This window comes from Telluria sp. RB2R28 (genome assembly GCF_059685835.1).
In genome coordinates this window covers 460748-517713 of the sequence record NZ_JCASIK010000002.1, presented here as the reverse complement: position 1 = coordinate 517713, position 56966 = coordinate 460748, and the positions used below count along the sequence as shown (strand labels likewise).

53 protein-coding genes and 1 pseudogene (2 of these 54 running past the window's edge) are annotated in these 56966 nt (G+C 63.3%); 39 read left to right on the top strand and 15 right to left on the bottom strand.

Annotated features, from left to right (window positions below; genetic code table 11):
- Together AC56LV_RS09890 and AC56LV_RS09885 are read right to left on the bottom strand one after the other, a co-directional pair.
- On the bottom strand, window positions 1-2071 hold the 5' portion of the coding sequence (locus tag AC56LV_RS09890; RefSeq protein ID WP_499557272.1) for a DEAD/DEAH box helicase. 725 nt of this gene lie to the left of the window's left edge; only the first 2071 of its 2796 coding nucleotides appear in the window; its start codon is at window positions 2069-2071; the stop codon falls past the left edge of the window.
- Window positions 2068-2874 (bottom strand): hypothetical protein, encoded by an 807-nt coding sequence (locus tag AC56LV_RS09885; protein WP_499557270.1) that lies wholly within the window; start codon window positions 2872-2874, stop codon window positions 2068-2070. Before AC56LV_RS09885 ends, AC56LV_RS09890 begins: the two co-directional genes overlap by 4 nt.
- A gap of 172 nt (window positions 2875-3046) precedes the next feature.
- Between AC56LV_RS09885 and AC56LV_RS09880 the strand changes: the two are divergent.
- Both AC56LV_RS09880 and AC56LV_RS09875 read left to right on the top strand, forming a co-directional pair.
- Window positions 3047-3469, top strand: a pseudogene (locus tag AC56LV_RS09880) (polyribonucleotide nucleotidyltransferase); the annotation flags it as partial.
- A 654-nt stretch (window positions 3470-4123) separates the two neighbouring features.
- Window positions 4124-5980: an ABC transporter ATP-binding protein/permease gene (locus tag AC56LV_RS09875; protein WP_499557268.1), complete on the top strand. Its 1857-nt coding sequence runs from the start codon at window positions 4124-4126 to the stop codon at window positions 5978-5980.
- 16 nt (window positions 5981-5996) lie between these two features.
- Here the strand turns inward: AC56LV_RS09875 and AC56LV_RS09870 are convergent, their stop codons facing one another.
- A complete protein-coding gene (locus tag AC56LV_RS09870) occupies window positions 5997-6827 on the bottom strand; it encodes an SDR family oxidoreductase (RefSeq protein WP_499557266.1) in 831 nt (276 codons plus the stop codon).
- 100 nt (window positions 6828-6927) lie between these two features.
- On the opposite strand from AC56LV_RS09870, the gene AC56LV_RS09865 reads away from it, so the two are divergent.
- The 11 genes from AC56LV_RS09865 (at window position 6928) to AC56LV_RS09815 (ending at window position 20078) form a co-directional block, all read left to right on the top strand.
- Window positions 6928-7872, top strand: coding sequence for a LysR family transcriptional regulator (locus AC56LV_RS09865; RefSeq protein WP_499557264.1), 945 nt, complete (start codon window positions 6928-6930; stop codon window positions 7870-7872).
- 33 nt (window positions 7873-7905) lie between these two features.
- Window positions 7906-8262, top strand: coding sequence for a cation efflux protein, CzcI family (locus AC56LV_RS09860; protein ID WP_499557262.1), 357 nt, complete (start codon window positions 7906-7908; stop codon window positions 8260-8262).
- 82 nt (window positions 8263-8344) lie between these two features.
- Window positions 8345-9625, top strand: coding sequence for a TolC family protein (locus AC56LV_RS09855; RefSeq protein WP_499557260.1), 1281 nt, complete (start codon window positions 8345-8347; stop codon window positions 9623-9625).
- Window positions 9622-10803, top strand: coding sequence for an efflux RND transporter periplasmic adaptor subunit (locus AC56LV_RS09850; RefSeq protein WP_499557258.1), 1182 nt, complete (start codon window positions 9622-9624; stop codon window positions 10801-10803). The genes AC56LV_RS09855 and AC56LV_RS09850 overlap by 4 nt, the downstream gene beginning before the upstream one ends.
- Complete coding sequence (locus AC56LV_RS09845; protein ID WP_499557256.1) at window positions 10793-13969, top strand: efflux RND transporter permease subunit; 3177 nt, start codon at window positions 10793-10795, stop codon at window positions 13967-13969. The genes AC56LV_RS09850 and AC56LV_RS09845 overlap by 11 nt, the downstream gene beginning before the upstream one ends.
- A 127-nt stretch (window positions 13970-14096) precedes the next feature.
- Window positions 14097-14963, top strand: coding sequence for an STAS domain-containing protein (locus AC56LV_RS09840; RefSeq protein ID WP_183555343.1), 867 nt, complete (start codon window positions 14097-14099; stop codon window positions 14961-14963).
- A 10-nt stretch (window positions 14964-14973) separates the two neighbouring features.
- Window positions 14974-15330, top strand: a complete 357-nt coding sequence (locus AC56LV_RS09835) for an STAS domain-containing protein (RefSeq protein ID WP_183555342.1) — start codon at window positions 14974-14976, stop codon at window positions 15328-15330.
- Complete coding sequence (locus AC56LV_RS09830) at window positions 15330-15797, top strand: anti-sigma regulatory factor (protein WP_332531010.1); 468 nt, start codon at window positions 15330-15332, stop codon at window positions 15795-15797. The genes AC56LV_RS09835 and AC56LV_RS09830 overlap by 1 nt, the downstream gene beginning before the upstream one ends.
- Entirely contained in the window at window positions 15785-16813 is a 1029-nt protein-coding gene (locus AC56LV_RS09825) for an ATP-binding SpoIIE family protein phosphatase (protein WP_499557254.1), read from the top strand. The genes AC56LV_RS09830 and AC56LV_RS09825 overlap by 13 nt, the downstream gene beginning before the upstream one ends.
- Window positions 16810-18186 (top strand): ATP-binding protein, encoded by a 1377-nt coding sequence (locus tag AC56LV_RS09820; protein WP_499557252.1) that lies wholly within the window; start codon window positions 16810-16812, stop codon window positions 18184-18186. The genes AC56LV_RS09825 and AC56LV_RS09820 overlap by 4 nt, the downstream gene beginning before the upstream one ends.
- Entirely contained in the window at window positions 18183-20078 is a 1896-nt protein-coding gene (locus AC56LV_RS09815) for an ATP-binding response regulator (RefSeq protein ID WP_499557250.1), read from the top strand. The genes AC56LV_RS09820 and AC56LV_RS09815 overlap by 4 nt, the downstream gene beginning before the upstream one ends.
- A gap of 12 nt (window positions 20079-20090) precedes the next feature.
- On the opposite strand, the gene modC is transcribed toward AC56LV_RS09815, so the two are convergent.
- The 3 genes from modC to modA are packed head-to-tail and all read right to left on the bottom strand — an operon-like array spanning window position 20091 to window position 22595.
- Window positions 20091-21167, bottom strand: a complete 1077-nt coding sequence (gene modC, locus AC56LV_RS09810; RefSeq protein WP_499557248.1) for a molybdenum ABC transporter ATP-binding protein — start codon at window positions 21165-21167, stop codon at window positions 20091-20093.
- Complete coding sequence (gene modB / locus AC56LV_RS09805) at window positions 21164-21847, bottom strand: molybdate ABC transporter permease subunit (RefSeq protein ID WP_258834921.1); 684 nt, start codon at window positions 21845-21847, stop codon at window positions 21164-21166. Before modB ends, modC begins: the two co-directional genes overlap by 4 nt.
- Window positions 21848-21851: 4 nt before the next feature.
- Window positions 21852-22595: a molybdate ABC transporter substrate-binding protein gene (modA, locus tag AC56LV_RS09800; RefSeq protein WP_499557246.1), complete on the bottom strand. Its 744-nt coding sequence runs from the start codon at window positions 22593-22595 to the stop codon at window positions 21852-21854.
- Window positions 22596-22656: 61 nt separating this feature from the next.
- Here modA and AC56LV_RS09795 point away from each other — a divergent pair, with 61 nt between their 5' ends.
- From AC56LV_RS09795 to AC56LV_RS09785, 3 genes are all read left to right on the top strand, one after another.
- Complete coding sequence (locus AC56LV_RS09795; protein WP_499557244.1) at window positions 22657-23463, top strand: TOBE domain-containing protein; 807 nt, start codon at window positions 22657-22659, stop codon at window positions 23461-23463.
- Window positions 23464-23505: 42 nt separating this feature from the next.
- Window positions 23506-24114, top strand: coding sequence for a PH domain-containing protein (locus AC56LV_RS09790; RefSeq protein WP_499503108.1), 609 nt, complete (start codon window positions 23506-23508; stop codon window positions 24112-24114).
- Window positions 24115-24285: 171 nt separating this feature from the next.
- Window positions 24286-24501, top strand: coding sequence for a hypothetical protein (locus AC56LV_RS09785; RefSeq protein ID WP_499557242.1), 216 nt, complete (start codon window positions 24286-24288; stop codon window positions 24499-24501).
- A 232-nt stretch (window positions 24502-24733) separates the two neighbouring features.
- Here AC56LV_RS09785 and AC56LV_RS09780 read toward each other — a convergent pair whose 3' ends face one another.
- On the bottom strand, window positions 24734-24958 hold the full coding sequence (locus AC56LV_RS09780) for a hypothetical protein (RefSeq protein ID WP_499557240.1): 225 nt from the start codon (window positions 24956-24958) through the stop codon (window positions 24734-24736).
- Window positions 24959-24961: 3 nt separating this feature from the next.
- Window positions 24962-25471 carry a hypothetical protein gene (locus tag AC56LV_RS09775; protein ID WP_499557238.1) on the bottom strand — a complete coding sequence of 170 codons (510 nt, stop codon included), beginning with the start codon at window positions 25469-25471 and terminating at the stop codon, window positions 24962-24964.
- A 565-nt stretch (window positions 25472-26036) separates the two neighbouring features.
- On the opposite strand from AC56LV_RS09775, the gene AC56LV_RS09770 reads away from it, so the two are divergent.
- The 9 genes from AC56LV_RS09770 (at window position 26037) to AC56LV_RS09730 (ending at window position 35965) form a co-directional block, all read left to right on the top strand.
- A complete protein-coding gene (locus AC56LV_RS09770; RefSeq protein WP_499557236.1) occupies window positions 26037-27278 on the top strand; it encodes a Gfo/Idh/MocA family protein in 1242 nt (413 codons plus the stop codon).
- 26 nt (window positions 27279-27304) lie between these two features.
- A complete protein-coding gene (locus AC56LV_RS09765) occupies window positions 27305-28792 on the top strand; it encodes a cytochrome P450 (RefSeq protein ID WP_499557234.1) in 1488 nt (495 codons plus the stop codon).
- 124 nt (window positions 28793-28916) lie between these two features.
- The gene (locus tag AC56LV_RS09760; RefSeq protein ID WP_499557232.1) at window positions 28917-29177 is read left to right on the top strand and encodes a hypothetical protein; all 261 of its coding nucleotides are present in this window, start codon (window positions 28917-28919) and stop codon (window positions 29175-29177) included.
- A 115-nt stretch (window positions 29178-29292) separates the two neighbouring features.
- Window positions 29293-30630 (top strand): amidohydrolase, encoded by a 1338-nt coding sequence (locus AC56LV_RS09755; protein ID WP_499557230.1) that lies wholly within the window; start codon window positions 29293-29295, stop codon window positions 30628-30630.
- A 22-nt stretch (window positions 30631-30652) separates the two neighbouring features.
- Window positions 30653-31810 (top strand): branched-chain amino acid ABC transporter substrate-binding protein, encoded by a 1158-nt coding sequence (locus AC56LV_RS09750; protein WP_499557228.1) that lies wholly within the window; start codon window positions 30653-30655, stop codon window positions 31808-31810.
- Between the two features lie 193 nt (window positions 31811-32003).
- A complete protein-coding gene (locus AC56LV_RS09745; protein ID WP_499557226.1) occupies window positions 32004-32588 on the top strand; it encodes a PEP-CTERM sorting domain-containing protein in 585 nt (194 codons plus the stop codon).
- Window positions 32589-32758: 170 nt separating this feature from the next.
- Window positions 32759-35233 carry a tetratricopeptide repeat protein gene (locus AC56LV_RS09740; RefSeq protein ID WP_499557224.1) on the top strand — a complete coding sequence of 825 codons (2475 nt, stop codon included), beginning with the start codon at window positions 32759-32761 and terminating at the stop codon, window positions 35231-35233.
- A gap of 139 nt (window positions 35234-35372) precedes the next feature.
- Window positions 35373-35600: a hypothetical protein gene (locus AC56LV_RS09735; RefSeq protein WP_183557602.1), complete on the top strand. Its 228-nt coding sequence runs from the start codon at window positions 35373-35375 to the stop codon at window positions 35598-35600.
- 5 nt (window positions 35601-35605) lie between these two features.
- The gene (locus AC56LV_RS09730) at window positions 35606-35965 is read left to right on the top strand and encodes a translation initiation factor Sui1 (RefSeq protein WP_499557222.1); all 360 of its coding nucleotides are present in this window, start codon (window positions 35606-35608) and stop codon (window positions 35963-35965) included.
- Window positions 35966-35981: 16 nt separating this feature from the next.
- Here AC56LV_RS09730 and AC56LV_RS09725 read toward each other — a convergent pair whose 3' ends face one another.
- Window positions 35982-36458, bottom strand: coding sequence for a hypothetical protein (locus AC56LV_RS09725; protein WP_499557220.1), 477 nt, complete (start codon window positions 36456-36458; stop codon window positions 35982-35984).
- 113 nt (window positions 36459-36571) lie between these two features.
- On the bottom strand, window positions 36572-36928 hold the full coding sequence (locus AC56LV_RS09720) for a cupin domain-containing protein (RefSeq protein ID WP_499557218.1): 357 nt from the start codon (window positions 36926-36928) through the stop codon (window positions 36572-36574).
- 75 nt (window positions 36929-37003) lie between these two features.
- Between AC56LV_RS09720 and AC56LV_RS09715 the strand changes: the two genes are divergently transcribed.
- A complete protein-coding gene (locus AC56LV_RS09715) occupies window positions 37004-37849 on the top strand; it encodes an AraC family transcriptional regulator (protein WP_499557216.1) in 846 nt (281 codons plus the stop codon).
- On the opposite strand, the gene AC56LV_RS09710 is transcribed toward AC56LV_RS09715, so the two are convergent.
- Complete coding sequence (locus AC56LV_RS09710) at window positions 37820-38806, bottom strand: LysR family transcriptional regulator (RefSeq protein WP_499557214.1); 987 nt, start codon at window positions 38804-38806, stop codon at window positions 37820-37822. The two genes, AC56LV_RS09715 and AC56LV_RS09710, sit on opposite strands and share 30 nt — an antisense overlap.
- Window positions 38807-38947: 141 nt before the next feature.
- On the opposite strand from AC56LV_RS09710, the gene AC56LV_RS09705 reads away from it, so the two are divergent.
- From AC56LV_RS09705 to AC56LV_RS09690, 4 genes are all read left to right on the top strand, one after another.
- A complete protein-coding gene (locus tag AC56LV_RS09705; protein ID WP_499557994.1) occupies window positions 38948-40123 on the top strand; it encodes an MFS transporter in 1176 nt (391 codons plus the stop codon).
- A gap of 5 nt (window positions 40124-40128) precedes the next feature.
- On the top strand, window positions 40129-41109 hold the full coding sequence (locus AC56LV_RS09700) for an LLM class oxidoreductase (protein ID WP_499557212.1): 981 nt from the start codon (window positions 40129-40131) through the stop codon (window positions 41107-41109).
- Between the two features lie 45 nt (window positions 41110-41154).
- On the top strand, window positions 41155-42153 hold the full coding sequence (locus AC56LV_RS09695; RefSeq protein WP_499557210.1) for an EthD domain-containing protein: 999 nt from the start codon (window positions 41155-41157) through the stop codon (window positions 42151-42153).
- Between the two features lie 68 nt (window positions 42154-42221).
- On the top strand, window positions 42222-42422 hold the full coding sequence (locus AC56LV_RS09690) for a globin family protein (RefSeq protein WP_183557631.1): 201 nt from the start codon (window positions 42222-42224) through the stop codon (window positions 42420-42422).
- Window positions 42423-42526: 104 nt separating this feature from the next.
- Here AC56LV_RS09690 and AC56LV_RS09685 read toward each other — a convergent pair whose 3' ends face one another.
- The 4 genes from AC56LV_RS09685 to AC56LV_RS09670 form a co-directional block, all read right to left on the bottom strand.
- Complete coding sequence (locus AC56LV_RS09685) at window positions 42527-43111, bottom strand: cohesin domain-containing protein (protein ID WP_499557208.1); 585 nt, start codon at window positions 43109-43111, stop codon at window positions 42527-42529.
- 74 nt (window positions 43112-43185) lie between these two features.
- Window positions 43186-46197: a reprolysin-like metallopeptidase gene (locus AC56LV_RS09680; protein ID WP_499557206.1), complete on the bottom strand. Its 3012-nt coding sequence runs from the start codon at window positions 46195-46197 to the stop codon at window positions 43186-43188.
- 353 nt (window positions 46198-46550) lie between these two features.
- Window positions 46551-47957, bottom strand: coding sequence for a M16 family metallopeptidase (locus AC56LV_RS09675; RefSeq protein ID WP_499557204.1), 1407 nt, complete (start codon window positions 47955-47957; stop codon window positions 46551-46553).
- Window positions 47958-47967: 10 nt separating this feature from the next.
- Window positions 47968-49377: a M16 family metallopeptidase gene (locus AC56LV_RS09670; RefSeq protein WP_499557202.1), complete on the bottom strand. Its 1410-nt coding sequence runs from the start codon at window positions 49375-49377 to the stop codon at window positions 47968-47970.
- 305 nt (window positions 49378-49682) lie between these two features.
- Between AC56LV_RS09670 and AC56LV_RS09665 the strand changes: the two genes are divergently transcribed.
- The 9 genes from AC56LV_RS09665 to secG form a co-directional block, all read left to right on the top strand.
- Window positions 49683-50459 (top strand): GIN domain-containing protein, encoded by a 777-nt coding sequence (locus AC56LV_RS09665; RefSeq protein ID WP_499557200.1) that lies wholly within the window; start codon window positions 49683-49685, stop codon window positions 50457-50459.
- Between the two features lie 74 nt (window positions 50460-50533).
- On the top strand, window positions 50534-51157 hold the full coding sequence (locus AC56LV_RS09660) for a tetratricopeptide repeat protein (RefSeq protein ID WP_499557198.1): 624 nt from the start codon (window positions 50534-50536) through the stop codon (window positions 51155-51157).
- 63 nt (window positions 51158-51220) lie between these two features.
- A complete protein-coding gene (locus AC56LV_RS09655) occupies window positions 51221-51577 on the top strand; it encodes a hypothetical protein (protein ID WP_499557196.1) in 357 nt (118 codons plus the stop codon).
- A 24-nt stretch (window positions 51578-51601) separates the two neighbouring features.
- Window positions 51602-52777: a S41 family peptidase gene (locus AC56LV_RS09650; RefSeq protein WP_499557194.1), complete on the top strand. Its 1176-nt coding sequence runs from the start codon at window positions 51602-51604 to the stop codon at window positions 52775-52777.
- Window positions 52778-52920: 143 nt separating this feature from the next.
- A complete protein-coding gene (locus AC56LV_RS09645) occupies window positions 52921-53436 on the top strand; it encodes an Rv1443c family protein (protein ID WP_499557192.1) in 516 nt (171 codons plus the stop codon).
- A 94-nt stretch (window positions 53437-53530) separates the two neighbouring features.
- Window positions 53531-54499 carry an MYG1 family protein gene (locus tag AC56LV_RS09640; RefSeq protein WP_499557190.1) on the top strand — a complete coding sequence of 323 codons (969 nt, stop codon included), beginning with the start codon at window positions 53531-53533 and terminating at the stop codon, window positions 54497-54499.
- Window positions 54500-54592: 93 nt separating this feature from the next.
- On the top strand, window positions 54593-55579 hold the full coding sequence (locus tag AC56LV_RS09635; protein WP_499557188.1) for an NAD(P)H-quinone oxidoreductase: 987 nt from the start codon (window positions 54593-54595) through the stop codon (window positions 55577-55579).
- Window positions 55580-55726: 147 nt separating this feature from the next.
- Window positions 55727-56476 (top strand): triose-phosphate isomerase, encoded by a 750-nt coding sequence (gene tpiA, locus AC56LV_RS09630; RefSeq protein WP_499557186.1) that lies wholly within the window; start codon window positions 55727-55729, stop codon window positions 56474-56476.
- An 86-nt stretch (window positions 56477-56562) separates the two neighbouring features.
- On the top strand, window positions 56563-56966 hold the 5' portion of the coding sequence (gene secG, locus AC56LV_RS09625) for a preprotein translocase subunit SecG (RefSeq protein ID WP_499557184.1). The gene runs 31 nt beyond the window's last position; only the first 404 of its 435 coding nucleotides appear in the window; it begins with the start codon at window positions 56563-56565; the stop codon falls past the right edge of the window.

Here is a 56966-nt window from a genome sequence, read left to right as displayed (position 1 = left end):
CCCTTATTGATTCAGGTATTAAATCCTGTAAGTCATTTTTATTATTATGCAGTGCCGAAGTTACTGGGGCGGCACCAAACATGACTTCGTTTACTTTTTCGCTAATTAATCCTGGTGCACCAATAGCGTGCCTATTCCCAAGGGTGTTATGGAAAATTATAGTATCGCCTTCTGTATAATATCCGGCCCGCCCACTCCGACCTGCTATATTCCGGAAAGTTAACGACTTAAGGGGGACACCTTCAGGGTGTAAACCCTGAAGCCAATGTGAGACCAGAGTCCAGCGGAATGGTAGATCGGCGCCTTCTGCGAGAGTTGTAGTAGATGCGACAAATTTTATATCGCCGCTCTTTACGTAGGACTCGATCTCACGCCTTACGTCGTGTGGCAACGACGCATTGTGATACGCAATCCCTCGTTCGATTGAATAAATTAGTTTATCCATCCAAGGATACACTAAGCGCAATCTATCTATCAATATATGTAATGGAGATAATTTATCTATAGGCGGATAATGATCAGCTAGAATTGACGCTAACTGACGTGTGTCAGCTCTACGCGGGCATACTATCAATCCTATTCCACCTAAGCGCTTGGATAGATCAATTGCAATCTGAGCTACATTGCTTCCAGAACTATGCTCAGCTTCCTTCGTTGGAAAATAAGCAGAAGAGCTGACAGTTTTTAGATCAATTTTGATACTATGTGCAAATGGATCATCCGATTTTTTTTCATTTGGACGAAGCGCATCTGTTCCATTTAACCAACTTATTTCTCCATTTGACTTACAAATCGCCACGCGCCGTGCAGTTGGACGCCAACTTAAGAAATGGAACGCTGAATTTGGCACCTGTAACCATCCAGTCATAGTTCCTGCGCCGGGTAGGACCGCAGAAAGACCCATAAGTCTCAAAAGTGGTTGTCTTCTTTGAATCAGCAATAGACGTGAAATTATTCCTTCTAGCCGTGCGCCACGCGCACCATTTTCGATATAGTGAATCTCATCGAAAACAACTAGGCGGAGCAAGCTGCTGGCTTGTTGCATTCTAAGCCATGCATCAAATCGTTCTGGTGTCGCTACTACAATTGTCGGTTTTTCTAGAGAAATCTTATTTGCGTAATGACCGCCGAACATTGAAATAATCTCTACACTATCGCCGCATTTACTCTTCAATGATTGAAGCGCTTGGTTTCCGATTGCAACGTATGGGGCAATAAAAAATGAAATTCCACCGTTTTTAACCGAAGCCGCCATGCAAGCCTCCGCGATGAAAGTTTTACCAGTACTTGTAGGCAAGTTTAATAATAGATTTTCATTTCCGATTGCAATTTTCTTTGTTGAAAGCAGACTTCTCTGTGGCGGTAGTAGAGTTAATATTCCTTTTTTTATAGAGCCATCTATAAACCATGCTGGTATTTCTGGAGAATTTATATAAAGATGGGCTGTGGATAACCTATATGCTTGGCGACATGCTACTTCAATACTCAAAAGTAGTGAAGTTTCTTCTCGATTGCTAAAGTTAGTTTGAGTTGCTAAAATTTCTATCGCCAGCTTTAAAAATTCGCTGTTAGCGCTTTTTAGAGAATGTAGAAAGTATTTTCCGAAATTATAATCTGAAACGATTTCTGAGTTTTCGTTATATATTTTCGTTGCAGCTATTGAATCGCATACTGTTGCCGCCATAAGCCTCAGCGACGTACCGATTATAAATTTCTCTGGAATCTCGCGTAGTGCAGCTTTGGAGCTCGGGAAATTTCCTTGCATAGCGAACGCCAATGCTGCGTGAAGCCGCATGAAAAATAACTCAACAGGGTCATGTAACTCCTGCGCGCTATTCGCCATTCCTAAGAGAATTCGACCAGCCGCGATTAGCGGCTTCGAAAATTCTTCGTCATCTAATTTTTGTAGCTCCGCATCACTTTCAAGAGATTGATAAACTCCAATGCATTTTATTGCTACGGTGAAATCGTTGGTGACTTTCGTCGGGACTAACGGACGTAGCCCGCGATCGCGTGCAGAAACAGCGCTAGCATTTTTTAAAAAATCAATATCGTTAGGCAATAAATTCATGGCTTAAAATCATTATTCTTGCAGATGCTGAGTAACCCTGAGTTCAAGTTGGTAAATCCCACACTCCTTGGTTCTACGCTCTCATTAAGCCAGCCCTGACTAAGAAGTGCTAATCTAATCTTTTTCATTCTGGCTAGTGGATCAGCGCCATTTAATTCGTGGACGAGAGTTGGCAATAGTCGAATTTTATTACATTTACTGGCGTCAGTATGGCCTAATAGTTCGATCCTTTCAATTTCGGATCTTGGCCTCTTTCGCTCCATCTTCATTCGACCTTTTAGTGAGGATATTCGTATCGAGAGATTTAGTGATCCTGTTGAATCTAAAAGTTTTGAATAATCGGAAATTAGTGCGTCTGCATAAGTTAGACTGCTGCTTCCTGTTGTCTTAACTTCTTGAATATATAATCGATCTTTTTCTGTGTCGCCTAATGGGTCTAAGTAAATGAAACTAATATCCAAGCCAGGGTCTGGTGAATCTGCTAAGGGGCGAACAGCACCTGCAAGAAATGGGTGGTAATCGGTGCCTGTTAGTCCATCATATTCAGAAAGATGGAATGCAATAAATTCTCCCATATTGCCTTTGATGCTGTTCTTAAGACTCGTTGTGTTGCTTGGAAGCCAAGCTACGCCCAGCTCTCTTAAGTGGTTCAGAATCCACTGATATGCCATCGCACAATCAGGGTCGCCTGAAAAACACTTTATCAAATCATCGGACTGTACCTGGAGAGACATTTTTGTATCTTTGTGAAATTGAATAATTATAGCTAGGTTATAAATTTTAAAACTATCAAATTGTTTCATTTTTCTTCTCAAGATTTCTTTTTTTATTCGTCTGCAGGGGCTTGCGCAAACACTGAGATACGTTATGAAGAATAGAAATTTTAATTAGTGTCCCTATTTGGATAGGCCGTCTCTTGTTGAGGATTGCTACCCTGCCTTTTCCATTGTTTTGTTATATGCTACTAGTTGTGTCTCGAGGGCCTCAATCTGCGGCGGCTGCTTGGCACTGATGGACGCCGGCGTGCCGATTAAATCGTAGGTGGCTAGCATCGCCACGGGCCTGATCAATGAGGCGGAAAGTTCGCCGTGCTGTCGGACATCCTGGGCGATGAAGATCACCTGCGCGACATGGACTTCAAGGTGGCCGGTGACGCGGCAGGTATCACCGCTGCAGATGAAAACCAAGATCCATGGCATCACTAACGAAATCATGCAGATGGCACTGGGGCAAGCCAAAGATGGCCATCACCACATCCGGGGCGAAATGCAGAAGGCCATGCCAATCGTGAGGACCGAACTGTCAGACTTCGCGCCACGCCTGATCACCATCCGCGTCAATCCAGGAAAGATTTGTGAAGTCATCGGCAAGGGCGGCGCCGTGATAAGCGCACAAACCTACACGCCTGAAGACCAGGAAGTTGCACGCGGCATGGCCCAATTGAGCCAGCGTGATCTGGCCGAAGACTATGCGGACTAGAAACCACTTTTCGACGATCTGAACGAAAAACACGACTTCGACTTGTTTGTCGCAAGCTTCTTGCTTGCACAAGACAACCATGCGCGCCAAGAATTCAGCCTCTGTACATGGTCAGAGGATGTGGATGCGCTCCTGCCCAGATCAGACAGGATTGCCTTGGTACGCTTCAAAGAGCAGGGAGAGGCGCAGCGTGCAGCCACGTATGACTGGGATACGGTGAGCGCGGTGGCCGGGCACCTGATGACACCGTGACCCGACACCTACCCGGTCCGCTACCGTGCGAGGCAGTTTCCTGACCTGACCCTGCTGGAAGCCCACTGATGGCACGCCCGTCGATCGGCTCGCCGCCTTTGATCGTGCTTCCTGTAAGAATTCCCTCAAGATAGTGTTGCTATGTCTGTTTCCGCACGGATCATTCGGTGACACGACCGTATGCTGCGTACGTGAACTGGGTAAATACAGTTCGCAGGTTTGCAGACATCGGCGATCACCGCTGCCGATGCAAGCACGAATCAACGTACCACCGGACGCGTTTTCGTGGTCGGACGCGCCGGGAACAGGCATTGCAGAATCATGACGGACCATACACAGACGCTTGACGAGGGAACGCCGCGCGACATTCCTGGCAACACGAAGAAAAAGCGCAGAGGCCCGCCCTTGTCGGTGGCGGCATGGAAGCAGTTCGTCAGCGTCGCCAAGCCGTACTGGCTGGGTGACGAGCGCAAGCGGGCATGGCTGCTGCTGGCGTTGCTGATCGTGCTGATGCTGGTGGAAACCAAGCTCGCCGTGATGCTCAATGACCAGGCCGGTGAGCTGACCTCGGCGCTGGCTGGCAAGGACCGCAACCGCTTCTGGGGCGCGGTCCAGGCCTGCCTGATCGTGCTCGCGTTCGCCGTGCCGATCTACGCGTTCTACTACTACATGCGCGATCTGTTCGCGAACAAATGGCGCCGCTGGCTGACCCGGCGCTTCCTTGATGGTTACGTGGGCGGTCGCAAATACTACGAGCTGGGTTCGAACCAGGAAATCGACAATCCCGACCAGCGTATCTGCGAGGATGTGAACACGTTCACCGGGCGCTCCGTGCACTTCATGCTGATCTTCCTCGGGTCGCTGATGCAACTGGTGGCGTTCAGCGCCGTGCTGTGGTCGATCTCGCATGTGCTCGTTGGCGTCCTGGTGACTTACGCTGTGCTGGGCACCATGATCGCGCTGCTCGTCTTCGGCAATCCGCTCATTCACCTGAATTTCTGGCAGTTGCGGCGCGAAGCCGATTTTCGTTTCAGCCTGATCCGGCTGCGCGAGAATGCCGAGTCGATCGCCTTCTATGGCGGCGAAGCGCAGGAGCGCGCGCACATCGACAGCAAGTTCAACAAGGTCATCCATAATTTCTCGCGCCTGATCAAGAAGCAGCGCGCATTGAACCTGTTCCAGCGCACCTTCAGCCAGCTCACGCTGGTGCTGCCGTTCGTGATCCTGGCCGATGCCGTCCTGTCGGGCGAGCTCGAAGTGGGACGCGCGGTGCAGGCAGCTGGCGCCTTCACGGCGGTGCTGACGGCAGTGGGCGTCATCGTCGACAACTTCGAAAGCCTGAGTCGCTTCGTCGCCGGCATTGGCCGCCTGCAGACCTTGTCCATGCACGTAATGCCCGAGCCGCCGGCCGGCAACCCGTGCGACATGCAGGCGCGCATCACGCGCACGCCTGGCGACCGCCTCGCGCTCGAGTCGCTGACCCTGTGCCCGCCGCAGTCCGACCGCGTGCTGATCAAGGATCTGACGCTGTCGCTGAAGCCGGGCGACGCACTGCTGATCAACGGCGACAGCGGCTGTGGCAAGAGTTCGCTGCTACGCGCCATTGCCGGGCTGTGGCACAAGGGCAGTGGGGTGATTCATCATCCGCCGCGCGAGGATTTCTTCTTCCTGCCTCAACAGCCGTATCTGCAGCCAGGCACGTTGCGCAGCCAGCTCATCTATCCAAGCACCCGCACGTCGCTGAGCGACGAGCAGTTGACTGCCATACTCGAGCAAGTGCACCTGCCGTATCTGGCCGAGCGCGTCGGAGGCCTGGACGCTACGCTCGACTGGGAAAAGCTGCTGTCGATCGGCGAGCAGCAGCGCCTGGCATTTGGCCGCGTGCTGGTGCACGAGCCGGCCATCGTGATCCTGGACGAAGCCACCAGCGCGCTCGACAGTGCCAACGAATCGTCGCTGTACAAGCGCCTGCGCGACAAGGGCACGACGCTGGTGAGCGTAGCGCACCGCGCCGGCGTGCTGCGCCACCATACGCACGTCTTGTGGCTGACGGGCGACGGCGGCTGGGAAGTGCATGCGGCGGCCGATTACCAGTTCGATGTGCCGGTGCCTGCGCGCAGCGGTGCGCAGGAAGCCCAGGCGGCACCCCAGCCTCGCGCCAGCCTGCTGGTGGATTAATCCGGCAAAGCGTTCTTCACGTTGTCAGGTCCGCGTTCAATGCGATGTCCTGTTGCGCTTCGAGCCTGGCCAACCGGTCCGTCAGCGCGGCGTGAATTGACCGGTAGGCGGTCGACCCCAGCGCGATGCGGCGCGGCGCCGGCGACTGGTCGGCCGAGTCGATCATGGATCGCACCATCTGCACCGGATCGCCGCTCAACCGGAAACTGCCGTCGGCCAGCGCGCGCCGCACCGCGCCCGATGGCGTTGTGTCGTAGTCCGCCATGGCCGGCGCGGTATCCATTCCAGCGGCAAAATTGGTGGGCGTCGGTCCTGGCTCGGCCAGTGTGAATTCGATGCCGAATGGCGCGACCTCTTGCGCGACCGCTTCGACGAAACCTTCGATGCCCCACTTGGTCGCGTGATACACGCTGAAGTTCGGGTAGGCGATCTGCCCGCCCTCGGATGACACCTGGATCACGCGGCCACCGCCCTGCCTGCGCAGCCAGGGCAGGGCGCTGCGGATGAGCTGGATCGCGCCGAGCAGGTTGGTGTCGAGCTGGCGCCGTACCTGTGCGCCGGTGAGTTCTTCGGCCGCGCCGAACAGGCCGTAGGCAGCGTTGCTGACGATGACGTCGATCCGTCCCAGCTCGGTGAAGGCGCGGGCCAGCACGGCATCGATCGCCGCATCGTCAGTGACATCCAATTGGGCCACCCAGAGTTGCCCCGGATAGCGCGCCTGCAGGTCGGCGAGCGCTGAAGGCGTACGCAGCGTGGCCGCGACGCGGTCGCCGCGCGCCAGCAGTTGTTCGGTCATGATGCGGCCAAAGCCGCTGGACGTGCCGGTGATGAACCAGGTGCGTTGCATGCTGTTCTCCTGTCAGGATAAATGGAGCCACCACGATAGCGAACTAATCTGCTGCTATCATCGGATGAATCTCGCATGCATTCATGAAGGATTGCCAGTAATGCCTCAGCCCGACCTCGATGATCTGCGCGCCTTTGTCGCCATTGCCAACCGCCGCAGCTTTCGCAAGGCAGCCGATGAACTGGGCGTATCGCCGTCGACGCTGAGCCACATGATGCGCGTGATGGAAGAAAAACTCGGCGTGCGCCTGCTTCACCGCACCACGCGCAGTGTCGCGCCGACCGAGGCGGGCGAGGGGTTCCTGCGCCGCATCGAGCCGATCCTGCGCGAACTGGGCGCGGCCTGCGAGGCCGTCAACGGTGTCGGTCAGCAGCCGGGCGGCCTGCTGCGCATCAACACGGCCGAGCCGACCGCGCACTGGCTGCTGCAGCATGCGGTGCCCGTGTTCCTGGCGCGCTACCCGGCCGTTGCACTCGACCTGTTCGTCGACAACGGCCTGGTGGACATCGTCGCCGGCGGCTTCGATGCCGGCGTGCGCCTGGCCGAGGCGGTGCCGCAGGACATGCACATGGCGCGCTTCGGTGCGCCGGTGCGTTTCATGCCGATGGCCTCGCCCGCCTACCTGAAGGAGCATGGTATCCCGGTCGTCCCGGACGACCTGCTCCGCCACCGCTGCATCCGCATGCGCATGCAAAGCGGGAAGATCTACCGCTGGGAGTTCACGCGCCACGGCCAGGCGATGGCGCTCGACGTGCCGGGCATTCTCATCCTGAACCAGGTCGGCCTGATGGTCGACGCCGCGCTGGCCGGGCAGGGCATCGCCTACGTGCCGGACACCAGCGCGCGCGACCATCTGGCCGCCGGTCGCCTGGTGCCCCTGCTGCAAGACTGGTGTGCACCGTCGAGCGAGCTGGCCTTGTACTATCCCGGCCACCGCCATGTGCCTGCTGCATTGCGTGCCTTCATCGATGTGCTGCAGGAAGTCTTCCAGCCGGAAGCGGGCCAAAAACGGGACGGCAGACGCCGGGCCGTCGATAGTGCTTGACCCTCCAGCGGCTACAGGGTATTTAATACACCAATGCGCCGTCTTTTCCTTATCCTGCTGCTGTTCGCCATGCCTTTCCAGGCCGCCTGGGCGGCGGGTGCTGCCTATTGCACGCACAATGAAAAGACCATGCACCCGGGTCACCACACCCACAAGCATTCATCCTCGACCGCGAGCTCGTCATCGACTTCAAGCCAGGACGACGCCAGCCCGGCCGACCCCTGCAACGACTGCGACGCCTGCCACCATCTGTCGGCCAGCGCAGTCCTGTCGTCACAACCCAATCTGCCCCTGCCCAAGGGGGCGCCGCACCTGCGCGGCGAAACACGGCGCTACGTCTCGCACGTGCCCGACCTGATTCCGCCACCCGACCGCCTGCTGCGCATCTAGCGCGGCGAATCTCCATCGCCGGCCCGCCAAGCGCGGCCGCCCGATTGCCTTCGCCGGACATTCACCCGTTCGGAGCACCATCATGAAACACCGTTTGACACCGCCGCTGGCGGCGTTCGCCATGGCGTGCGCGCTGGCCTGCATTGGCCTGCCACCGGCAGCCCAGGCTGCGCCAATGGCCGCTGCCGTGGCCACCCCCACGCAGCCCCTGACGCTCGACGCCGCCATCGCGCTGGCCCTGCGTTTGAATCCGACGCTGCGCGCGGCCGGCCAAGAGGTCGCGGCGCAACAGGGCGCACTGGCCCAGGCCGGGGCGCGCCCCAATCCCGAACTCGAGCTGCTGCGCGAGGGCACGCGGGGCGACAACCGCACGACCACGGCGCTGTTGACCATTCCGGTGGAGCTGGGCGGCAAGCGCGCCGCGCGCATCGATGCGGCGCGCCAGGAAGGCCAGCTGGCGACGCTGGCGCTGAACGCCGAGCAGGCGCGCGTGCGCGCCGACGTCATTGCCGCGTTCCATGACGTCGCGGCCGCGCTGGCCCGCGAACGCATGGCGCAGGAACTGGTACATCTCGCGGGCCGCGCGCTGGATGCGGCCGGCAAGCGGGTCGATGCCGGCACCCTGTCGCCCGTCGAGCAGACCCTCGCCCGCGTGGCGCAGGGGGGAGCGCGCATCGAGGCGCTGCAGGCGGCGCGCGCGCTGGAGGCCGCGCGGATCCAGCTCGCCGCGCTGTGGGCGGGCGACGCGCGCGGGCTCGTGGTCGTCGAACCGGACGCGGTCACGCTGCCCACGTTGCCGCCGCTCGACCGGTTGCTGGCGCAACTGGATGCCGCACCCGGCATGCGCCAGGCTGGCGCGCACCTGAAGCATCGTCAGGCGCTGGCCCGGCTCGAACAGGCGCGCCGCACGCCGGACGTGAGCGTGATCGTCGGCGCCCAGCGCGAAGGGCCGGATGCCCGCAACCGTACCGTGCTGGGCCTGTCGGTGCCGCTGCCGCTGTTCAATCGCAACGACGGCGCCGTCCTCGATGCGCTGCGCCGCGTCGACAAGGCGCAGGACGAACAGGAGGCGCAAGCCACCCGCCTGCGCGCCGAACTGGGCCAGGCCCATGCGCGACTTGGCACGGCGCTGGCCGAATGCGCGCTGATCGCGACCGATATCCTGCCGGGGGCACAGGACGCGCAGCGCGCCGCCAGCCGCGGCTTCGAGCTTGGCAAGTTCGGCCTGATCGACGTGCTCGATGCCCAGCGCGTGCTGGCGCAATCTACCTACCAATACCTCAATGCCGTCGCCGAGAGCCATCGCGCGCAGGCCGATATCGCACGTCTGCTGGGACAGGCAGCCGTGCAGGAGAACCCATGAACAAGCAGCAAACCCGCATCATCGTCATCATGCTGGCCGTCGCGCTGGCGCTGGCCGCCTTTGTCATGCTGCGCGACCGCGCGCAGCCGGCAGGCGACGAGCATGACGAGCACACCGAACACGCCGGGGAAAAAGAAGAAGCGCACGCCGACGACGGCGTCATTCACTTCACACCGAACCAGATCACGGTGGCCGGCATCACGCTCGCCACGGCCGGCCCGAAGCACCTGGACACCTTCATCCGCATGCCGGGCCAGATCGCGCTGAACGAAGACCGCACCGCCCACGTCACGCCGCGCGCGGCCGGTTCGGTGCGCGATGTCAGCGCCGACCTGGGCCAGCAGGTGCGCAAGGACCAGGTACTGGCCAGCATCGCCAGCGCCGACATCGCCGGCCAGCGCGGCGCGCTGACGGCGGCGCAGAAGCGCGTCGACTACGCGCGCAGGATTGTTGCGACCGAGCGCACGCTGTGGGAAGAAAAGATCACGGCGCGCCAGGATCTGCTGAAAGCCGAGCAGGAACTGGTCGAGGCCGAAGTCGCGCGCGACACCGTCCGCCAGCAGTTGCAGGCGCTGGGCGCCGCCGGTGGCGGTGGCTCGAACCTGCTCGCCATCCGCGCCCCGTTCGACGGCATCATCGTCGAAAAGCACATCACGCTGGGCGAAGTGGTGGGCGCGGATACGCGCGTGTTCACGCTGACCGACCTGTCGACCGTGTGGGCCGACGTGGTGGTGCCGGCGCGCGACCTGGACATCGTCCGCGTCGGCACGAGCGCCGTGATCCGCTCGATCGCATCAAGCACGACGGCGCCCGGCAAGGTCAGTTTTGTCAGCTCGCTGGTGGGTGAGGCGTCGCGCTCGGCCAAGGCGCGCGTGGTGCTGGCCAATCCGGGCGCCGCCTGGCGGCCTGGCCTGGCCGTGAACGTCGACATCGTCACCGGTTCGAGCGACGTGCCGGTGGCCGTCGCGCGCGAAGCAATCCAGACGCTCGATGCGCGCCAGGTGGTCTACAAGCGCGTCAAGGAAGGCTTCGTCGCGCAACCCGTCAGCACGGGGCGCTCGGATGGCCGCTTCACCGAGATCACCGCGGGCCTGAGCGCGGGTGACGCTTACGCCGCCGGCGGCAGCTTCACGGTCAAGGCCGAACAGGGCAAGGGCGAGGCCAGCCATGAGCACTGACCTGCAAGCCGCTACCTGGTTCGACCGTCTCATTGCGCTCAGTATCGCGCGCCGCTGGCTGGTGCTGCTGGCCGTGCTGGCGATGGCCGCCATCGGCATCTATAACTATGGCCGCCTGCCGATCGACGCCGTGCCCGACGTGACCAACGTCCAGGTGCAGATCAACACGGCCGCGCCAGGCTACTCGCCGCTCGAGGTCGAGCAGCGCATCACCTACCCGGTCGAGGCGGTGCTGGCCGGGCTGCCGCATCTGGAAACCTACCGCTCGCTGTCGCGCTACGGCCTGTCGCAGGTGACGGTGGTGTTTGACGAGGGCACCGACATCCACTTCGCGCGCCAGCTCGTGAGCCAGCGCCTGCAGGATGCGCGCGAAAACCTGCCGGCCGGCGTGGTGCCGGCGCTGGGCCCGATCGCCACGGGCCTGAGTGAAATCTACCAGTGGACGGTCGAGAGCGAGCCGGGGGCGAAGAAGCCCGATGGCACGCCGTACACGCCGACCGACCTGCGCGAGATCCAGGACTGGATCATCAAGCCGCAACTGCGCACGGTGCCGGGCGTCACGGACATCAACTCCATCGGCGGCTTCGACAAGGAATACCTGGTGGCCCCGAACACGGCCACACTGTCGTCGTACGGACTGGAACTGATCGACATCGTGCACGCGCTCGAGCGCAATAACAGCAATGTCGGCGCCGGCTACATCGAGCGCGAGGGCGAGCAGTACCTGGTGCGCGCGCCGGGCCAGGCCGCGTCGATCGACGACATCGGCAATATCGTCGTCACCAGCGTCAACGGGATTCCCGTGCGCGTGCGCGACGTCGCCGAAGTGGGCATCGGGCGCGAGCTGCGCACCGGCGCGGCGACGGAGAACGGCGTCGAGGTGGTGCTGGGCACCGTCGTCATGCTGATCGGCGAGAACAGCCGCAAGGTCGCGCAGGCGGTCGATGCGCGCATGCTCGAGATCAACCGCAGCCTGCCCAAGGGCGTCAAGGCGGTCACGGTCTACGACCGCACGGTGCTGGTCGAAAAGGCGATTGCCACTGTACGCAAGAACCTCGTCGAGGGCGCGATTCTCGTCATTGCGGTGCTGTTTTTCTTTCTGGGTAACCTGCGCGCGGCGCTGCTGACCGCGCTGGTCATTCCGCTGGCGATGCTGTTTACGTTCTCCGGCATGGTGGCCGGCGGTGTCAGCGCCAACCTGCTCAGCCTGGGCGCGCTGGACTTTGGCATCATCGTCGACGGCGCCGTCGTCATTGTCGAGAACTGCGTGCGCCGGCTGGCCGGCGCCCAGCACCGGCTCGGGCGCCTCCTGAGCCGCGAAGAGCGCTTTGCCGAAGTCTTCGCCGCCGCGCGCGAAGCCAGGCGGCCCCTGATCTACGGGCAGTTGATCATCATGATCGTGTACCTGCCGATCTTTGCGCTCACCGGCATCGAGGGCAAGATGTTCCATCCGATGGCGTTCACGGTGGTGTTCGCGCTGCTGGGCGCGATGATCCTGTCGGTGACGTTCGTGCCGGCCGCCGTGGCGCTGTTCATCGGCCGCAAGGTCGCCGAAAAGGACAGCCGCGTCATGCTCGCCGCGCGCCGCTGGTACGCGCCGGCGCTCGACTACGCGCTGGCCAACCGCGCCGTGGTGCTGGTGTTTGCCGGCCTGGTGATCGCGCTGGCGGTGCTGATGGCCACGCGCCTGGGCACCGAATTTGCGCCCAATCTGGACGAAGGCGACATGGCCGTGCTGACGGTGCGTGTGCCGGGCACGAGCCTGACCCAGTCGGTGAAGATGCAGCAGCAGATCGAGACGACGCTGATGCGCGAGGTGCCCGAGATCGCGCGCGTGTTCGCCCGCATCGGCACAGCCGAAATCGCGTCCGACCCGATGCCGCCGAGCGTGGCCGACAGCTTCATCATCTTCAAGCCCGAATCCGCGTGGCCCAAGCCGAGGCGTTCGCGCGCCGCCGTACAAGGCGCGATCCGCACGGCGCTCGAACGCCTGCCCGGCAACAGCTACGAATTCAGCCAGCCTATCCAGTTGCGCGTGAATGAGCTGATCTCGGGCGTGCGCAGCGACGTCGCCGTCAAGCTGTTCGGCGACGACCTGGCCGTGCTGGAAGCAACCGCCGGCCAGATCGCGGCCAGCCTGCGCGCGGTGCCCGGTGCGAGCGAGGTCCAGGTCGAGGCGACGTCGGGCCTGCCGATTCTGCAGATCCGGGTCGACCGCGAACGCGCCGCGCGCATGGGCCTGAACATCGGCGACGTGCAGGAAATGATCGCGACCGCCACCGCCGGGCGCGTGGCCGGCACCCTGTTCGAGGGCGACCGCCGCTTCGACATCGTCGTGCGCCTGCCGGAAGACCTGCGCGCCGACATCGACGCCCTGCGCCGGCTGCCGGTGGCCTTGCCTGGCACGAAGGAGGGAGGGCACAGCTTCATCACGCTGGGCGAAATCGCCACCTTCGACGTCGCGCCGGGCCCGAACCAGCTCAGTCGCGAAGAAGGCAAGCGCCGTGTGGTCATTACCGCCAACGTGCGCGGGCGCGACATCGGCTCGTTCGTCGCGGCAGCGCAGGCGCGCATTGCGCAGGATGTGCGCATTGCGCCCGGCTACTGGACGGCCTGGGGCGGCCAGTTCGAGCACCTGACGGCCGCCGCCGAGCGCCTGCGCCTGATCGTGCCGGCCTCGCTGCTGCTGGTGTTCGTGCTGCTGTACCTGGTCTTCAACAACCTGCGCGACGGCCTGCTGGTGTTTACCGGGATTCCGTTCGCGCTGGCCGGCGGCGTGGCCGCGCTGTGGGCGCGCGGCATTCCGCTGTCGATGTCGGCGGCGGTGGGCTTCATCGCGCTCTCCGGTGTGGCGGTGCTCAATGGCCTGGTGCTGATCGCGTTCATCCGCAGCCTGCGCGAAGAGGGGATGGTGCTACCCGAGGCGGTGCGCGATGGCGCGCTGGCGCGACTGCGGCCGGTGCTGATGACGGCGCTGGTAGCGTCGCTCGGCTTCGTGCCAATGGCGCTGGCGACAGGCACCGGCGCCGAGGTCCAGCGCCCGCTGGCCACGGTGGTCATCGGCGGGGTCCTGTCGTCGACCGTGCTGACCCTGTTATTGCTGCCCGTGCTGTACGAATGGGCACATCGCGCAAGAGTGCGCGGGATGCGCAAAAATATCCTCTAGCCAACAGAACAACGCGGATTGTCTACATCGAAAATGGTATAGTTGGATTTTTACCAGCACTCTGCCACACCAGCCCGAAATCAGCGGGGCATTGTGCGGCGCCACCTACTATTTGAGGACACGACAGATGAGCATGAACGATTATGCGGACCGGATCAGCCAGGCGATTCTTGCAGAAGAATCAGGGATTGGCGCAGAATGGCTCGCCCAGCTGGAGTCGATCACGGTGCGCAGCAGCGGCGCGGCGCGCGAGCAGTTGCGCGCCCATTGCCAGCAGCTGCTCAAGGCGTTCGCTGTCGCGACCCGCAGCGGTGAACTCGAGAACATCGAGCACCGCTCGTGGGACGAAGTGCGCGACCTGCTCAGCGAAATCTCGGCCACCCGCGCCAAGGCCGGCTCCACCCCGGCCGAAACGGCAACGCTCGTGTTCTCGCTCAAGCAGCCGCTGTTCGCGCGCCTGCGCGACGTGTTCGAGACCGATGCCGATGGCCTGGCGATCGCCTCCTGGACCGTCAACACGCTGATCGACAAGCTGGGCCTGTACACGATCGAAGTCTTCCAGAAGACGAAAGACCAGATCATCGTGCGCCAGCAGCAAGAGCTGCTCGAGCTGTCCACGCCCGTGGTCAAGCTGTGGAACGGCATCCTGGCGCTGCCGCTGATCGGCACCCTCGATTCGGCCCGCACCCAGGTGGTGATGGAAAACATCCTGCAAAAGATCGTCGACACGGGCGCCATCATCGCGATCATCGACATCACCGGCGTGCCGACCGTCGACACGCTCGTCGCCCAGCACCTGATGAAGACCATCGCGGCCGCGCGCCTGATGGGCGCCGACTGCATCATCAGCGGCATCCGGCCACAGATCGCGCAAACCATCGTGCACCTGGGCGTGAACCTGGAAGACGTGATCACCAAGGCCACGCTGGCCGACGCCTTCCTGGTCGCGCTCGAGCGCACCGGCGCGTCGATCATGATCAAGAACGCAGCCTGAGGCGATTGCTATGGAACGTATCCCGATCCTGCGCATGGGCGACCTGTTGCTGGTGACGATCCAGGTCGACATGCATGACCGCCTGGCGATGCAACTGCAGGACGACCTGACCCAGCGCATCGTCAGCGACAGCGCCAAGGGCGTCCTGATTGACATCTCGGCGCTCGACCTGGTCGACTCCTTCATCGGCCGCATGATCAGCAACACCGCCGCCATGGCGCGCGTGCTCGACGCACGCACCGTGGTGGTGGGCATGCAACCGGCGGTGGCGATCACGCTCGTCGAACTCGGATTGACTCTGCATGGCGTTCAGACGGCGCTCAATGTCGAGAAGGGCATGGCCCTGCTCGGAAAGAGCTATCGGTAATGGTCGACGCGCAAACCCAGACGGTGCTGTTCGAGACACCGCTGCTGGAGCATCGCCGCGCGCAGCGTACCGGCCGCGTGACCTTGCGCCTGCGCTCGGATGAAGACGTGGTGGGCGTGCGCAAGCAGGTGCGCGAACGCGCAGTGGCGATCGGTCTCTCGCTGGTCGACCAGACCAAGCTGGTGACGGCGGCCAGTGAACTCGCACGCAATACCATCAAATACGGCGGCGGCGGCGAGGTGCATCTCGATGCCTTCGACGACGGCGCGCGCCTTGGCATCGGGCTGTTGTTCGTCGACGCCGGCCAGGGCATCCCGAATATCGAGAGCGCACTGCGTGACGGTTTCACCACTGGCGGCGGCCTGGGCCTCGGCCTGGGCGGCTCCAAGCGGCTGGTCGACGAGTTCGACATCGACAGCCGTCCGAAGGAGGGCACCGCGGTGCTGATTATCAAATGGAAACGCTGATCAGTTCTCAGTCGTCGCACTTCGTCTTCACCCTTACCCATGCCAGCGATGTCGCGGCCGTGCGCCGCGCCGGCCAGAAGGTGGCCGACTCGCTGGGCTTCAATGAAGTCAAGGCCGGCCAGCTGGCCCTGATCATCACCGAAGCGGCCACCAACATCCTCAAGCACGCCGGCGAAGGCGCGATGCACGTCGGTCCGGCGCAGTCGCCGGCCGGTATCGGCGTCGATGTGCTGGCGCTCGACAAGGGTCCCGGCATCGCCGACATCGACAACTGCCTCCTCGATGGCGTCTCGAGCGCCGGCACCGCGGGCACGGGCCTGGGCGCGCTGCTGCGCCTGTCCGACGAATTCGACGTCTACACGCGGCGCGGCGAGGGTACTGCATTCTTCATGCGCCTGTGGCGCGACGAGCCGGCCCCGCACCCTAGCGGCGTGGAGGTGGGCGCACTGTGGGCGCCGATCGCCGGCGAAGACGAATGCGGCGACGGCTGGGCCGTCTCGTGCGGCGACGATGGCGCCACCATCCTGGCATGCGATGGCCTGGGCCACGGCCCGAATGCGGCGGCAGCCACGAATGCGGCGATCGATGCGCTGGCCCAGCGCGGCCCGGTCGGCGCAGGCGAGATGGTGCACGCGGCGCACGAAGCATTGCGCGGTACGCGCGGCGCGGCCCTCGCGGCGGCGCGTATCGATTTCTACAAGGACGAACTGAGTTTCGCCGGTGTGGGCAATATCGCTGGCGTCGTGATCGACGACGACCGGCGCGCGCTGGTGTCGCACAACGGCATCGTCGGCGCCAATATGCGCAAGGTGCAGGAGTTCCCGGTGCCGTTCCCGCCCGGCGCGCTGTGCATCCTGTGCTCGGACGGCATCCAGACCCAGTGGGATCTGCACAAGTATCCGGGCCTGCACGGGCGCGCGCCGGCGCTGATCGCCGCGGTTCTGATGCGCGACTTCATTCGTGGCCGCGACGACGCGATGGTCGTTGTCGTGCGCCGGGTAGCAGGCCTCGCATGACATCCCTGCGCATCCTCAGCGTCGGCCTGGACAGCGAGCAGGATGTGGTGCTGGTACGCCAGCGTGCGCGCCAGATCTCGGCCATGCTGGGATTGTCGCAGCAGGACCAGGTGCGGGTCGGCACGGCGGTGTCCGAGGTGGCGCGCGGCGCCAGCTACCAGGGCCCCGGCGGGCGCGCCGTGTTCCAGCTGTGCGAACGCGACGGGCGCCAGCATCTCGAAGTCCTGGTCAGCGCCGGGCGGCCGCGCAATGGCCGCTCGAGCGACCCGACGTTCGGCGAAACAGGTCCCGAGTCGCTGCGCGAACTGGCGATCGTCACCGCGCATCGCCTGATGGACGCGTGCGAAGTCGACCCCGGCGAAACCGGCGCGGCCAACGTCACGGTGCGCAAGGCGCTGCCGGCGCACGAGCACATCACGCCGGCGCGGCTGGCTGAAATCGGCGCGCGCCTGGCCGACAGCCCGGACGCCAGTCCCCTGCACGAGCTGCAGATGCAGAACCAGGAGCTGCTGTCGACACTGGCCGAGCTGCGCGAACGCCAGGAAGACCTGATGTCGCTCACGCGCGAGCTGGAGGACACCAACCGCGGCATCGTGGCGCTGTATGCCGAGATCGAGGACAAGGCCGAGCGCCTGCGCCGCGCCGACGAGATGAAGTCGCGCTTCTTGTCCAACACGAGCCACGAACTGCGCACGCCGCTGTCGTCGATCCGCGCGCTGGCCCAGTTGCTGCTCAACCGGATGGATGGCGACCTGACCGAAGAGCAGGAGCGCCAGGTGAGCTTCATCGCCACCGCGGCCAACGATTTGTCCGAGCTGGTGAATGACTTGCTCGACCTGGCCAAGATCGAAGCGGGGCGCGTACAGGTACAGGTCGAACCGGTCGTGGTCGAGAACCTGTTCCGCGCGCTCAAGGGCATGCTGCGCCCGCTGGTGGACGAGGCGCGCGTCGAACTGGTGTTCGAGCCGTCCGGCGTGACCGAGCCACTGTATTCGGACGAAGGCAAGATCTCGCAGATCCTGCGCAACTTCATTTCGAACGCGCTGAAATTCACCGAGCAGGGCTCGGTGCTGGTGTTTGCCGCGCATGATCCCGAGGCAGACACCATTGCATTTGCCGTGGCCGATACCGGCATCGGCATCAGCCACGAGAACCTGCAACTCATTTTTGAAGAATTCAGCCAGATCGAGCATCCGCTGCAGCGGCGCAGCAAGGGCACCGGTCTCGGTCTGCCCCTGTGCCGCAAGCTGGCCGAACTGCTTGGCGGGCGGGTCGACGTGGCCAGCACCGTCGGTGTCGGTTCCACCTTCACCTTGACCCTGCCGCGCAGCCTGGCGCCGACGCCACCGGCATTTGATACCACAGGATCATGAACTCCCATCCGACCCAGATTCTCAACGTTGACGACAACGACGGCGCGCGCTACGCGAAGACCCGCATCCTGCAAAGCGCCGGCTTCGAGGTGCTGGAAGCGGCCAACGGCACCGACGCCCTGGAAATCGTGCGCAATACGTTGCCGGCGCTGGTGCTGCTCGACGTGAAGCTGCCCGACATCAACGGCATCGAAGTGTGCCGCCGCATCAAGGCCGAATCGGACAGCAGCACGGTGCTGGTGCTGCAGACGTCGGCCGCCCTGACGGGCCGCGCCGACAAGATCCGCGGCCTGGAAGGCGGCGCCGACAACTACCTGGCCGCGCCGATCGAGGCCGATGAACTGATCGCCAACGTCAACGCGCTGCTGCGCATGCGCCAGATCCAGGTCGACCTGCGTGACAGCGAAGAACGCTTCCGCCAGCTGACTGACAATATCGACGACGTGTTCTGGATGTTCTCGGTGCCGGCGCGCGAGGTCGTGTATGTCAGCCCGGCGTATGCCACCGTGTGGGGCCGCAGCGCCGAGGCACTAGGCCAGCAGCCCGACGACTGGCTCGCCGCCGTGCACCAGGACGACCGCGCGCGCATGGCGGCGCGCTGGGAGCGCGTGGCATTCGAAGCCCACTACGACGACGAGTTCCGCATCGCCGGCGCCGACGGCCAGGTGCGCTGGGTGCGTGACCGCGTGTTCCCGGTGCGCGACGCGCGCGGCCAGGTGGTGCGGGTAGCGCGCGTGACCAGCGACATCACGGGCCGGCGCGAGATGGAGGCGCTGCTGCGCGCCGCCGACAGCAACAAGAACCAGTTCCTGGCGACGCTGGCGCACGAGCTGCGCAATCCCCTGAGCCCGATCCGCAACGCGGCCGCGCTGCTGGGCGCCATCGGCGAAGGGGCCGCCGAGCGCCAGGCGCATGCACGCGACGTGATCACGCGCCAGGTCGATCACCTGGCGCACCTGGTGGACGACCTGCTCGACGTGGCCCGCATCTCCGAAGGAAAAATCGTGCTGCGCAACGAAGAAGTCGAGATCAGGGGCGTGATCGCCCAGGCCATCGAGACGGCGGCGCCTTTGATCAACGCGCGCAGGCACCGCCTGAGCGTCGAGCAGCCGGACCACCAGATCTGGGTCTCGGGCGACCCGGTGCGCCTGGCCCAGTCGGTCGGCAACCTGCTGCACAACGCGGCCAAGTTCACGCCGACCGGTGGCGAAATCCACCTGGCCGTGCGCGTTACCGACAGTGCGCGCGTGTGCATTTCGGTGCGTGACAACGGCATCGGCATCGCCAGGGACAACCTGCCGCGCATCTTCGGCATGTTCACCCAGGTCGAGGTCCCACCCGACCGCGCGCCGGAAGGCCTGGGCATCGGCCTGTCGCTGGTGTCGCACCTGCTCGAACTGCACGGCGGCCACCTGTCGGCGACCAGCGAAGGCATCGGCCTTGGCAGCACGTTTACCGTCGACCTGCCGCTGCTGCATGTCGGCGCCGGCGCGGATGATGCTTCAGCGCCGTCGTCCGCACCGGAGTCGCAGAGCAGCGGCATGCGCGTGCTGCTGGTGGACGACAACGTCGATGCGATGGAGATGATGGGCTTCCTGCTGGCCGAGATGGGCTACGAAGCGCACACCACGGCCGACGCCAACGAGATCGAAGAACTGGCCGCGCGCCACGAGCCGCACGTGATCGTGCTCGATATCGGCTTGCCCGGTGTGGATGGTTATCAGGTGGCGCGCCGCATTAAGAGCAATCCGCAACTAGCGCATATCCGCCTCGTGGCGCATACCGGTTACGGCTCGCCGGAAGACCGCCGCCGCGCGCACGAGGCCGGGTTCGATGCGCACCTGGTCAAGCCGGCCGAGTTGTCCGATCTGGAAGCGGCGCTGCGGGGCTAACCCGGTTCAGGCTCAGGCCAGCAGCGCCACGGCCTTCACCTGCGCCCACAACGAGCATCCCGGCGCGATCGCCAGTTCGCGCCGCGAACGCTCGGTGATCCGCGCCAGCAGCGCCGTGTCACCGACCAGCAGGCGCACCAGCACCTGGCCGGGCGTCCCGCTCGGACCCACCGCGTCGACCCGCGCCGGCAGGATGTTCGTGATGCTGCTGCCGCGTGGCCGTTCCAGCGCCAGGCTCACATCGCGTGCGTGAATGCGGCAGCGCACACGGGTGCCGACGCCGGCGTTACGCTGGCCCACCAGCAGCACGCCGCCGGCGAACGCCAGGTGCGACAGGCCATCGGCGTCGTGGGTCTGCAGCGTGGTCTCGATCATCACGCCGGCGTCGTCCTGAAAATTTGCCGCCAGGTCCAGCCGCGCGAGCGTCGCGGCCAACGGGCCGCTGGCCAGCACGCGGCCTTCTTCCAGCACCACCAGATGATCGGCCAGGCGCGCCACTTCGTCGGCCGCGTGGCTGACATACACGACCGGCAGCGCCAGTTCGTCGTGCAGGCGTTCGAGGTAGGGCAGGATCTCGAGTTTGCGCCGCATGTCGAGCGCGGCGAGCGGCTCGTCCATCAACAGCAGGCGGGGCGAGGCAAGCAGCGTGCGCGCGATGGCCGCGCGCTGGCGCTCGCCGCCGGACAGCGTGGCAGGACTGGCATCGAGCAGTCGTTCGATGCCGAGCAGTTCGGCCACCGCCATCAGGTCGAAGCGGCGCTCGGCGGGCTTGAGGCGCTTGCGTCCGAACTCAAGATTGGCGCGCACGGAAAGATGCGGGAACAGGCTCGCTTCCTGGAACACGTAGCCGATGCCGCGTTCGTGGGTCGGCACGAAGACCTTGCGCGCATCGTCCTGCCACACCTCATCGCCCAGCGCGACACGGGCGCCGGCCACGCGTTCCAGGCCCGCCAGCACGCGCAGCAGCGTGGTCTTGCCGGAGCCGGAGTGGCCGAACAGCGCGGTCACGCCGCGCCCGGGCAGGGCCAGGTCGACATCGAGCTTGAACGCGCCGCGGTCGATCCGGCATGCGAGCGAGATGGGCTTCATCGCTGCGTCCCCCGCATCGACTGCGGGTACAGCGTGTACAAGGTGAGCAGCACAACAAAGCTGAACACCAGCATGCCGCCGGCGAGCCAGTGGGCCTGCGCATATTCCATCGCTTCGACGTGGTCGTAGATCTGGGTGGAGACGACGCGCGTCTTGTCGGGGATGTTCCCGCCGATCATGAGTACGACGCCGAATTCGCCGATCGTGTGCGCAAAGCCGAGGATCGCACCGGTGACGAAGCCGGGGCGCGCCAGCGGCACGACCACCGACCAGAAGGTGTCCCACGGCCCGGCGCGCAGCGTGGCGGCCACTTCAAGCGGGCGTTCACCGATGGCCTCGAACGCATTCTGCAGGGGTTGCACGACGAACGGCAGCGAATAGAACACCGACGCGATCACGAGGCCTGTGAAGGTGAAGGCAAGCGTGCCCAGGCCCAGTGCGCCGGTGAGTTGCCCGAGCGGGCCGTTCGGCCCCATCGCCAGCAGCAGGTAGAAGCCGATCACGGTCGGGGGCAGCACGAGGGGCAGGGCGACGAGCGCGCCGACGACACGCTTGGCGCGCGAGCGGGTGCGCGCGAGCCACCATGCCAGCGGCGTGCCAAACAGCAGCAACAGCAGCGTGACGAGGGTCGCGAGCTTGAGCGTCAGCCAGATCGCGGCGAAGTCGGACGCGTCCAGCATGTGCCTAGACTTCGTAGCCGTAGGCGCGGATCAGCGCCCTGGCCTTGTCGCTGCGCAGATAGTCCAGCAGCGCCTGCGCGGCCGGGTTCCTGGCACCCTTGGTCAGCAGCGCGGCATCCTGGCGGATCGGCGCGTGCATCGTCGCGGGGACGATCCAGCCCGAGCCGGCCGTGAATTTGCCATCGCGCCAGACCTGCGCCTGCGCCACGAAGCCCAGTTCGGCGTTACCCGTGCTGGCAAACTGAAAGGCTTGCGCGATGTTTTCGCCCTGGACCAGGCGTGGTTGCAAATGCGCGGTCAAGCCCAGCTTGTCGATGACGGCGACTGCCGCCGCGCCGTACGGGGCCGTCTTCGGATTGGCGATGGCCAGGTGTTTGAAGTTGCCGGTCTTGAGCACGGCGCCAGCCGCATCGACGTAGTTGGTCCTGGCCGACCACAGCACGAGGCGGCCGACCGCGTAGGTGAAGCGGCTTTTGGCGACAGCATGGCCTTCGGCTGCCAGCCGCGCCGGCGTTTCGTCATCGGCCGACAGCAGCACCTCGAACGGCGCGCCGTTGCGGATCTGCGCATAGAATTTACCGGTGGCGCCACTCGCCAGGATGGCCTTGTGGCCCGTGTCTTTCTGGAATTGCGCGGCCAGCTTTTCCATCGGCCCGGCGAAATTGGCGGCCACCGCCACCTGGACTTCGCCAGCATGGGCCGTTCCCAGGCAGGTCACCACGGCAAGCACACTGGCAAAGAATTTCATGTCGTCCCCGAGTCGTAAAAAGCGTTATAGTCGAAAGTATATAACGGATTCTGGAGCGCACATGGATGACAGGCACATCGCTCTTGAGGGCACCGTCTGGATGACGGTCGGTGGCGAGCAGCTCGGCGGCACGAACCGGGTCGGCTTGCTGGCAGCCCTCGCGCAATGCGGTTCGATCACCGCGGCCGCGAAACAAGTTGGCCTGAGCTACAAGGCGGCGTGGGAAGCGATCGACACGATGAACAACCTGGCCGGCGAACCGCTCGTGCAGCGCTCGACCGGCGGCAAGGGCGGCGGCGGCACGCGGCTGACGGCGCGCGGCGCGCAACTGGTCGAGAACTTCACCATGGTCGAGCAACTGCACCATGATTTTCTGGAACGACTCAATCGGCAGGCAGAGGGCGTGGCCGACGATGTCGCACTGTTTTCGAGGTTCAGGATGCGAACGAGTGCACGTAATCAGTTCTTTGGCACCGTGACGCGCGTGGTGCCGGGTGCGGTCAATGACGAGATCGAACTTGCCATCGCCGGCGGGCAGAAGATCGTCGCCATCGTCACGCGCGAAAGCACTGACAACCTGGCGCTGGCGCCGGGCCGGCAAGTGTTTGCACTGATCAAGTCATCCTCGGTGATCGTGATGACGGCCGGCGAGGGCGTGCTGCTGTCGGCGCGTAACCAGCTGGCCGGTACCGTCGCGCGCCTGACGCGCGGCGCCGTCAATGCCGAGGTCGTGATTGCACTGGGCGGTGGCGGCACGGTCGCGGCGACCGTGACGGACGAGAGTGTCGATACGCTGGGGCTGGCGCAAGGGCTGGCTGCAACCGCCTTGTTCAAGGCGTCGAGCGTGATTCTCGGGGTGCCCGAATAAACGGTGGTAATGTATCTTTTTTCCCACCACTGAAAGGCGATCATGTTCAAGCGTATGGCGGCAGAGGCACTCGGCATCAGCGATATCGGCATCATTGTCGGCCCGGCCGACTACGGCAATGTCGATGCGGATGACTACCTGTTCACCGAAGACGGCGAACAGATCTTCTTTCTCATCAAGAGCAAGAAAGACGAATACTGCTTTACCAATCTTGGCCTGATCCATGTGGATGGCGACTCTGCCATTTCGTCGAAGCGCGCGATCAAGCGCTACGATTATGCGTCGCACCAGATCAGTGGCGTGACCATCGAAACCGCTGGCACGCTCGATATGGATATCGAGCTCAAATTCAATCTGGACGACACGAAGTTCTCCATCGACGTCAAGAAAGCGTTCATCGAACAGCTCAAGGACATTTATAAAGCCTTGATCTCGATCGGCAAGCGCCAGCAGCGCGATGCGGTTTGCCGCAACAATGCGCTGCGTACGCTGGACGCTACTGCATCGGTGCACAAGCTCAATATCGCGCCGGGCGCCGGTGGTCTCGTCAGCCAGTTCGATGAATTGCTGACGGCGTTGAATACTGCGATGCTCGATACCTATACCAAGCGCGATTTCAGCGACGTGTACACCAAGTACATTCACAACTGATCAGGGGGTGGTGGCGGGCCTGGAAGGCTCGCTACTGAACCATGGCGTATTCCACGGCGACGACAGTTCCGCAGGCTCAGGGCTGGGGCAGTTCGGGCCGTTTTGAGGCGTCTGCGACTTTTCCATACTGTCAGCCTGATATACCAAACTTAGCTTTCACGGAGTATGAATTTGAATATTGAAAAGAAATGGTGGTTTATTGGCATGGTCTCTTTTGCCACCGCGCTTACGTCAATTCCCTTGCTAATTGGCGCTGGCACGTGGCCTGTCACCGGCTTGGCTCAGGGGCTGGTTTTCCTCATGTGTTTTTACGCCCTCAACCGCCTTTTTTCCGCTATAGGTCGGTTTATTGTGATGTTCGCGTTTCCATCAAAAAATTGGCAATAGCTTAGCGATCATCAGCTTCGCATCTTCTGCAACTAGCGAAATTACCCCGTGATGATGGCAATTCAGAGACGCGCATGGCAGAGCCGCTGGTATCGAGCGTCACGCCGGCTATTGCCGGCCTCACGACCCGGTCCCGATCGAACCGATATCAGAATCAGGCGGCCGATGAACGCCGCCGCAAACCCGGGCCATCAGGCGCAGCGATGCCAGCAAGCTGTTGATGGAAGGATTCTCAGTCAGCTCCGGGACGCTCATCGTAGGTGAGGACGGCAGCATTTTCCTCGTCGATGATCAGTAGCCGCGGAGGCTGCGGCATACCCAGGTGCTCCGCCAGCGCCTGCTCGGCTTTGCCCAGATCCTGGCAGACGGGAGCAAGCCGGTCCTGGACGCGTTTTGCCAAGGTATCGAAGCGGGGCTGGCGCCGTCCCCTGGTCATGAATTTGTCGATAAATCGCATGGATCAACCTAGACGGTGAAATGGCAGCACCACGAACGCCAATGCCTGGGTGAGCAGCGATAGCAGGATCAGCCGCAAAGCCCATGTACGGCGGCGTGCGCTAATGGCATTGCCTTGAAGGTATTGCTCATACGCCACGGAATAGCTGGCAGCAAGCAGCGAGCGTACATGTTCTTCTTCCTGTTCGACACTGCGGCCGGTCGTATCGTCGACCAGGTCGATCAAGCGGGGCGGCTCGTGGTAGACAAAGAGCCATTCGGCCATCAGCACCTGCCAGGCCGACGCAAACAGGGCAAGCGCAGCGACGCCGCCAAGAAAGAAGATGAGAAGCGTGGGAACGTCACGCCACTGCTCCGGATTCACTTCGACCGACAGGCTGCTGAAGGCGAACACGGCGAAAGAAATGGAAGCAACCGGGGTGCTGAGACTACCGCGTATTTGTTCGCGACGGGAGCGCTCGCTCAGGAACAAAGCCTGAAGATGGTCGAGATGAAGTTGTGTAATTCGACGCATTGAAGCTCAGGTCCTTTCAGATATGTCCGTGTGCATGACAGAAGCGGGCGAACACGCGCCGGTTGACATCCGGGCCGTTGGTCTGGCTGGGCAACACCGACCGGCCTGTGCAATCCATATGGACTCTCGACCGCGGCCAGTCCAAGGTCATATGGTCCTTGTTTATCCCCGGTTGCCCGTCGATCAGCATGCCAACAATTCTAATGGCTGCCTGCTCATCGGGGCCTCACGATTCCGGGTGGAACATTCAAATGCTGGCTGGGATCGTACCGATGTCGGACGTCGTGCTGCAGGGTGTGACGCACTCGCCTGTCGCTCCATCGACCAATCATGCCGTCAGCAACGGCGGCGTGCCACCGCCCTGGAGACGGCAGGAGCACGGGAGAGGCCGGCTGCGGCAACAGCTGGGCGCCATGCCGTGCTACACGACTTTTACACGCCCCGTATCGCGCCACGGTCACGCCTTTGTTTTGGAGATGCGACCGCCATTTTCCGCCCGGCAAGCGAGCGCTGCTGTTCCGAATCGCGTGCGAGGATCCATTCCCTCTACGCGAAAGGAATCCTCATGAAGCACGATCAGCCGCCGCGCCGCGATTTTCTGCGCTATGTCGGTACCATGGCCGCCCTGTCCACGCCGGCGCTGCAGGCCGCGGCCAGCGAACAGAACCGGGTCAGCTTTCCGCCCATCTTCGACAAGTCCGAAAAGCCCGAGAAGACCGAGCCGCCGGCCGATTCGTGGGATGAGCGCATAGGCGTTGCCGTGGTGGGCCTGGGCCGTATCGCCATCGACGAGATGCTGCCGGCCTTCCAGCGAAGCAAGCATGCCAAGGTCGTGGCGCTGGTCACGGGGGACCGCGACAAAGGGCTGAAGGTCGCCCGCCAGTACAACATTCCCGAGAGCGCAGTGCTCGACTACAAGGATTACGACAAGCTGGCCCAGATGCCGGACGTGAAAAGCGTCTACATCGCGCTGCCCAACCATCTGCATCTGGAGTACACGGTGCGCGCGGCGCGTGCCGGCAAACACGTGCTGTGCGAAAAGCCGATGGCCAACAGCGCCGCCGAGTGCCGCCAGATGATCGAGGCTTGCCGCAAGGCCGGGCGCCAGTTGATGATCGCCTACCGCAGCCAGTACGAAGCGCTCGATCGCACGCTGATTAAAATGGTTCGCGAGAAGAAGCTGGGCGCGCTGAAGGAATTCAACTCGGTCAACTCACAAAATATGGGCGACCCGCAGCACTGGCGCCTCAAGAAGGCGATGGCGGGTGGCGGCGCGCTGCCGGACATCGGCATCTATTGCATCAATGCCGCACGCTTTCTCAGCGGCGAAGAACCGACCGAGGTATTCGGCAGCATCTGGTCGACACCAGGCGATGCGCGTTTTCGCGAAGTCGAGGAATCGTGCCAGTTCGTCCTGCGCTTTCCCAGCGGGTTTTCGGCCACCTGCAGCACCAACTATTCGGCGCACAAGTCGCAGATGTTCCGCCTGAACGGCTTTGAGGCGTGGGCCGACATGGATCCTGCCTACGCCTATCACGGCAACAAGCTGCGGATCACGCGCGTGGTCGACGGCAAGGACCAGACCACCGAGATCCCGGCCGGCAAGACCAACCAGTTCACGCTGATGATCGACCACTTTGCCAGCTGCATCCAGCAAAACAAGGACGTGCACACGCCGGGCGAGGAGGGGTTGCAGGACCAGCGCATCATGGATGCGATCTACGAATCGGCGCGTAGCGGTCGGGTGGTCAAGCTCAAGCCGCCGACGGGCAAGACGCGCGGACCGGAGCCGGAGAGCGCCGATTAACACGCTGTTTTGAAAGAGATGCTGAGATGAACAAACACCATCGCAACCTGCTGCTCGCAGGCGCCCTTGGCGTGGCTGGCGGCCTGGTTGCCACCAGATTGATGACGCGCTCACGCGGCGCTGTAGACGTCCGCGAGGGCGAGCTGCCGACTGCCGGCGTGCTCGACACGCTGGCCCTGGCCGTGGACGTGCTGGCCCCGACGTTTGCCAAGGGCGTGATCATCCGCCGCCCGGCCGTGGTGGCGCTGGCCGAACGGCTGGAGCTCGACCGGCGCGCGATCGGGCGCATGCAAAAGCTGCGCAACAAATATGGCAGCGGCCCGCTGATGCTGCCACTGCCGATCCGCAAGCAGGCGGTCATCCTGACGCCCGAACACGCGCGGCGCGTGCTGGACGAGTCGCCCGAGCCGTTTTCCGCCGCTAGCAGCGAAAAGCGCGCGGCGTTGTCGCATTTTGAACCGCACGGTTCGCTGATCTCGCAATGTCCCGAGCGTACTGCACGGCGCCGCTTCAACGAGGACGTGCTCGAGCATGAGCGCGCGGTGCACCACATGGTCGATAAATTCCTGCCGGTGGTCGACGACGAAGCAGGGCGCCTGCTGGCCAAGGCCCGTACCCAGGGCGAGCTCGACTGGGACAACTTCAACGCCGGCTGGACGCGCATGGTGCGGCGCGTCGTGTTCGGCGACGCTGCTGCCGGCGACCAGACCATCAGCGACATGATCATCGAGCTGCGCAAGGCCGCCGACTGGGCCTTCATGCATCCGAAGAAGACCGGCCTGCGGTCGCGCTTCCTGGCGCGCATCCAGGATTATCTCGACCGGGCCGAGCCGGGCAGCCTGGCGGCGGTTGCAGCCAGCGTGCCCCAGAGCGCCGACACGATGGCCAACCACCAGGTGCCGCAGTGGTTGTTCGCGTTCGACGCCGCCGGCATGGCCACCTTCCGCGCGCTGGCGCTGCTGGCAGCGCATCCCGATGGGGCAGCACGCGCCCGCGCCGAGCTGCGCAGCCATCCCGGCATCGACCGCCAGTACCTGCCATTTTTGCGCTCGACTGTGCTGGAGTCGCTGCGCCTTTGGCCGACGACGCCGGCGATCCTGCGCCAGAGCACGCGCGAGACGCAGTGGGAAGGGGGCACGATGCCGGAGGGCACGGGCATCCTGCTGTTCACGCCGTTCTTCCACCGCGACGACGGGCGCATGGCGTGCGCCGACCGCTTTGCGCCCGAGTTGTGGCTGAAGGATGACAAGGTACGCGATGTGCAGGACCGCGACTGGCCGCTGGTGCCGTTCAGCAGCGGGCCGGTGATGTGCCCGGCGCGCAATCTGGTGCTGATGCTGACCAGCGTGATGCTCGGCGCGCTGATTGGCGAGGATGACGGTATCCACGGGCTGACGCCGTCGCAGCAGGGGCGGCTAAATCCGGCCCGGTTACCTGGGACGCTGGACAACTACAGCTTGCGCTTTGTGCTCCGGGCAGATCGCGACGTTGGTACCACCAGATCGTTTGATTGAGCCAGTCAGCAGCCGCTTCCTCCTTGTCGATGCAGCCCCCCGATTCTGTACGGCGGCCTGCAAGCGTGCGGCTGGTGTGTCCATGCTATGTTGGGTTCCCATTTCCTTCCGGAGTACAAGCACCATGATGTTCAATCTTAAATTTCTTGAGAATAACGTCGCGATCGACCAGGACACCTGGACCGCATTGGCGACGACAGGCAGTGATGCATCGCTGGACAACGTGCGGGCGGCCATTCTCGGCGTGCTGGAAAGCGGCGGGACCTTCACGGTAGAAGACAGCAACGACCAGGTCGTACGGCGCGTCGAAACGTCAGCCGAGTTCGAGGGCTATATGCAGGAAATCGCGATGCAGCGCGACCAGTTCCAGCAGGAGCAGGCATAGGGTTCCATGCCGCCCGGTTCTTGATTTACCCTCGATTTGCCGGGTAATCGTGCGCGGCAGCATGCAGGTAGAATGAATCGGAACTGCCTCTTCCCAACTCTTGAAGCGAGTCACGATGTCATTTTCACGCACCTTCCGCCACACCATTCTTGCCGCCAGCCTGCTGGCCGGCCTGTCCCAGGCAGGCGCGCACGCCGCGTCGCTTCCGGCGCCATTCGACACCCAGCTGGCCGCCGACTTTCCCAAGCTCGAAGCCTTCTATCGTGACTTGCACGCCAATCCCGAACTCGGCTTCGCGGAACACAAGACCGCGGCCAAGCTGGCCGAACGGGCCAAGGCGCTCGGCTTCGAGGTGACCACCGGCGTCGGCGGCACCGGCGTCGTGGCGATCCTCAAGAATGGTCCGGGGCCGACCGTGATGCTGCGCACCGAGATGGATGCGCTGCCGGTGCTGGAAAAGACCGGCCTGCCGTTTGCCAGCAAGGTAACGACGAAAAATGCCGCCGGCGATACCGTGCCGGTGGCACATGCCTGCGGCCACGACCTGCACATGGCTGCCTGGTATGGCACGGCAAAACTCATGGCGGAGAACCGCAAGGCCTGGAGCGGCACCCTGATGCTGATCGGCCAGCCGTCCGAAGAAGCGTTGACAGGCGCCGCCGCCATGCTCAAGGACGGCCTCTTCACGCGCTTCCCGAAACCGGATTACGCGCTGTCGATGCACGACGACGCGTCGATGGCATCGGGCACGGTCATGTGGCACGCCGGGCCGTTCCGCGCGTCGGCCGACACCGTCACCATCACGATGTTCGGGCAGGGCGGCCATGGCGCCGTGCCGCACGAGACGCGCGACCCGGTGGTGATGGCGGCGCGGCTGGTGATGGCGCTGCAGACCCTGATCTCGCGCGAAAACAATCCGCTCGACCCGGTCGTGATCACGGTCGGCAGCATCCAGGGCGGCACCCAGGCCAATATCGTCCCGGATCAGGTCAAGCTGGCGCTGACGGTGCGTACCTTCCGGCCCGAAGTGCGCCAGCGCGTGCTGGCCAGCATCGCCCGCGAAGCCAAGGGTGAGGCACTCGCCGCCGGCGCGCCGAAGGAGCCGCTGGTGGAAGTCAAGACCGGCACTGATTCGGTGGTCAACGATCCGCAGCTGGTGGCGCGCGCCGTCAAGGCGGTCGAGCAGGCCGTCGGCCCTGATTTTGTGAAAGAAATGCCGGCCAAGATGACGTCCGAGGACTTCGCCATGTACGGCCAGCAGCCTGGCGTCAAGGCGCTGCTGCTGCACGTGGGCGCGGTCGATGCCGGCCGCCTCGAAGCAGCGAAGAAGGCAGGAAAACCCTTGCCGGGAACCCATTCGCCGCAATGGGCGCCGGATCTGAAGCCGACGCTCACCAATACCATCAAGGCCGAGACGGCGATCCTGCTCGACCTGATGGCGCCACAGCGCTAAGCGCATCATCATAAGGCCCGTCATGCATTTTCTTGTCATCGCTGCTGCGTCCTCGCTCGCTCTTGCCGCCGTACCCCTTGCCCAGGCCCAGCCTGCAGGCAAGGTTGTGCAAGTCAAAATCGGTACGGTGTCGCCACTGTCCGGCCCCAGCGCGCATGCGGGCAAGGACATCGAAAACGGTGCCCGCATGGCGATCGATGAACTCAACGCGAAGGGCATCGTGCTTGGTGGCAGCAAGGTCCAATGGGTCTTGCAGCCCGAGGACGACGGCGCCGATCCTCGCACCGGCACAACGGTCGCGCAGAAGCTGGTCGATGCGAAGGTGGCGGCTGTCGTGGGGCACCTCAATTCGGGCACGACTGTACCGGCCTCGAAGATCTACGCCAACGCCGGCATCCCGCAGATTTCGCCGGCGGCCACGACGCCCGTCTACACCAATCAGGGTTTCAAGACGGCGTTTCGCGTCGTCGCCAACGACAACCTGATCGGCCGCACGCTGGCCACGTACACGCTCGGCACCCTGAAGGCAAAGAAGATTGCCGTGATCGACGACCGCACCGCCTTCGGCCAGGGGCTGGCGGACGAATTCGTCAAGGGCGTCAAGAAAGCGGGGGCGGGCACAAGCGTGGTCAGCCGCCAGTTCACCAGCGACAAGGCAACCGATTTCAGCGCCATCCTGACCCAGATCCGCGCGCGCGATCCGGACGTGATTTTTTATGGCGGCATGGATGCGGTGGCCGGGCCGATGCTCAAGCAGATGAAGGCGCTCGGGCTGCGCGCCAAGCTCATTTCGGGCGACGGCGTCTGCTCGGAAAAAATGCCGCTGCTGGCCGGCGACGCGCTGGTCGACGACAAGGTGTACTGCGTCGTAGCGGGCGGCGTTGGCGCTGCGCAGGAAGCTGGCCTGAATGCATTCACACAGCGTTACCAGCAGCGCTACAAGATCCCGCTGCAGACGTATGCGCCCTATGCCTACGATGCGGTGATGGTGTTCGCGAAAGCGATGCAGACGGCAAACTCGAGCGATCCAGCCAGATTCCTGCCGGTGTTGGCCGCCGTCAGGCACGAGGGTGTTACTGGCAGCATCGCCTTCGATCAGAAGGGCGATTTGCGTGACGCCGCGATGACGATCTATACCTTCCGCAAAGGCAAGAAGGTCAGGCTGGCGGTGCTGCGCTGACGTGCAGGACCCGACGTGAATGGCATTGCCTTGACTGATTCTGAATGCTAGCGAGATGAACGTTATCTGACGGTTTTCTTTACACCGAGCAAGTCCTTTTTATGACCTAAAGTTACAAGGCACTGATTACAAGAGATAATTATTTTTGGCATGGATATTGCTCCTAGATAGAAAACCATACTAGGGGGTCAAAATGTTCAAGACAATCAAAAAAGTCGGTACAGCACTCACACTGCGGGGCCTGGTCGCATCGTCGCTGTTTTTCGCAGCCCCGGTTGCAATGGCCGACGTCATCTTGCATTACTCGCTGAGCGGCGTCGCGATGGAAGGCGGGGGTATGATGACGGGATCGTTTGACTGGAATGCCTCTACATCACGGCCGCTCAACTACAACATTACAGCTCCAACCAATAGCTATGGGCCTGCCACGAATTTTAATACCGACAATTCGTTCTATCTTGGCCCCGCATTTTTGGGCATCGGAAACGCGCCCGCGGATTCAGGCTTCGTCATTAATCTGAACAGTTTTCAGGGGTACGTGAATTTAATTTTTGATCGCTCTCTCGCCAACGGCGGAACCGTCGAAATTACAACGTCAGCCGAACGTTTCGAATCCTTTTTCTCGCATAATGATTTTACTGGCGACAGGGTAGTCGCAGGTGTCGTTACGGCCGCAGGCGGCGTGCCCGTGCCCGAGCCAGCAACACTCGCGTTATTTGCACTCGGCCTGCTGCCTTTGGCTGCTCGCCGGCGCCGGGCGGCCCCGATGGCGCTGTAACGCGCATTTCTCCGATGGCGTGGCCAGCTGCGCGCCATGATTCATTGCGTTTCTTAATGATAAGAGCAGGGGTCAGTTCCCTCTGACCCTGTTCTTCGAACATGCGTATTGCGTTGACAGCCCAAGTCATTGGCGACAGACTGGCGCACCTCATACGTATCTCTTTCCCCATGCTTCTGCGTCACGTCCTGCTGCTGATCCCGCTCACCTGCGTTTCTTTTCCATCCACTGCCAGTATTGCGACGCGAGCGCAGGCATCACCCAATGCGCTTCAGGCGTTGCGGCTGGCAGCCGAGGCGGGTGACAGCGAGGCCATGGTTGAGCTCGGATGGCGCTTGTTTGACGGACAAGGAGTCGCCAATGACGACACCGCTGCCGTCCTCTGGTTCCGCACTGCTGCCGAAAAAGGCAGTGCGGCCGGGATGTACGGGCTGGCGTGGTGTCAGAGCCTGGGCCGTGGGATGCCTGCCGACGAGGCAGCAGCGCTGGCACTGATGCACGAGGCGGCCGGCCTGGGCGATACCGATGCCCAGAATGAGTTGGGCAATACGCTATTTAAAAAAGGCAAAGATGCAGAAGCAAATGCGTGGTTTGCCAAGGCGGCTGCGCAGGGGCATACCTCTGCAATGTGGAATATGGGCCGCAGTTTGCTGCATGGCTGGGGCACCGATAGTGATCCGGTAGCTGGTCTCGCCTGGCTGCGCAAGTCGGCAGAATCCGGAAACAAGGTCGGCATGTACTACCTCGCGTATGCCCTCGCCGAGGGGACAGACGTTCCCAAGGATCATGTCGCCGCCCGGCACTGGTATCGCAGGAGCATGGAACTGGGCGATCCCGATGCCCGTTACGAGCTGGCCGAGATGCTTCTTGTCGGCCAGGGCGGCACCGCCGATCCTGCAGAAGCTTTGCGCCTGTACCGCGCTGGTGCGGCCGAGGACCACAGGAATTCCGTGTATGGCCTGGCGCTTGTCTATGTCGACGGCACAGGCGTCAAACAAGATACCGCCGAAGCCGAGCGCTGGCTTGCCAGAAGCATCGCGCTCGGGGATGCGCGCGGCATGGTAAGGCTGGGTCGCATGATGCTGGAAGGGGACGGGCGCACGATAGACAGGCAGGCCGCTGCGCAGCTTTTCCTGCGTGCGGCAGAGGCCGGTAGCGTTTCCGGCGCGTTCTGGATCGGATATTGCCTGGAACTGGGCAGTGGCCTGCCCAAGGACGAAGCGGCCGCGGCCGAGTGGTATCGCCGCGCCAGCGAGGGCGGGTCCGCATCCGCACGCAACTTTCTGCTCGCCATGCGTTTCGCAGGCAGGGGAGTGCCACGCGACCGCGCCGCTGCCGAAGCGGTCATCGAGACCGAGATCGCGGCAGGCAATGCGGCCGGCATGCTCGACCTGGCCAGCAAGATGCTGTCCCGTGAACAGGAGGCCGATGCTGCCTTCGTGGTCACGCGCGTCTACGCAGCACCTGCGCCTGCGGGCTCTCGCGAAAACCTTGCCTTTGCAGAAGCACTTGGGGTACTCGGGCGTGCCTACCACCGGCTTCAACGCGTTGCGCTGGCCACCTCCCACCTGCGTGCCCACCAGGCACTGCTCGAAACGCTGCCTGACACCACACCAGGGGAGCTCGCCACCGTCCAGAACTTGCTGGCGAGGATTGCGTTAGAAGAGGGCAGGTTCGACGAAGCGGAGGCTGGTTACCGACGCGCCCTGAGCGTTCGACTGGCAGCAAACGGCGAGCTGGACAACGACGTCGCAAACACCTACGGCGCACTGGCGAACTTGTACGTCTCACGCGATCAATTACCCCAGGCACTCGCCTACAGACGCAAGGCGGTCGCCATCATGGAGGCGCTGTCTGGCGCGGCATCGAGCGACGCCGCGGCGATGCGTGCCAATCTTGCACAGACCCTCTATGAAGCAGGGGAATATGCGCAAGCGCGCGCTTTGTTCGAAGAAGGCCTTGCGCAGCTTGAAGCACAGTTGGGCAACAACAATCCACGCATCCTTGTTCCCCTCGCCAACCTGGCTTACAACGAGCGAGCGGAGCACCGCTTCGATCGGGCAGAGCAACATTTCCGGCGCGTGCTGGAGCTGCGAAACGCAGAATTCGGCGACAGGCCGAACCACACCGTCGCCACTGCAATGAACGGCCTGGGCGGCGCGCTGACTGACGCGGGCAAGCTGAAGGAAGGGGAAGCGATGCTGCTGGCCGGTCTGGCCCTGCGCGAACAGCTGCTGGGGATGGCGCATTATGATCTCACTTACAGCCTGCACGAGCTTGGCCGCCTGTACATCGCACAGGGCCGCTACCAGGATGCGGACACGGCCCTCATGCGGGCGATGACGATCATAGCGGCGAACGTCGGCCAGGACCATTCCGGAGTAGCAACCATCCTCTACGAGCAGGGCCGCAGCCAGTTGGCGCAGGGACGCGAGGATAGTGCAGAAAAGACGTGGCAGCGCGCCCTGGCGATTCAAGTGCGCACCCGGCCGGGCCATCCCCATACTGCGCGCACGGGGGATGCGTTGGCGAACCTGTACCGTGCGGCCAGCGATGCCGCTGCGGCGCAAAAGGTAGAAGCTGACGTGGCTGCGGCAGCCCGGAAAGCGGTTGCTGCCGGGGCTGCCGCAATACCTGCTGGCTGACGGAAAACAGTGACTGTGGGCCGAAAGTACTCGCTTGAGTCAGTGCAGGAATCGTGCGCGGCGTATCGAATTTTCCTGTTCGTCCACCGTCATCTCCGGTGGTAGGATGCTGCTTTCGTTCAGAAGTCCAGAGGAAGCAATGACCATATTCGCCATGTCCGTTTTCGATGCAACCGTGATTTACGACGGCAAGGAACTCTTCAAGGGGCAGGGCGCCGCCACTGGCTGGGCCGAGAAGCTTGCGAAGGAGATCGAGAGCCGCGTCACCGTCGAAAAGATCGGCACCGGTTGGGCGCTGGTCGGCCGGGTCGACGGCGTGGATTGCCGTTGGGGCATCATGGGGCAGCGCCTCAAGCGGCTGGACTGATCACGATGCGTAGTTCAAACGGCGGCCTTGTCTACTCCACGGAAACGGGCCGCATGTGCCCGGCGTGCCGCCAGCCTGTGGCGCAGTGCACGTGCAAGGCAGGCGCCAGTGCCGCGCCAGTCGGCGACGGCAATGTGCGCGTGTCGTTGCAAAGTAAAGGGCGGGGCGGCAAGAGCGTCACGCTTGTCAAGGGCGTGGCGCTCGACGCGATGGCCCTGGCTGTGCTCGGCAAGCAATTGCGCACTGCCTGCGGCGCCGGCGGGACCGTCAAGGACGGCGTGATCGAAGTGCAGGGTGATCACTGCGACACCGTTCTGCAGGCACTGGCCAAACTCGGGCACCGGGCAAAGCGGGCCGGCGGCTGATGCCGGCCCAGGTACATCAGTAGTCGCGTGCGGCGCGCGTTGCCAGCGCCACCACGGCAATGCCTGCCGTAACGATCAGTGCATCTTCGATCAGGCCGCTGCGCGTCTGGCCCATTTTGGCGATCGCCTGCTTGCGGGCGGCCAGCGTGGCATACGCGAGTGGTACGGCGGTCGCGACTGCAACAGCAGCGCCTGCCTTTTCACGACCCTGTGGCGCCAGCGCCGCACCGGCGATGCCAGCGCTGGCAATGCGTGCCAGCAGACCCAGGAACACGGTGCGGTCCGGCGCCGACTTCATCTTGTCGCCGTACAGTTCACCGGCGCCCATGGCGAGTGCGCCGTACTTGAACAGCGGGCGATCCAGCAGCATGAGGTTACCCGACGTGTTGCGGCCGGCAAGGCGTGCGGCGGCAAGGGTGGCCATCGGGGTCATCGAGCGGGCGCTGGCGACGGCGCCGATCAGGGCGGAGGAGAGCAGGCTGGTAGATTTCATGTTTAGTCCTAAGCAAATGATGTTGTGCAATACGCTGTTGAACCGAATACAGGATTGATTCAGTTGCCTTATTTTTAACACAAAATTGAAATCCGGCCTGTTCTGTAAGGACGCTAGATGACGCGGCGCGGGGCCGCCGTGGCCAGGTCGCCGCTATTGGGCGTGCCAGTGCGCTCGATCAGCATGATCTGCGCTTCGTGGGGCGCACGGGGCCGGTGCCGCACGCCTTGCGGCACGACATACAACTGGCCCGGCCCCAGCGTTACGGTCGTGCCGTCGTCGAGATCGATCTCCAGACCGCCGGCGAGCACCAGGAAAAAATCGTCCGAATCGTCGTGCACATGCCAGTGGTAGTCGCCACGCAATTTGGCGACCATGACGTCGTGACCGTTGAACAGGCTGACCGTGCGCGGTTGCCAGGCTTCGGTGAACGTGGCCAGTTTACCGGCCAGGTCGATTGCAGCGCTCATGTGTTCTCCTGAAGTGAAAAAGTGAAAACGCCATGGTGCGCCTGGGGGCGGGCAGGGGTCTTGTACAATTGTTGCATGCATACTGCACCCGCCCGGCTAGTGAACGACACCACCTTTACGGCACTGGCCAGCGGCATCACGCTGATGCAGGCAAGCTTCACCGATCACGCGTTCGAGCGCCACAGCCACGATGGTTTCGCGATCGGCGTGACCACCGCCGGGGTGCAGCGGTTTCGCTGCAAGGGCGCGCAGTACGACAACCAGGTGGGCGACCTCGTCCTGTTCAATCCGGATGAAGACCATGATGGCAGCGCCGGCACGGCCGACGGGTTCCGCTATGCGATCTGGTATGTGCCGGACGCGTTCGTGGCAAGCTGCATCGCGCCCGAGGGCGAGCGCGCCGACGGCCGGTATTTCACCCGGCCATGCGTGACCGACCACCGGATGGCTGCGGCATTTGCGGAGCTGTCCATCAACCTGCTGGCGACGCCAGCCGAGTCGCTGCGGGCAGAAACGCTGCTGCGTGCGTTCCTTGGCACAATGCTGGCGCGCCATGGGGAGCGTCCCGGCGCGCCGGTTGCGCGGGCCGGGACATTCGCCACCGATCCGCGCATGGCGCAGGTCAGGGACTATATCCGCATGTACTTCCAGCGCGATATCACGGTGGCGGACCTGGCCGCTGTGGCCGGCATATCGCGCACGCATCTCACACGCGCGTTCAGCGCGGCGTATCACACGCCGCCGCACGTCTACCTCAATTCGGTGCGCGTCGCCCATGCCTGCACGCTGATCCGGGGCGGCATGCCGCTCGCGGCAGTGGCGCCCGAATGCGGCTTTGCCGACCAGAGTCACCTGACCCGGCGCTTCAAGGGCTGTGTCGGCGTGACTCCGTCAGGCTGGCGCGACAGGCTGCGGCGCTAGCGCGTCCGCTGCGCTACTCGCTGCGTTATCCGCTGCCTCGGCCGCTGCAGGCCGGATCGTCAGCGTCTGCGCAAAGTGCGCGATCAGCGCCGTTACCTTGGGCGCGTGCTGACGGCTGCGCTGCCACACCAGGTACAGCGGCAGGCCGGACGTGGACAGTTCGGGCAGGATTTTCACGAGCCTGCCGTCGCGCAACTGCTGCTCGACGAGCCAGGTCGCCAGCTGCGCGATGCCCAGTCCCATTTCCACTGCGGTCACCTGTGCCTCGGCCTGCCCCAGCACGATGCGGCTCTTTACGTGCTGGCGCGCCAGCGGCAGGTCGCCATCCTTGATCAGCCACGGACTCGTGCTGCCGTCGGCGCGACCGTACAGAATGGCGTCGTGGCCCGGTAACGCGTCCAGCGTCGCCGGCGCACCGTGCCGCGCCACATAGGCGGGCGAAGCGCAGAAGACGAGTTCTTCATCGCCCAGATGCTGGTAGCACAGCGCCGCCGGCCAGGTGTCCGAGCCGCCGATGCGCACCACCACGTCCAGGCCATCTTCGACCGGATCGACGAAGCGGTCGGTGAATGACGCATGCGGCTGCACCTGTGGATACTGCTCGGCAAACGCCAGCAGCGACCGCACGGCGTGCATGCGGCCGAAGGTGGCCGGCATGTCCACGCGCAGCCGGCCCGATGGGGCGATATGGTCGTGCGCCAGCAGGCGCTCGGCTGCTTCGAGTTCGTCCAGCACGCGCACGCAGACCTTGTAGAAGACGTTGCCGGCGTCCGTCATCTCGAGCTTGCGCGTGGTGCGGTCGAACAGCGGCCGTTTCAATCGCCCTTCGAGCCGGGCGATGGCCTTGCCGACCGCAGAGTTGGTCAGGTTGAGCCGGTCAGCGGCCGCCGTAAAACTGCCGGCGTCGGCAACAGCGACGAAGGTTTCAAGGCCTTTCAGGCGTTCTGCGGGTGTCATTGGCTTACTTCTGGAAATTTATTCCACATGATGCAGGAATTCTTATCCAACACGAGAATTTTTATCTTTTATATCATGTCAGACAACTATCCACAGGAGTTTTTTGCAATGCCCAATTCATCTACTACCACCGTCGACGCGATGGCCGACAAGCCCCAGGCTACCGGTGGCGCGTTGTCCATCACGATTCTTGCCATCGCCGCGTTCGTGATCGTCACCACCGAGTTCCTGATCGTGGGCCTGCTGCCGGCACTGGCACGCGACCTGTCCATCACGGTGGCCACGGCCGGCCAGCTGGTCACGCTGTTTGCCGTGGTCGTCATGGTATGCGGCCCGTTCCTGACGGCGTGGCTGGCCAATGTCGACCGCAAGAAGCTGTTCGTGGCCGTGCTGGTGCTGTTTGCAGCGACCAATGCGCTGGCGGCCGTCGCGCAAAATATCTGGGTGCTGGCGCTCGCGCGCCTGCTGCCGGCGCTGGCGCTGCCCGTGTTCTGGGGCACCGCAAGCGACACCGCAGCCCAGATCGCCGGGCCGGAAAAAGCCGGCCGCGCCGTCTCGACCGTATATCTCGGCATTTCGGCTGCGATGCTGTTTGGTATCCCGCTCGGGACGCTTGCGGCGGACGCGATCGGCTGGCGCGGCGCGTTTGGCCTGCTGGCCGCGCTGTCGCTGCTGGTGGCCGTGCTGATGTTCTTCAGCATGCCGACGGTGCGTGCGTCGCAACCGGTTGCCATGCGCGAACAGGCAAAGATTCTGAAAAGCCCGTTCTTCATGGCCAACGTCGCGCTGTCGATCCTGGTGTTTACCGCCATGTTCACGGGTTACACCTACCTGGCCGAGATGCTGGAAAAATCGGCCGGTGTGGCGCCGGCGCAGGTGGGCTGGTGGCTGATGGGCTTTGGCGCAGTGGGCCTGATCGGTAACTGGCTGGGTGGTCTCTGGGTCGACCAGAAACCGCTGGCCACCACCGCCATCTTCAGCCTCGTGCTGGCAGCCGGCATGGCCGCGTCGATGCTGTTCGCCGGACTGAGCATCGGGTTCGCCATCGCGCTGGGCGTGTGGGGCATTGCCAATACCGCGCTGTACCCGATCTGCCAGATCCGCGTGATGAAGGCGGCAACCGGCGCCCAGGCGCTGGCTGGCACCATCAATGTGTCGGCGGCCAACGGCGGCATCGCGCTGGGCGCCGTGATCGGTGGCGTTGCGGTGGCCAACTGGGGCGCGGGCAATGTCGGTTATGTGGCTGCGGGCATCGCCGTGCTGGCTGCGCTGGCGACTGGGCTGGTCGGGCGTATGACCCCGGCAGTCAAGGCATAACGCTCATGGCACTCGCACCCATTGGCCCGTTGCCGGCCGAACTGGCAAACCACGCCGGCTATCAGCGTATCTTCAAGCCGGGCAAGCTGACCTTCGGCTTCATCATGCCACTCGAAGGCTATCCGGATTCGCCGTTTCCGACGCTGGCCAATCACCAGACGATGGCGCGCATGGCCGACGAGGCGGGTTTTTCGACCCTGTGGCTGCGCGACGTGCCGTTCTACGATCCGAACTTCGGCGACACCGGCCAGGTGCTCGATCCGATGGTGTACATGGGCTTTCTGGCAGCGCACACGAGCCGCATCGCGCTGGGCACCGCCGGCATCGTGGCGACGCTGCGCGAGCCATTGATCGTGGCCAAGCAGGCGGTGTCGGTCGACCAGTTGCTGGGCGGGCGCCTGGTGCTGGGCCTGTCGACCGGCGACCGGCCGGTGGAATATCCGGCGTTTGGCCTGGATTTCGATAACCGCGGCGAGCGTTTTCGCGAAGCGTTCGGCCTGATCAAGACTGTGACCGAACAGGACTTTCCGCATGCGCGCACGGCGCACTACGGCAACCTTGATGGCGGCATCGACCTGGTGCCCAAGCCGGCGGCGCCGCGCCTGCCGATGATCGTCGTCGGTCGCGCGCGTCAGGAGATGGCGTGGATTGCCCGGCACAGCGACGGCTGGATCTGGCACCTGAGCGACTTTACCCGCCTGCCGCAACTGATCGAGGCATGGCGCGCCAGCCACGAGCCCGGACAGTGGGTGCGTCCGTACGGCTACGGCACGATGTTCGACCTGGCCGAGGACCCGCATGAACCCATGCGCTTCGTGCGCAATGGCATCCGTAGCGGCCGCCATGGGCTGGTCGAGCTGTTCTACCATCAGCAGGAACAAGGCGTGAGCCACGTGGCGCTGAACCTGAAGCCGCTGCGCCGGCCCGCGCAGGATGCGCTGGCCGAACTGGCGGAGCACGTGCTGCCACTGTTTAACGCCGACTGATTTTTTACTATTGTCTTTTAACGCACGATCAAGAAAAGGAATGTCATGACCATTGATTTCGACCGTAGCGATAACCTGCAACGCCCACCGATGGGCCAGACCCGCGATCCGATTACGCATCCACTGATCGTCACGGCGACCTTCGTCAGCCGTGTCGACAGCACGCCGCGGGGTGAGCGTCCGCAAGATGCCGGCTCGGCCAAAAGCAAGCACGGCAATGAGGTGCATCTGCCGAACTGGCGTCCCGGAGCGCTGGCGCTGGAAGGCAATGAAAACCTGGCGTTCGAGCACTGGGACGAATACTGGCGCAAGGTCCATGGCCCAAAATTTGCGTGGGATGAGCCGGGCAGTTCGTCCGAACGCGTGCTGCGCTACGATCAGGTGCACCGTATCGCATTGGGCCCGTCGTCGTTCTTCCCGCCACCGTACCGCGCGATGATTGGCGAGAACGGCAAGCTGCCGGCCGAGCCAGAAAAGTGCGTGCCGCCGTACGGGCGCCCGCGCTGGGATGGCCTGGCCTACATCACGTATGCCGAGCAGGACGATATCGAGCGCGTGCTGGGCCAGGAGAAATTTGCCGAGCGGATCATCGCCGATGAGCAGGTGGCGTTTCGCATGGTCACGCGTGAAATCACGCGCGAATACATCCTGATCCCGAGCGCGCGCCACCGCGATCCGGTCAGCCTGGTCAAGATCCACATGCGCAACCCCGACCTGTCGCGCGAAGAGTTCCAGCGCCGCCTGCTGGACGAGCACGCGCCGCTGGTCATGGGCCACTCGGCGACGACCGAGTTCGTGAAGCGCTACGCGGTGCTGCTCAATATCGGTTCGACCCAGAAGGACCCCGAAGGCGGCAAGATCGATGCCGTCTCGATCCTGTCGTTCGCGTCACTGAACGATGTCGAGGATTACCTGGTCAGCAACGACCACGAGGCGATCGCGCAATCCGAAGCGGCGCTGACCGGCGAAGGCTCGGAGTGGTGGACGGCGATTAACTACAGCGTCATGAATCGCCTGATGCCGGAAGTGGCCACCGAGCGCTGACCGGCTACGGTAGAATCACGCCAACGCCGGTCGCGCTGACCGGCGGTAACGTGATACGGGGATTTGCCATGGCCAAGAAGGAAGAAGAACTCGATGAAGAAACGCTGGCGTTCGTCAACTGGTGTATCGAGGTCGAGGGGTTTTTAGTCGCGGGCGGCGCGACCGTACGGCAGGCGCAAGACCATATCGAGGAAGAAATCGAATGGTTCACCGACCAGTTCTACGATTCGCTCACGCCTGAAGAGGCGGCCAAGGAAGCACTGGCGTAACGACAGTAGTGTCAATGAAAACAGGCCTGCACCGCGTGACCGCGTTGCAGGCCTGTTTGCTTGTGCCCGTTGCTCGTTGTCCGTCGCTCGTTGCTTGTTGCTGATTATGCGCGGGCGCCGGTGCGGCGGCGACGCAGTGCTGCGGCGCTCGCCAAGCCGGCGCCGAACAGCAGGGCGCTGGCCGGTTCCGGCACATCGACTGGTCCACCCGGTTCCGCGAGCACGACGCCTTCACCCGACAACGCAGTCAGGCCAGCAATGTCATTGTTTTCCCGGTCAAGGAAAATCACATCGGCGAACGACAGCGCGGACGTTCCCGCACCGATTGCTTCGAAGGTGATGCTGGCAAGCAGGCCGCTGCCAGTGGCGCCCGGGATGGGACCGATCAGGCTGCCGTACACGAAGTCGATGAACCCCGGTTCCATGCCGAGAACACCGCTGACCGTATTGCCCGCCGTGCCCAGGAACGCGCCTTCGGTCACGTTCAGCGCGCGCAGATAGCGCGCATCGTAGTTGATCGAGAACTGGTACGAGTACAGGTCGGCGATATCGTCGATCGCGATGTTGTACGTCACGGTCGAGCCGACTTGCGCGGCTGGGCCGGTAGAGAACGACAGGATGGGCGCGGCCCAGGCCTGGGTGCTGGCGCCCAGCAGGACGGCGGCGATGAAGTGCTTCCATTTGCTCATGGTGTGATCCTAAAGTTGAGTAGGCAATAAGTGTTCTGGCGGGCCGGATACGCTGATCCGGCCCGCCGCTTGGATCAGTTGCAGACCGTGCCGGCTGGCACGCGCGGCGTGACGATGTTCAGGTCGCGGATATTGACGATGCCGTCGCTGTTGACGTCGGCGCGCGGATCGAACCCGGCCTGGCCGGTGCGCTTGTTCAGCGCTGCACGCACCACCGCCACGTCGGCGCAATCGACCACGCCGTCACCGGTCACGTCACCCACGACCGGCGCGTTCGCGAGCGTGAAGTTGGCGTCCGAGACGTCGAAGAACACATTGCCCACGGCCTCGATCTTGATGCGGCCCTGCGTCGTTGGCAGTGCCGGGAACGTGACGCTGGCGCTGCCCGTGTTCGGCACGCTCGCCGCCAGCAGGTGTGGCCAGGTCGCGCCGCCGTCGGTCGACAGCGTGATCTTCACGTTGGCGGCGCTCACTGGCGCTGCATTCGTGTTGGCCACGCTCCAGGTCACGGTCTGCGGGCCGGCGTTGATGGTGGCCGCCGTGTTGGGCGACGTGACCAGGAACGGACCGGCCGCAGGCGCCAGCACCAGCGTCGTGGTGGCGCTGTTGACGCCGCCACGGCCGTCACGCGCCGTCAGCTTGAAGTTCAGCGACGCCGGCGCGGCGTTGGCCCCGAAGCCCACGTAGGCGGCCGTTGGCAGGAACTCCGAGAAGCAATCGATCTGCGCAGCCGTCAGCGGTGTGCTGGCCGTCGGGCAGGCGCCGGTGACGGCATTGGTGTTGTTGGCCAGGATTTGCGCCATGTCCGGGAACACGCGGGTCGGATCGGTAGTCACCTGGTTCTGGCCTGGCGATCCGTACTCGAGCGTCCCGGCGCTGGTCACGATGGCACGCGTGCCGAATTGGCGGAACAACGGGCCGTTGAGCTTGACGTTATCGATCAGCGAGGTACCGGCGCTGCCGCCCCGGTCGTTCTGCTCCCACATATATGTCACGGTATCGTCGTCGCCATCGACGGCGCTGCCGGTCAGGGCAAATGGTGTGCGTACCGGGATCGTGAAGGTCGGGGTCACGGTGACGCTCGGCGCCGAATTGGTCGTGCCCGCCACGCTGCCGCCGCGGTTGGTCAGGCCGCCGCGTGCGACTTCACCGATGAAGCCGGCGCCACCGCCGGTGACATTGCTCACCATCAGTGAAGGTACGTTGGTGCCGGCGAGCGTGCCGTTGAACGTCACGGTGAAAGCCGTGTCGGACAGTCCGGTGACTGACACGGTGGCGCCGCTTGGCCAGCCGGCGATGCCTTCGATGGCCGCCTTGACACCAGCAGTAGTGTAGTTGGCGCCGCGTACGATCGGGGCCGACAGGTTGCCGTTATAGCTCAGCTGGAACTGCTGGCCGGCGGCGGTAAAGCCGGTCAGGGCGCCTACCTGCACTTCGTTGATGGCGATATCGGCGCCCGATGTGTAGGCCACGATCTCGTCGAAGCTGCGCTGCGACCAGTATGGATCGCTGTGCGGCTGCAGGTTGTCGACGCCGCAGATGCCGGCGTACGCCATGATCGACGAGCCACTGCCCGGTTCGACCGAGGTGGTGGCGCTGCGGTTGCCGCCACTGCAGCTGCCTACCGTGCCATTGAAGGTATGGTTGCCCGAGAACTGGTGACCCAGTTCGTGTGCGACGTAGTCGACGGCGAAGAAGTCGCCAGTCGGGGTCGGGATGCCCGTGCAACCCTGGGCCTTGGCACTGCCGCCCACGACACCCAGGCTGGCGACGCCGCCGCCGTTCAGGCCAAAGGCGATGTGGCCGACGTCGAAGTTGCTGGCACCCGCCAGCAGGCCGGTGACGATCCGGTTACGGGTCAGGGTGCCGCTCGTGCAGCCCGATGCCTGGGCCGGCGTGTAGCAGGCCGCGCCGCCGCAGGGACCGTTGGTGCCGGTCATCTGCTCGGGAGTATTCAGGTTGAGCGCATCGGTGGCGTCGATCAGCACCAGGCTGATCGAGGTTTCGTCCTCATAGACCTGGGTCACACGGTTGATCAGCGTGACCTTGGCGGCAGTGACGTTGGCAGGGCCGAAGTAGGTGGCGTAGCTCGGGTCGGTCACCAGCGCCAGGCGGTAGGTGCGCAGCGCGCTGCCGACGACGGCATTGGCCGCCATGCTGGCATCGACCACGCGGTAGGGCGCGCTGGTGCTGTTGCTGCCGTCAGTGGCGGTAATGTCGAACGCGCCCTGGCGCGCTGCGGCGGCCGGCAGCGTCACGCTGATCGCGCCGTTCTTGTCGGCGGTAGCTGTGGCATTGTGCAGCGCCACGCCATCGCCATCGGCCGCAATGTTCAGGCTGACGCTGGCACCCGGGGCAAAGCCCGCACCGGTCACCACGACGCTGTCGCCTTCCTGGTAGAACGAGCGCGACAGGCTCAGCTGCGGCTCGATGGCGCCTTCGATCAGCGGACCACGCGGGTTGATCAGGTCGGCGCGCGTGTAGCTGGCGTAGATGCTGGTGTCATTGCGGTAGTACGGATCGACATACCAGCCACCGTCCGGCGAACGGACCGATGCGTGCAGGCCAAGCTGCGTGATGTCCATGCGCAGCGTGGCGCGCGGATCGTCGACGCCCTTGCCGCGGTAGGTCTTGATGTCGGGGTGCCTGGCAGCCAGGCCGGGCTCCATGACGGGCGACTCTTCGAGCGTGAAGCGCTGGTAGCCGCCGTCCGGATGCGGCAGCGAGATGGTCAGGCTGCTCGTCGAAAGGTCGCCCGCACGCGCCATCGGCGCTTCCCGGGCAACGCCCCGGATGCCGGCCAGGTCGAGGCTGGCGGCGCGCACCCGGCGCAGTTGCAGGGCGGGGGTTTTGGCGCTGGAAGTGCGTGCAGTCGTCGATGCAGCTGGCACGGTCACGTCTTGCCAGAATGCGGCCGCGCGCTGGTTCTGCACCTGGACCGGGCCGACCTGCGCCGCCAGCACGGATGGGGTGCCGACGACCAGGGCCAGCGCGACGCAGAGCGCGAGCGAACCTTTCTTCAGTGGTGCAGCGTGCAGCTGGCGTGGCTTGCCGTGATACGGCGAGCTCAAAGGCTTCGTTCTCATGCGTAATCCTTTCGCGACTGGTAGAAGTGTGACGTTGTGGTAAGCGTTGATGGGTCTTCCGGAGCTTCCTTGTGTTGCCAGCGATGCGTTGCACACCGAACTTCACGATGCAAAGAATGCAATGCGAGCACATTGATATTATTGCTGCCTTGATATTGAACGCAAGTAAATACTTTCTTGTTGTAATCTTGTCGAAATAATTGAATTGGTGAATGATGACGCTGGCGCAGGGCGTTTTATCATGCTAAATATGCACGCTTATTCCCGCTGCATACTTGTTGATAGATAAAGGTTGAAACAAAAAAATGCCCCGCAAACTACACGGGGCATGCATCGGTTCTGTGGTGGCGATATTACTTGTCGTTCACCGTAAATTCGCCGTATGGCGCCAGCTGCGCATCGAGCCTGGATGGATCGCCGACAATCACGATCGACTGGTTCTCGGGCGCAAAATACTTCTGCGCCACCGCACGCACCTGCTGCGGCGTGACCTTGCGGATCAGCGGCACATAGTCGCCCAGGAACTCGGGCGGCAAACCGACCAGCCAGTTCGCGGCCAGCGTGTTGGCCACCGAACGCTGCAACTGGTTATTCAGCAGGTAGCCGCCGGCGACATAGCGCTTGTTCATGTCCATCTCGGCCGTCGTGACCAGTTCGCTGCCCAGGCGCTTGTACTCCTTGAAGTATTCGGCCAGCGCCGCGCCCGTCACTTCATTGCGCACGTCCGCGCCGCCGACCATCATGCCGCCCGCGCGGCTCATGCGCGCCCCGGCCGAGGCGCCATACGTATAGCCTTTTTCTTCGCGCAGATTGGTATTGATCCGGCTCGAGAAGCCGCCGCCGATGATGGTGCTGGTCAGGCGCAGCGGGATCTGGTCGGCGGCGCTGGCCGCGATGCCAGGGCTGCCCACGCGCAGCGTCGACTGCACGCTGCCGTCGCGCTTGAGCAGGATGCGCGACGGCTTCACGTTCGTGGCGACGGCGGGCGTGTCCGGCAATGCCGCGCCGCTGGCCTTCCAGTCGCCAAACGCGGCCTGCGCCAGCTTCATTGCTTTTGCTTCGGTGATGCGGCCGGTGATGACCAGCAGCGCGCGGTCCGGACGGAAGCGCTTCGCGTGTTCGGTACGCAGCAGCGCGGCGTTCACGGCATTGATCGACTCGGCCGTTGGATCGGTGCGGCTGTACGGATGGTCGAGGTAGACGGCTTTCTTGATCGCGCGCTCGGCGCGGAAACCCGGCTGGGTTTCCGCCACGCGCAGCGCCTGCAGCGCATTGGCTTTCGCCAGCGCCACTTCGTTCTCGGGGAACGACGGCTGGCGCGCGATCTCGGCCATCAGGTCCAGCATGCCGCCCGCCTGCGAGGCGACGGCGTTGGCCGACAGGATGATGCCGTCGGAAGCCGGACTGGCGGCCACTTCGCCGCCCATGCCTTGCGCCGCTTCGGCAATCGCGCGCGAATCGCGTTTGGCCGTGCCTTCGTTGAGCATCCCCGCGAGCATCGCCGCAAAGCCGGCCTGGGCCGGGGCGTCGGCAGCGAAGCCGGCGCCGCGCAGCGCCAGCACGAAGTCCACGCGGGGCAAGCCCTGGCGTGGCACGACCCAGACGGTCAGGCCGTTGGCCAGCGTCTGCTTGCCGATCTTCGGCGCGGGAATCGATTTTTCCTGGCCGTAGGCAGGCATGCCATTTGGCGCCCTGGTTTGTGCATGCAGCGGCGGCGCGAACGCCAGCGAGACGGCAAGCGCGAGCATCAATTTGTTCATGAGGCGCTCCTTATTTGATGGCGCCGGCAGGCGCACTGTTGGCAGGGGTGGCAGCGGTCCGCGCGGCCTCGATCATGGCGGCCGGCTTGCGGTCGATGACGGTGCGGTTGGCCGGCACGAGATAGGTCTTGACGACGCGCTGGATGTCGCTCGAGGTCACGCCATCGATCCAGCCCGGAATCTTGTTGACGACATTGGCGTCGCCCCACAGCACCTGCAGCTTGGCCATCGTGTCGGCGCGGTTGACGAAGCTTTCCAGCTTGTTGTTCCAGTCGGCCAGCATGCGCGTCTTGACGCGCTTGAGCGTGGCGTCATCGACGCCGTCTTTTGCCACCTTGGTGATCTCTTCATCCATGGCCTTGAGAATCGCGTCCGCGCTGCTGTCGGGTTTGTACAGCGCATGCACGGTCATCAGGGTAGGACCGTTGTATTCCCACGGGCTGGTCAGACCAAACAGGATGTCGACGTTCAGTGCGATCTCGCGGCCCTTGACCAGGCCCTGGTAGAACAGCGACGCATCGCCGCCGCCCAGCAGTTCGGCCAGCACGGCGATTGGCGCCTGGTCGCGGCTGCCGCGCTCGGGCACCTTCCAGGCCGCCGCGATCGCCGGCACCTGGGCCAGTGCGTCGCTTTGCTGCAGGCGTTTTTCGGCCGTGTTCAGGGGCTCGCTGAAATCGGTTCCTTTCGGTACCGGCCGCGCAGGAATGGCGCCGAAGTATTTCTGGGCCAGCGCGAAGCCCTGCTGTGGCGTGATGTCGCCGGCGATGGCCAGCACTGCGTTGTTCGGGCCGTAATAGTCGCTGTGGAACGCGCGCACGTCGTCCAGGCTGGCGTTTTCCAGGTCTTCGAAGCTGCCGTAGCCGTCGTGGTTGTTTTCCCATTTCTGGAATGCGTGCTGGCTGATGTCGATCCACATGAAGCCGCCATACGGCTGGTTCTTCACATTGACGCGGATTTCTTCTTTCACGACATCCTGCTGGTTCTTCAGCGTGGTTGCGTTGAAGTCGAGCGTCTTCATGCGGTCCGCTTCCAGCCACAGGATCGGCTCGAGCGCCGAGCTTGGCACGGTCTCGATGTAGTTGGTGAAGTCGGGCCGGGTCGAACCATTGTTCCAGCCGCCGCCGCCCGTGATCGTTGTATCGAAGACACCCTTTGGCGCATTCGGCGTGCCCTGGAACATCAGGTGTTCGAACAGGTGCGCAAAGCCCGTGCGGTTCTTCGGCTCGAGGCGCATGCCGACGTGGTAGACGACCGAGACGCCGACGGTCGGCGAGGTGCGGTCTTCCGACACGATCACGGTCAGGCCGTTGTCGAGTTTTTTCATATTGACCGGCAAGGTCCACCCGTCGGCCGGTGCGGCAAATGCCGACATCGACAGGGTGAACCCGGCCAGCAGGGCGGGATAGTGGCGCATGCGCATGGGGACCTCGAAATGGATCGCAATGAAATGGGTATCACCGGGGCGGGGTGCGCCACCGGCGAAACATCTTAGCGCAATGGCATGCTTTAAAAGAATGTTTTTGTTGTGCCAGCGCAGGGTGATGCGGGGTCATGCGTGCTGCATCGGCCCCCGCCGTTCTGACCGAAACCGCCACCGCTGCGCAGTTCGGATGCCGTTTTTTGCAGTTCATCGCACACCGGGCGGGAGCGCTTGCGTTTCGGGCTATAGTTTCATCCTGACAAGTTCCGGCATTGGTTCGGGTCGCAACATACCGGAGAACCTCGATGAATCACCTTTTCAAGCTGGGCGCCGTGGCGGCCTTGTTGGGCGCCACCGCGGGCCTCGTGCGCGCCGCGCCGGACACGGCCAGTGAGACGCGGCCCATCGATGCGCAAGTCGTGCGCGTGACGCTCGAAGGGGTCGGAGATCTGGTCATCCGCCAGGGCGCAACGGCCACACTGGTGCTGACGGGCGACGCGCGCCTGCTGTCGCGCACGACCACCACGCAGCGCGGCGACACGCTCAATATCGAGACCGAAGGCCGCCGCGGGGGCTTCAACTTCGGCCGTTCGTCGGGCATCCAGGCCGAACTCGTGCTGCCAAACCTGCGCGCCGTATCGTCCGAAAGTATCGGCGCCACCACGGTCAGCGGCTTTGCCGGCCAGTCACTGGACATCAATCTCGATGGCGCCGGGTCAATGTCGGTATCATCATCGAATTATCGTTTCATCACCGCCAACCTGGGCGGTGTAGGCAACCTCAAGATCCACGGGATCGACAGCGAGGGCATCGACCTGAACCTGGGCGGCGCCGGCTTCGTGACACTGACCGGCCGCAGCAAACGCCTGAAGGCCGAGCTGGGCGGCCTGGGCGGGCTCGATGCGCAGGGCTGCAGCGTCGACTCGGTCGCGCTCGATCTGTCGGGACTTGGCAATGCCACCGTGAATGTGCGCCAGAGTATCAATGTATCGCTGTCTGGCATGGGATCGGTGACGGTACTGGGCAAGCCGGTCAACCGCAAGGTCGCGCTCGACGGGCTGGGCAAGGTCAACTGGAAATGACGGACGCGCGACCACCACGCTGGCCGGGAGCACCCCGGCGGTATCGGCAACGATCTGGATTCTGTGTGCGGACCATGAAGACACCATTCTTTGCAGTTCTCCTGGCGCTATGCCTGCAGTTCGGCCTGCACGGCAGCGCCCATGCCGGTTTTCCCGAAGGCGCCAGTGCCTACAACGCCCGCAACTATGCGCTTGCGTTGAAGGAAGTCACGCCGCTGGCCAAGGCCGGCCACGCCGAAGCGCAGCATCTGCTGGGACTCATGTACTACATGGGCCGGGGCGTGCCGCGCGACTACAAGCAGGCATTTGCCTGGCACCAGAAGGCAGCGCTGCAGGGCAAGGCCGATGCGCAGTACGTGGTCGGGGCCATGTATTACACAGGCAACTCAGTGCCGCAAGACCAGAAGCACGCCGTGACCTGGTTCCGCAAGGCAGCCGAGCAGGGCCATGCCGAGGCGCAGAATGCCCTCGGGCTGATGTACCGCTACCACGTGGCTGGCGTGCCGCAGGATGTCGTACTGGCCTACATGCTCTACAACCTGGCTGCGGCCGGCGGCAACCGCAACGCCGTCGACCAGCGCGCCGCCATCGCCAAACGCATGACGCAGGAGCAGATCGAAGAAGCGCAGGCGCTGTCGCGTACCTGGAAACCAGGCACGCCACTCCCGGCGACATCGAAGACAGGGGGCGACGCTTGATGCATCCGGCGGCGCCGGCTCGCTTGGCCGACGCAAACTAGAAGGCAATCAACTGGACTCGCAATGAACGGATATTTTCGTCATTCCCTGGTTTTTCTGATGTCACTACCATGTAGCCTTCCGATGTTTGCTGCCGCCGAAAGCACAACCCTGGAAACAAATGGCATACAAGCGCCGCGCACCAACGCTGTTGTTCTGCAAGCCGGCGCGCCTTTGCGGCCTGAAGGAGATAAATCGCCGACTGCGGCCGGATCAACGGGCAGTGGGCTTGTCACTGCACCGTCTGCCGAAAACGAGCCTGAATTTTCTGCGCAGGACTTGCAAGCGGACTTTCGCTTCATGCGAGACGAAATCGACAGGATCCACCCAGATCCGGGCCTGTTCACAAGCCGGGAAACGCTCCGAAAGGCCTACGAATAAGTCGATGCGCAGTTGCAGAAACCAATGACCCGCGACCAGGCATGGCGGGTGCTTGCCAAGCTCAATCCGCTGTTCGCCGATGCTCACATGTCAGTTTCCCCGCGCAAATGGACAGCCCTTACCAAGGCACACCTCGAAGCGGGTGGTGTACTGTTCCCGTATGAGGTCCAGGTCGGCATCGATGGCGACATCATCATCCGGGCCGGGCTCGACGGCAGCAAGAGTCCGCTGACCGGCGTGCGCATCGAGCAAATCAACGGCGTGCCTGCGGCCCGGGTCGCGCAAGAACTCCTCTCGCTGATGGGCGGCGAAACGCCGGAACTGCGGGCCAATATTCTGTCGCGCCGCATGTGGTTTTATTACTGGCGAGTGTTTGGGGCGCCGCGGCAATTTGACCTGGTCGTTGCCAACCCTGATGGACCAAAACACATCCGCATGGCAGGCACCAGCAAGATTCCCCCTTCGCTGGACATGGAAGGGCCTTCCGGCTTCAAAAAAACCTTTCAGTTCGAACTGCTCCCCGGGAACGCAGCGCTGCTGACGATCAACCAGTTTCAATGGCCCGACCAGCAGGCCTTCAATGCATTCACCAAGGATGCGTTCACCAGAATCCGCGATGCGAAGGTAACGACCCTGATGATCGATGTCCGCGAGAATACGGGCGGCAACGACGACATGTGGAAAGCCGGTCTCGTACCTTATATCGCCGACAAGCCCTTCCGGAATGGCTCGAGCTACGTCAAAAAAGTCATCGAAGGGCGAGCGAGGGGAACCGAAAAGGTTGGCGACATCGTGCATGGGTTCGGCGACACCTGGGTTGAACCGGACTTGAGCAATCCGCTGCATTTTTCCGGAAAAACATACGTGCTGGTGGGCCGCATTACTTACTCGTCTGCGGTACTGTTCTCGAATGTGGTGCAAGACTTCGGTTTTGCACAGCTGGCAGGTGCCGGCGGCTATGCGCGCGCCCGTCAAACCGGCGGCGTGCGCAACATCACATTCCCGAATACCGGGCTGGAATTGACGATTCCGTTTTTCGCGCTCGACCGTCCCTCAGGAATTCGGGAGCCCGCGTTGGTACATCCCGACATCGTATTGCCTGACAGTCCATTCGACCGCATGGTGACCGTAAAAGCCTTGCTCGCACAGGTGCGCAATGCGAGCGCTTTCGCGTCTGGGCCTCATTCCACAATGCCTTAGTACATGATGTTGCTGTCAGGGTAATCAAGAAACGTTGTCAGACGCTCCCGTCCATGCTAAGTCCGGGGGCGTAATTGCCCTGTTATGCGGGCTGGCGAACTGAGTCACAGGGCAGGGCGGTCCATGATGAGGAAAATCAATTCATGGAGCACGCAATGGCCAAGGTCACACTCACGATGACGACCCACGTGCCGGTCTCGACCGGCGAAGCCTGGGCCTGGTCGACGTCGCTTGAAGGCGTGCGCACCGAAATGCGTCCGCTGCTCAAGGTCGTTTTTCCCAAGGCAATGACGCATATCGGCCCCGACACCGCACTCAACACGGTCCTGGGCCGCTGCCAGTTTTTGCTGTTCGGTCTGTTTCCAATCGACATGTCCAAGCTGCGCTTTACCGAGATGGAGCCGGGCCACCGCTTCGTCGAGGAATCCGACCTGCTGTCGATGCGCTCATGGCGCCATGAACGTGTGATCACGCCGTCGGCCGATGGCCGGGGCGCTCAGGTCACCGACTACCTGGCGTTCACGCCACGCCTGGCCACGCCCGTCGTGCGCTACCTCGTCAAGCTGTTTTTCGCGCACCGTCACAAGAAGCTGGCGCTGGCACTGGGCGAGCGGGCAGCGACCGGCCAACGCCGCGGCGAAGCCGGCAGAGCACGCTGAGAGAGGCTGAGATGCGTCCCCGCATGGTAGGCTTCGGCTTTGACTCATTCGCGCGCCCGATGCATTCGCGGCGTTGCAGCAATTTGGAGCTTGTATGTTGATTGCCACTCACGGCGGCAAATTTCACGCAGATGATGCGTGGGCCGTCGCCGTCCTGAAGGTGCTGTTCCCCGATGCCGACGTGATCCGCACCCGCGAGCAGGCCCGGATCGATGCCGCCGACTTCGCGATCGACGTTGGCGGGGTCTGGGACCCGGCCACCGGCCGGTTCGACCACCACCAGAAGGAATTCAATGCCACCCGGCCGTCCGGGGTGCCGTATGCCAGCGCCGGCCTCGTCTGGCGTGACCACGGCGCGCGCTGCGTTGCTGCGCTGGCCCTGCGGCACACGGGCGAAACCTTGTCCGAGGACACGGCCCAGCAGATCGCGTACGCCATCGACGTCGATATCGTCCAGTACCTCGATTTGTCGGACGTCGGCGTGGCCAAGAACGCGCCGGGCAGCTATGGCTTGTCGGCCGTGGTCTCGGGCTTCAATCCGGGCTGGCTCGACGAGCAGCGCCTGGGCTATGGCGAAGCAGTGGACGTGTATCGCATGGGTCAGTTCATGCGCGCCGTGGAGTTCCTCACCGATATCATGGGCAATGCCGTGCGCTACCGTGTGGGCGCCATGCTGGCCGTCACGCAGGTGCGCCAGGCCGAGGTGCTCGAAGGCGGCAAGCTGCTGTTCCTGAAGAACGCCGCGCTGCCGTGGAGCAGCATCGTGCGCAAGGAAATGCCGAAGATCCTGTTTGTCATCAGCCATAGCCTGACCGAAAACCGCTACATCCTGCACACGGTGTCGGTCGACACCGAAAGCTTCGATGCGCGCGCCGACCTGCCTGAAACCTGGGCTGGCCTGCGCGAAGCGGACCTGGCTGCCGTGACCGGCGTGCCGGACGCCGTGTTCTGCCACACGGGGCGCTTCATCGCTGCCGCGCGCAGCTACGATGGCATCCGGATCATGGCGCGCCAGGCGCTCGATGCGGTCGAGCAGGGCGTGACGGTCACGACCTATTCGTAGACGCTTCACTCGCGGCGCGCACGATCGCCCGGCCGTCGGCAAGCCGCCGCCGACTCCCGTACAATTGCGGTTTTGCTAATGCGGGAGCTTTCCATGCGCGCCATCGAGATCACCAAACCGGGCCAGCCCGACGTCTTGCAACTGTGTGAACGGCCATTGCCGGTCCTGAAAACCGGCGAAGTCCTGATCAAGGTCCATGCTGCCGGTATCAACCGCCCCGACGTGTTCCAGCGCCTGGGCAAATACCCTGTGCCGCCGGGCGCCTCCGACCTGCCGGGCCTCGAAGTGGCCGGCGAGATCGTCGACGGCGACCTGGGTGACAGCGGTTTTGCCAAGGGCGACCTCGTCTGCGCTCTGGTGCAGGGTGGCGGTTACGCCGAATACTGCGCCGCGCCACTCGAGCAATGCCTGCCGGTTCCAGAAGGGCTGACCCCGCTGGAAGCGGCGACCTTGCCGGAAACCTATTTCACGGTCTGGAGCAATGTGTTCGACCGTGCCCGCCTGAGCGAAGGCGAGAGCCTGCTGGTGCAGGGCGGCAGCTCGGGCATCGGCGTGACCGCCACCCAGGTCGCCAGCGCGCTGGGCCACCGCGTGTTCATCACGGCCGGCAGCGACGACAAATGCCGCGCCGTCGAAGCGCTGGGCGCCGAGCGGGGCATCAATTACCGCGATGAAGATTTTGTCGCCGTGGTCAAGGAACTCACGGACGGTCGTGGTGTCGATGTGATTCTGGATATGGTCGCTGGCGACTACGTGGCGCGCGAGATCGAGTGCCTGGCCGACGATGGCCGCCTGGTCGTCATCGCGCTGCTGGGCGGCGCGCAAGCCAACCTGGACATGAACCACGTGCTGCGCCGCCGCCTGACGATCACCGGTTCGACGCTGCGGCCACGTCCGGTCGCCTTCAAGGCCGCCATTGCACGCCAGTTGCGCGAGCAGGTCTGGCCGCTGTTCGCGCAGAAAAAGATCAAGCCGGTGATTCACCACGTGTTCCCGCTCCAAGAAGCCGCGGCGGCCCACACGATGATGGAATCGAGCACCCACGTGGGCAAGATCGTCCTGCAAGTACTGGCCGACTGACCATAAAAACAACAGGCGCGCCGGCGGGGCCCATAAGCTCCGCGCGGCGCATCCACGGGCGGTTTCAAGCAGATTGGCACTCTCAGCCATTGTTTGACCGCCACAATATCGACCGCTAGAATAGCGGGTTATTTGACATGGGGTAGTATGCGTCCCACACTCGTAGTAGGTAACTGGAAAATGAACGGCAGCCGGGCAGTCAATGCCGAGCTGCTGCAAGGCATTCTCGCGGGTCTGAGCCCGGACATGCAGGCGTCGTGCGCGGTGTGCGTCCCCGCGCCGTACCTGTTCCAGTGCGAGCAATTGTTGGCTGGCAGCAGTGTGGCCTGGGGCGCGCAGGATGTCGCGACCGAGCCGTGCGGCGCCTTCACCGGCGAAGTGTGCGTGTCGATGCTGCACGATTTCGGTTGCCGTTACGTGATCGTCGGCCACTCCGAGCGCCGCGGCTACCACGGCGAGTCGAACGAGCTGGTCGCGCGCAAGGCGAAAGCGGCGCTGGACGCCGGCCTGACCCCGATCGTGTGCATCGGCGAAACACTCGAGCAGCGCGAAGCGGGCGAAACCAACGACGTTGTCGGTGGCCAGCTGCACGCGGTGCTGGAACTGGTGGGCTTTGAAGATGTCGCACGTCTGGTGCTGGCGTACGAGCCGGTGTGGGCAATCGGTACCGGCAAGACGGCCACGCCCGAGATGGCGCAGCAGGTCCACGCCGACATGCGCGCGTTAGTGCGCAAGTGCAACGTTGATGCCGCAGAAACCGTACAAATCCTTTACGGCGGCAGCATGAAGCCGGAGAATGCACGCGAGCTGCTGGCGCAACCGGATATCGATGGCGGCCTGATCGGCGGGGCGGCACTGAAAGCGGCCGATTTCCTCGCCATTCTGCGTGCTGCTTAAAGACTTAATCTCGCACATTTAGTTTTGCGAAGATTTTGGAATTACAAAAAATTTGAAACGCTGTTAAACCTTGGAATGGAATTGCAATGATCTGGTCTAATCTTATTATCGTCGTGCAGGTTATCTCGGCCTTGTCCATTATTGGCCTGGTCCTGATGCAGCACGGCAAGGGCGCTGATATGGGTGCGGCCTTCGGTTCCGGCGCGTCGGGCAGCCTGTTCGGCGCATCCGGGTCGTCGAACTTCCTGTCCAAGGCAACGGCAGTGGCTGCCGCCGTGTTCTTCGGCACCACGCTGACGCTGGCCTACATCGGCAATGACCGCAGCGGCGGCGACAACGCCGGCGTGATGGGCCGTGCCCAGGCGCCAGCAGCCGGCATCCCGGTCACGGCGCCGGTGCAGACGGCGCCAGCCGATGTGCCAACGCTGCCAGCGGGCAGTGCCGTTCCGGCAGCGCCCGCCCCGGCTGTTCCGGCAACCCCGGCGCCAGC

Bases quoted from the DNA above. Each gene is read 5' to 3' on its own strand.
- AC56LV_RS09885 (WP_499557270.1), bottom strand. From the start codon at position 2,874: ATGAAACAATTTGATAGTTTTAAAATTTATAACCTAGCTATAATTATT.
- AC56LV_RS09875 (WP_499557268.1), top strand. From the start codon at position 4,124: ATGACGGACCATACACAGACGCTTGACGAGGGAACGCCGCGCGACATT.
- AC56LV_RS09870 (WP_499557266.1), bottom strand. From the start codon at position 6,827: ATGCAACGCACCTGGTTCATCACCGGCACGTCCAGCGGCTTTGGCCGC.
- AC56LV_RS09865 (WP_499557264.1), top strand. From the start codon at position 6,928: ATGCCTCAGCCCGACCTCGATGATCTGCGCGCCTTTGTCGCCATTGCC.
- AC56LV_RS09860 (WP_499557262.1), top strand. From the start codon at position 7,906: ATGCGCCGTCTTTTCCTTATCCTGCTGCTGTTCGCCATGCCTTTCCAG.
- AC56LV_RS09855 (WP_499557260.1), top strand. From the start codon at position 8,345: ATGAAACACCGTTTGACACCGCCGCTGGCGGCGTTCGCCATGGCGTGC.
- AC56LV_RS09850 (WP_499557258.1), top strand. From the start codon at position 9,622: ATGAACAAGCAGCAAACCCGCATCATCGTCATCATGCTGGCCGTCGCG.
- AC56LV_RS09845 (WP_499557256.1), top strand. From the start codon at position 10,793: ATGAGCACTGACCTGCAAGCCGCTACCTGGTTCGACCGTCTCATTGCG.
- AC56LV_RS09840 (WP_183555343.1), top strand. From the start codon at position 14,097: ATGAGCATGAACGATTATGCGGACCGGATCAGCCAGGCGATTCTTGCA.
- AC56LV_RS09835 (WP_183555342.1), top strand. From the start codon at position 14,974: ATGGAACGTATCCCGATCCTGCGCATGGGCGACCTGTTGCTGGTGACG.
- AC56LV_RS09830 (WP_332531010.1), top strand. From the start codon at position 15,330: ATGGTCGACGCGCAAACCCAGACGGTGCTGTTCGAGACACCGCTGCTG.
- AC56LV_RS09825 (WP_499557254.1), top strand. From the start codon at position 15,785: ATGGAAACGCTGATCAGTTCTCAGTCGTCGCACTTCGTCTTCACCCTT.
- AC56LV_RS09820 (WP_499557252.1), top strand. From the start codon at position 16,810: ATGACATCCCTGCGCATCCTCAGCGTCGGCCTGGACAGCGAGCAGGAT.
- AC56LV_RS09815 (WP_499557250.1), top strand. From the start codon at position 18,183: ATGAACTCCCATCCGACCCAGATTCTCAACGTTGACGACAACGACGGC.
- modC (WP_499557248.1), bottom strand. From the start codon at position 21,167: ATGAAGCCCATCTCGCTCGCATGCCGGATCGACCGCGGCGCGTTCAAG.
- modB (WP_258834921.1), bottom strand. From the start codon at position 21,847: ATGCTGGACGCGTCCGACTTCGCCGCGATCTGGCTGACGCTCAAGCTC.
- modA (WP_499557246.1), bottom strand. From the start codon at position 22,595: ATGAAATTCTTTGCCAGTGTGCTTGCCGTGGTGACCTGCCTGGGAACG.
- AC56LV_RS09795 (WP_499557244.1), top strand. From the start codon at position 22,657: ATGGATGACAGGCACATCGCTCTTGAGGGCACCGTCTGGATGACGGTC.
- AC56LV_RS09790 (WP_499503108.1), top strand. From the start codon at position 23,506: ATGTTCAAGCGTATGGCGGCAGAGGCACTCGGCATCAGCGATATCGGC.
- AC56LV_RS09780 (WP_499557240.1), bottom strand. From the start codon at position 24,958: ATGCGATTTATCGACAAATTCATGACCAGGGGACGGCGCCAGCCCCGC.
- AC56LV_RS09775 (WP_499557238.1), bottom strand. From the start codon at position 25,471: ATGCGTCGAATTACACAACTTCATCTCGACCATCTTCAGGCTTTGTTC.
- AC56LV_RS09770 (WP_499557236.1), top strand. From the start codon at position 26,037: ATGAAGCACGATCAGCCGCCGCGCCGCGATTTTCTGCGCTATGTCGGT.
- AC56LV_RS09765 (WP_499557234.1), top strand. From the start codon at position 27,305: ATGAACAAACACCATCGCAACCTGCTGCTCGCAGGCGCCCTTGGCGTG.
- AC56LV_RS09760 (WP_499557232.1), top strand. From the start codon at position 28,917: ATGATGTTCAATCTTAAATTTCTTGAGAATAACGTCGCGATCGACCAG.
- AC56LV_RS09755 (WP_499557230.1), top strand. From the start codon at position 29,293: ATGTCATTTTCACGCACCTTCCGCCACACCATTCTTGCCGCCAGCCTG.
- AC56LV_RS09750 (WP_499557228.1), top strand. From the start codon at position 30,653: ATGCATTTTCTTGTCATCGCTGCTGCGTCCTCGCTCGCTCTTGCCGCC.
- AC56LV_RS09745 (WP_499557226.1), top strand. From the start codon at position 32,004: ATGTTCAAGACAATCAAAAAAGTCGGTACAGCACTCACACTGCGGGGC.
- AC56LV_RS09740 (WP_499557224.1), top strand. From the start codon at position 32,759: ATGCTTCTGCGTCACGTCCTGCTGCTGATCCCGCTCACCTGCGTTTCT.
- AC56LV_RS09735 (WP_183557602.1), top strand. From the start codon at position 35,373: ATGACCATATTCGCCATGTCCGTTTTCGATGCAACCGTGATTTACGAC.
- AC56LV_RS09730 (WP_499557222.1), top strand. From the start codon at position 35,606: ATGCGTAGTTCAAACGGCGGCCTTGTCTACTCCACGGAAACGGGCCGC.
- AC56LV_RS09725 (WP_499557220.1), bottom strand. From the start codon at position 36,458: ATGAAATCTACCAGCCTGCTCTCCTCCGCCCTGATCGGCGCCGTCGCC.
- AC56LV_RS09720 (WP_499557218.1), bottom strand. From the start codon at position 36,928: ATGAGCGCTGCAATCGACCTGGCCGGTAAACTGGCCACGTTCACCGAA.
- AC56LV_RS09715 (WP_499557216.1), top strand. From the start codon at position 37,004: ATGCATACTGCACCCGCCCGGCTAGTGAACGACACCACCTTTACGGCA.
- AC56LV_RS09710 (WP_499557214.1), bottom strand. From the start codon at position 38,806: ATGACACCCGCAGAACGCCTGAAAGGCCTTGAAACCTTCGTCGCTGTT.
- AC56LV_RS09705 (WP_499557994.1), top strand. From the start codon at position 38,948: ATGGCCGACAAGCCCCAGGCTACCGGTGGCGCGTTGTCCATCACGATT.
- AC56LV_RS09700 (WP_499557212.1), top strand. From the start codon at position 40,129: ATGGCACTCGCACCCATTGGCCCGTTGCCGGCCGAACTGGCAAACCAC.
- AC56LV_RS09695 (WP_499557210.1), top strand. From the start codon at position 41,155: ATGACCATTGATTTCGACCGTAGCGATAACCTGCAACGCCCACCGATG.
- AC56LV_RS09690 (WP_183557631.1), top strand. From the start codon at position 42,222: ATGGCCAAGAAGGAAGAAGAACTCGATGAAGAAACGCTGGCGTTCGTC.
- AC56LV_RS09685 (WP_499557208.1), bottom strand. From the start codon at position 43,111: ATGAGCAAATGGAAGCACTTCATCGCCGCCGTCCTGCTGGGCGCCAGC.
- AC56LV_RS09680 (WP_499557206.1), bottom strand. From the start codon at position 46,197: ATGAGAACGAAGCCTTTGAGCTCGCCGTATCACGGCAAGCCACGCCAG.
- AC56LV_RS09675 (WP_499557204.1), bottom strand. From the start codon at position 47,957: ATGAACAAATTGATGCTCGCGCTTGCCGTCTCGCTGGCGTTCGCGCCG.
- AC56LV_RS09670 (WP_499557202.1), bottom strand. From the start codon at position 49,377: ATGCGCATGCGCCACTATCCCGCCCTGCTGGCCGGGTTCACCCTGTCG.
- AC56LV_RS09665 (WP_499557200.1), top strand. From the start codon at position 49,683: ATGAATCACCTTTTCAAGCTGGGCGCCGTGGCGGCCTTGTTGGGCGCC.
- AC56LV_RS09660 (WP_499557198.1), top strand. From the start codon at position 50,534: ATGAAGACACCATTCTTTGCAGTTCTCCTGGCGCTATGCCTGCAGTTC.
- AC56LV_RS09655 (WP_499557196.1), top strand. From the start codon at position 51,221: ATGAACGGATATTTTCGTCATTCCCTGGTTTTTCTGATGTCACTACCA.
- AC56LV_RS09650 (WP_499557194.1), top strand. From the start codon at position 51,602: ATGACCCGCGACCAGGCATGGCGGGTGCTTGCCAAGCTCAATCCGCTG.
- AC56LV_RS09645 (WP_499557192.1), top strand. From the start codon at position 52,921: ATGGAGCACGCAATGGCCAAGGTCACACTCACGATGACGACCCACGTG.
- AC56LV_RS09640 (WP_499557190.1), top strand. From the start codon at position 53,531: ATGTTGATTGCCACTCACGGCGGCAAATTTCACGCAGATGATGCGTGG.
- AC56LV_RS09635 (WP_499557188.1), top strand. From the start codon at position 54,593: ATGCGCGCCATCGAGATCACCAAACCGGGCCAGCCCGACGTCTTGCAA.
- tpiA (WP_499557186.1), top strand. From the start codon at position 55,727: ATGCGTCCCACACTCGTAGTAGGTAACTGGAAAATGAACGGCAGCCGG.